The organism is Actinomyces provencensis, from assembly GCF_900155435.1.
GTDB lineage: Bacteria > Actinomycetota > Actinomycetes > Actinomycetales > Actinomycetaceae > Pauljensenia > Pauljensenia provencensis.
The window spans coordinates 739,017-796,687 of record NZ_LT700212.1 but is presented as its reverse complement, the minus strand read 5'-3'; the positions used below and the strand labels follow the sequence as shown (position 1 = coordinate 796,687).

Below are 57,671 nucleotides of genomic sequence, written 5' to 3'. Positions count from 1 at the left end.
CCTCCCCCACCGTCACCGCCAACGTCGTCAGCCCCACGGGACCACCGCCGAACCTGCGGCACAGGGCCTCCAGGACGGAGCGGTCCAGTCGGTCCAGGCCCGAGGCGTCGACCTCGAAGAGCTCCAGCGCCGAGCGGGCCGAGTCCAGGGAGAGGGTGCCGTCGCCGTGGACCTGGGCGTAGTCCAGGACACGGCGCAGCAGACGGTTCGCGATGCGCGGGGTGCCGCGCGAGCGGGAGGCGACCTCGTGGGCGGCCGGAGTGTCGATGGGGGCGCCGAGCAGACCCGCGGAGCGGTGGACCACGGACTCCAAGTCCGCGGTCGAGTAGAACTCGAGGTGGGCGGTGAATCCGAAACGGTCACGCAGGGGGGCGGGGAGCAGACCGGAGCGCGTCGTGGCACCCACGACGGTGAAGGGGGGCAGGGTCAGCGGGATCGAGGTGGCCCCGGGCCCCTTGCCGACCACGACGTCCACCCGGTAGTCCTCCATGGCCAGGTAGAGCATCTCCTCCGCGGTGCGGGCGAGGCGGTGGATCTCGTCGATGAAGAGGACGTCCCCCTCCTGCAGACCCGAGAGGATGGCGGCCAGGTCACCGGCGTGCTGGATGGCCGGACCCGAGGTGAGGCGCAGCGAGGTGCCCATCTCGGCGGCGATGATCATGGCGAGCGTCGTCTTGCCCAGCCCGGGAGGGCCTGCAAGGAGGACGTGGTCGGGGGTGACACCACGCCCCCGGGCGGCGTCGAGGACCAGTTGGAGTTGGGAGCGCACGGTGGCCTGACCGATGAACTCGGCGAGGTGCTTCGGACGAAGGGCCGCTTCGGCGGCCCGTTCGACGTCGGAGGCATCGGGGGCGATGATGCGGGGCGCGTCCTCGGGGTGGACCTGTTCAGCCACGTGATCCCCCCAGTTCCACCAGGGCAGCCCTCAGGAGGTCCGAGGCCCCCAGTCCTCGCCCGGCGAGACCGGAGACGGTGCGCTCCGCCAGTGCCTCGGTCCATCCCAGCTGCACGAGGGCGGCGCGGACCTCCTCCTCCACCGCACCCGCAGCAGCGGGCTCCGCCTCACCGGGCAGGGAGGCGGCCTGGCCGAGTCTGTCCCCGATCTCCAGGACCATGCGCTGGGCGGACTTGCGCCCGACGCCAGGGATGCGCTGCAGGGCGGCGAGGTCCCCGTGCGACACCGCGGAGCGCAGGTCGTCGGGGCTGAGGACCGCCAGGGCCGCCAGGGCGATGCGTGGGCCGATGCCGGAGACGGTCTGGAGGCGCTCGAAGACGTCCCGTTCGTCCCCACTGCGGAAACCGAACAGGGTCAGGGAGTCCTCACGCACGACCAGGGAGGTGTGCAGGCAGGTCTCCCCCCCGGGCACGAGGGTCTGCGCCGTGGCGGGGGTGACGAGGACGCGCCACCCGATCCCACCGACCAGCACGGTCACGGTGTCGAGCCCGATCTCCTCGACACTTCCCCTGAGCTGTGCGATCACGCCGTCCCCTCTCGCCGTGCCCACCGAGGGGCGAACACCTGTACGATCCTAGCCCCGCTTCAGGCGCGGATCGACCGCACCCGTGCGGCGTTGCGCGGCCTGTGCCTCGGCCCAGAGCCGCTGCGCCGGGGTGAGGGAGCCACGGGTGCTCACCTTGCCGGAGAGGGAGACCGAGATGCTGGAGTCCTCCCCCGAGCCGAGCAGCCCCGTGCCGCGCCACGCGTGGCAGATCGCGATGGCCAGGGCGTCGGCGGCGTCGGCGGGACGCGGGACCTCGGTCAGTCCGAGCACACGTGCCACCATGTGCTGGACCTGGGCCTTGCCCGCCGTCCCGGAACCGGTGATCGCGGCCTTCACCTCGGAGGGGGTGTGGACCGCCATGGGCAGTCCGGCACGCCCCACGCAGACCATGGCCGCCCCCATGACCTGCATGGTGGTGGTCACCGACTGCAGGTTCTCCTGGGCGAAGACCCGCTCGATGGCCACCACCTCGGGGTGGTACTCGGCGATGGCGGAGTCGATCTCGTCGGCGATGGAGCGCAGCCGGAAGTGGGTGGCCAGCTCCGTGCCGGAACGGGCCACGCCGACGTGGACGAGCCGGGCGCGTCTCGAGGGCTCGACGTCGACCACACCGATTCCGCAGCGGGTGATGCCCGGGTCGATCCCCATGACACGCACGACCGCGACCTCAGTTCCCCGACGCCATGTCCACGAAGAGGCGGTGGAGGCGTCCGTCCCCGCCGACCTCGGGGTGGAAGGAGGTGGCCAGGGCGTGCCCGCTGCGCACGGCCACGACCGGGCCGTCGGGGGTGTTGCCCGCACGTGCGAGCACCTCGACACCGGATCCGACCTCCTCGACCCAGGGGGCCCGGATGAAGACGGCGTGGAAGGGGGCGTCGAGTCCGACGACGTCGAGGTACTCCTCGTAGGAGTCGACCTGGCGCCCGAAGGCGTTGCGGCGCACCGTCATGTCGATGGCCCCCAGGCTGTGTTGGTCGGGGCGCCCGTCGAGCACGACCCGGGCGAGCAGGATCATGCCCGCGCAGGTGCCCCACACCGGCATGCCGTCACGCACCCGCTCCGCCAGGGGACCGAGCAGGTCGAAGGCGACGAGGAGCTTGGACATGGTGGTCGACTCCCCCCCGGGGATGACCAGGGCGTCCACGGCGTCGAGCTCGGCGAGACGACGTACGGGCAGCGCGCGGGCGCCGGAGTCCTCCAGCGCCCGCAGGTGCTCCGCGACGTCGCCCTGCAGGGCGAGGACGCCGACCGTCACCATCCGCGTTCCGCGAGGTGGTGGCCCACCGGGATGTCGTCGACGTTGATGCCCACCATGGCCTCGCCGAGCCCACGCGAGACGTTGGCGATGACGTCCGCGTCGTCGAAGAAGGTCGTGGCCTTGACGATGGCGGCAGCCCGCTTGGCGGGATCGCCGGACTTGAAGATCCCCGAGCCCACGAACACGCCCTCGGCACCCAGCTGCATCATCATGGCCGCGTCCGCCGGGGTGGCGATGCCACCGGCGGTGAAGAGGACGACGGGGAGGCGTCCCTCGCGGGCGACCTCGGCGACCAGTTCGTAGGGCGCCTGGAGTTCCTTCGCGGCGACGTAGAGCTCGTCCTCCGGCAGGGAGGTGAGCCTGCGGATCTCGTCGCGGATCTGACGCATGTGGGTGGTGGCGTTGGAGACGTCGCCCGTCCCGGCCTCGCCCTTGGAGCGGATCATGGCCGCACCCTCGGTGATGCGCCGCAGCGCCTCACCCAGGTTGGTCGCCCCGCACACGAAGGGGACCGTGAAGTCCCACTTGTCGATGTGGTGGGAGTAGTCGGCGGGGGTGAGCACCTCGGACTCGTCGATGTAGTCCACGCCCAGGGACTGGAGCACCTGCGCCTCGACGAAGTGGCCGATGCGGGCCTTGGCCATCACCGGGATCGAGACGGCCTCGATGATGCCGTCGATGAGGTCGGGGTCGGACATGCGTGCCACACCGCCTTGGGCACGGATGTCGGCGGGCACGCGCTCGAGCGCCATGACGGCCACGGCACCCGCGTCCTCGGCGATCTTCGCCTGCTCGGAGTTGACGACATCCATGATGACGCCGCCCTTGAGCATCTGCGCCATCCCACGCTTGACCCGGGAGGTACCGACCTCGCGGGCGTCCCCCTGCTGTCCTTCGGCCTGGTCCGACACGCTCACTCCTCGTCCTCAAGCTGCTGGCGGACCTCGTCGGGAACCGTCATGTTCTGGTACACGTTCTGCACGTCGTCGGAGTCCTCCAGGGCGTCGACCAGGCGCAGGACCTTCTCCGCGCCCTCCAGCCCCAGCTCCACGTCCGTGGAGGCCACGAACTGGTTCTCCGCGGAGTCGTAGTCGATGCCCGCGGCCTGCAGGGCCTTGCGGACCTCGACCAGGTCGGCCGGGTCGGACTCGATGACGAAGCCGTCACCGGTGTCCTCCACGGCGTCGGCACCGGCGTCCAGGACGGCCTCGAGGACCTTCTCCTCGTCGAGCCCGTCGGCCCTGGGCACCTCGATGACACCACGACGGGTGAACAGGTAGGAGACGGATCCGGGGTCGGCCAGGGAGCCACCCGAGCGGGTGAAGGCCAGGCGCACGTCCGAGGCCGCACGGTTGCGGTTGTCCGTGAGGCACTCCACGAGGAATGCGACACCGTTGGGGCCGTAGCCCTCGTACATGATCGTCTCGTAGTCGGCGCCACCGCCCTCCGCGCCGGAGCCGCGCTTGACGGCGCGGTCGATGTTGTCGGCGGGGACGGAGTTCCTCTTCGCCTTGACGATGGCGTCGTAGAGGGTGGGGTTGCCGGCCGGGTCACCGCCGCCCGTGCGGGCAGCCACCTCGATGTTCTTGATGAGGCGCGCGAAGAGCTTGCCGCGCTTGGCGTCGATCGCCGCCTTCTTGTGCTTCGTGGTGGCCCACTTGGAGTGTCCCGACATCAGTGCTCCCTCAGGGGTGGATTCGTACCACACCATCCTACCCGCGCCGCAGGGGGCGGGCCCGCCGTCCTCCACCGTGGGACCACGTGACGCGCACGGCGCCCCTCCCCGCCCGGACGCGGCACACCCCGGCGGGCTCCTCGGTGCTCGGTCCTCACTGCACGGTCCCCTCCCAGTCCACCCCCGGTGAGCGGTGCCAGGAGAGCCCACGGGCCTCCCAGGACCTCCCCGCCGCCACGACCCGGCGCCGGAAGGAGTCCCACTGCCCGACCCCGCTGCCCGACCAGGCCACCTCCGCGGCCGCTGCGAGGCGCGGCAGGAGCAGGGTGGTGAGGTCCTCGAAGGTGCGCACGGTCTCGGTCCACAGGCAGGCCTCGACCCCCTCGACGGATCCGGCGGGCAGACCGGGGACGACCTCGTCGGGGTCCCACTCCAGGGCCTCACGCAGTTCCGTCGTCCCCATCCAGGTCAGTCCCAGGGGCGTGGAGTCGTCGTACTTCATGTCGAGGTAGACCTTCGAGGCGGGTGAGGCGATGACGCCCACCCCGCGGCCCGCGGCCTCCAAGACGGGAGCGAGGTCGAGGCGTTCGTCCCACACCTGGACCAGGTCCGACGCCCCCAGCAGGGTCGCCGCCTCCTGCCAGGCCACTGCGGACAGCCCGGCACCGTGGACCCGCTCCAGCATCATGCCGACCAGGCGGGAGTACTCCTCGGGTGGGGTGGCGTGGGACTCGTCACCGCCGATGTGCAGGCCGTGGGCGGCCCAGGGACGCAGGGCGTCCACCACGGCGTCGAGGAAGCGTCCGGTGCCGGGGGCCGCGGTGGACAGGGTCGAGAAGCCGACCTCGGTGCCCGTGTAGGCCTCCGGCGCCCGGCCCCCGGGAGAGAGGTCGGGCAGTGCGTGCAGGGCGGCATTCGTGTGTCCGGGGACGTCCACCTCCGGGACGAGGACGATCCCACGTCGTTCCGCCTCCTGCGCGAGGACGCCCAGGTCCTCCTGCGTGAGGAACCCCCCAGGGTCCCCGTCCACGGCACCTGCGGAGGACCTCTCCACGAGTTCGGGGAGGTCGGGGACCTCGACACGCCAGCCCTGGTCGTCGCTCAGGTGGAGGTGGAGGACGTTCAGTGAGAGCTCCTCCATGAGGTCCATGACCGTGAGCAGGTCCGCGGGCCCGAAGAAGTGGCGCACGATGTCCAGTCCGAGGCCGCGCCACCGGTGGGCGGGCCGGTCGAGCACCGTCGCCACGGGGAGCGTCCCGCGACCCGCCCGGACCATGCGTCGCAGCACCCAGGAGCCCCGCTGAACGCCGCGCCCACCGGTGGCGGACAGACGGATGCCGTCCCGCGTGACCTCCAGGAGGCTGGCCTCCGCCACCTGCCAGTCCTGGGTGTCCTCGGGGAGTCCGAGGTCCGACGCCCCCCTGACCCGTCGGAGGTCCACGCGCACGCCCCGACCGTCCACGTCGACGACGGTGTCCGGCAGCACCGGTGAGGGCGTTCCCGGCCCGGTCACGGAGTCGACCCCCGCCCAGCGCACGGGCACCTCCCCCACTCCCCCGGCCACCCGGTACGGGCGCGGGACCAGTCCCCACCGCGCCCCGAAAGCCTCTTCCGTCCCCATGTCCGCTCCCCACTGCGCAGTCCGACCTGCCTGTTCGTCAGGTCACAATGTGATCACGGTAACCCAAAAGGGTTCTCTGTTCACTGTTAGTTTGCTTAACTAACTCGCATGAGTCCACGGGAACTGCGGGTCACCGGGCGTGCGCTGCCGTCGCAGGCACGCACGCACAACCGCGCCGCGGTCCTCCAACACCTCTTCCACCACGGACCCTGCTCACGGGCCGAGCTCTCCCGGACCACCGGCCTCACCCGGGTCACCGTGTCCGCCCTCGTCGAGGACCTCATCTCCGAGGGGCTGACGGCGGAACTGGGGACGGAGAACCCCACCGGGCGCGTGGGCAAGCGCGCCATCCTCGTCGGTCTCGCGGAGGACCGCTGGCAGATCGTCGCCCTGGACCTCACCAATGACGGTGCCATCTCCGGTGCGGTGCTCACCCTCTCGGGCCAGGTCGTCCACCGCCGCACCGGGAGGCGTCCGCTGCCCCAGGGAGAGGCTGGCGTCGAGACCCTCACGGCGTTCGCCCGCACCCTGCTCGCGCTCGCCGACCAGCAGGTGCTCGGCGTCGGGGTCTCCTCCCCCGGTGTCATCACCCCTGAGGGACTGGTCGAGCAGGCCCCCAACCTGGGGTGGTTCGACCTGCCACTCGCCGGGATCCTCACGCGCTCACTGGGGCTCCCGGTGCTGGTCGCCAATGACGCCAACTGCGCAGCCCTGGCGGAGTACTCCTTCGGGGGTGCTGCCGGGGGCAACCTGCTGCGGCTCCACATCGGTGTCGGCCTCGGGTCGGGACTGGTGCTCGACGGCGCCCTGCTCCAGGGGGCCGGCAATGCCGCCGGTGAGGTCGGACACGTCACCGCCGTCGACGACCGTGACACGGAGCAGACGCTCCTGGGGCCCCCCAAGCCCTGCGCCTGCGGACGGCGCGGGTGCCTGGAGACGATCCTCTCCGCCCCTGCCCTGCGCGAGGACCTGCGCGGCCTCGACGAACAGCGCAGCGCGGAACACCTCAGAGCGGTCGGACGCCGACTCGGGACCGTCCTGGCCCCCGTCGTCTCGACCCTCGACCTCACCGAGCTCATCGTCTCGGGTCAGGACCACCTGGTCGCGGGGGACCTCCTGGAGAGTGCCTCGGGCACGATCCGGGAGCGCATCCTCCCCCGTTCCACCAGGTCATTCGTCATGCGCATGTCCACCCTGGGGGCGGACGGGGCGCTGCGTGGTGCAGCCGTCCTCGTCCTCTCCGGACGACTGGGGATCGCATGAACGCGCAGTCCCACCACACACCACCCCGGGGCACCGACGTGGCCCGACATGAAAGGAACACCCGATGAAGCAGTTCAGACGCCCGTTCGCCGTCCTCGCGGCGATGTCGATGGCGGTCGGCATGGCCGCCTGCTCCCAGGGGTCATCCGACCAGGAGTCCTCCGGGGAGGCCGCCTCCGGGGGCGACGCCACCGTCGAGCCCGGGGACATCACCCTGTGGCTCGCCGGTTCCGACACCCGGACGAACTCCGCGACTACCTCAAGACCACGTTCGAGACGGAGAACCCGGGGTCGACACTCACGATCGAGGAGCAGGACTGGTCCGACCTCGTCACCAATCTGAACACCGCACTGCCCGACGCCGCCAACACCCCCGACATCGTCGAGATCGGCAACACGCAGGCCCCCACCTTCACCACGGTCGGCGCCTTCCGTGACCTCACCCCCATCTACGAGGAACTGGGCGGCTCCGACCTGCTGCAGTCCTTCGTCGACGTGGGCACGGTGGACTCGAAGGTCTACGCGGTGCCCTACTACTTCGGTTCCCGCTACATCTTCTACCGCAAGGACATCTGGTCCGCGGCAGGACTCGAGGTCCCCACGACGCTGCAGGAGTTCTCCGACGACGTCGCGGAACTCACCACCGACGACCGCTCCGGCTTCGCCATGGGCGGCCAGGACTGGCGCAACGGCATCTCCTGGGTCTTCGCCAACGGTGGTGAGCTCGCCACCGTCGACGGCACGGAGTGGACCTCCACCCTCTCCGACCCGAACACGGTCAAGGGCCTGGAGATGTGGCAGGACATGGTCCGCACCTCCTCCAAGCTCCCCACCACCGAGCGTGACGTCGCCTACTGGGACTTCCTCAACGACGGGACCGACGGGGCCGACCCGGCGGCCGCCACGATCATGGCCCCCGGCTGGGCCCGCTGGTCGATCGGTGACCTGACGAAGAACGACGACGGCGACGAGGTCCGTGACGGCATGGCGGACGACTCCAAGTTCGACGTCTTCGCCCTGCCCGGCGTCGACGGCGGCGTCGCCCCCGTGTTCGCCGGTGGCTCCAACATCGCGATCTCCGCGAAGTCCCAGCACCCCGAGCTCGCGGAGAACCTCCTGAGGATCGTCTTCTCCGAGGAGTACCACGACATGCTGGGCAAGGCGGGCCTCGGCCCGGCGAACCAGAACTACGTCTCCTCCCTGGGTGACGACAAGTTCGCCAAGACGATGATCGAGACGGCGGCGGCCTCCAAGCTGACGCCCGCGGCCCCCGGCTGGGCCGCGATCGAAGGGGCCTTCGTCTACGAGGAGCTCTTCCAGAAGATCGCCGACGGCGGTGACGTCACCCAGCTCGCCACCGAGTACGACGCGAAGCTCACGCCGATGCTGAACGGCCAGAGCTGACCGACGACCCATCCCGGGGTGCCCGGCCCCAGTGGCCGGGCACCCCACCCTCATGAGGGACCACCATGACCCAGCACCCCCCAGTGGCGCCCAGCGCGCCGACCCCGACCCCCCTCCCCCGCACCACGGAGGAGGCACGTCCCCGGAAGCGGCGACGCTCCCTCGTCCCCTACGCCCTCCTGGCGCCGGCAGTCCTCTGCCTGGTCGCCGGACTCGGCTACCCCGTCATCTGGCAGGTCATCACCTCCATGCAGCAGTACGGGCTGGCCCAGCAGTTCGGTCAACCCCCCGAGTTCGTCGGCCTGGACAACTTCGCCCGCGTCTTCGCCGACGGCCGCCTCTGGGCAGTGGTGGCCCGCTCCATCGCCTTCTGCCTCTTCAACGCCGTGGTCACCGTCGCGGCCGGCCTGGCCTGCGCTCTGCTCATGCGTTCGGTCACCGGTCCGGTGCGCGTGATGATCCAGGTCTGCCTCCTGCTGGCCTGGGCCATGCCCATGGTCGCTGCCGTCACCGTCTTCCGGTGGCTGTTCGACTACCGCACCGGTGTCGTGAACTGGCTCCTCACCTCCCTCGGGTCCACGGGCTTCAGGCAGTACTCCTGGCTGTCCACCCCTCTGACCTTCTTCCTGGTGGCCTCCCTGGTCATCATCTGGATGTCCGTCCCCTTCGTGGCGCTCTCCCTCTTCGCGGGCCTCACCCAGGTCCCCGAGGAGATCATCGAGGCCGCCCAGATCGACGGCGCCTCCCCCACCCAGCTCCTGCACCACATCCTCCTGCCGATGGTCAGGCCCGTCCTCTCCATCGTCCTGCTCCTCGAGATCATCTGGGACCTGCGGGTGTTCGCACAGATCCGGCTCCTCCAGGACGCCGGCGCGCCCGTGGCCGAGACCAACCTGCTGGGCAACCTCATCTACGAGCTCGGCATCGGCCGGCAGGACTTCGGTGGGGCCTCCGCGGTCTCCCTCTTCGTCCTGGCCCTCACCATGCTCCTGAGCTGGCCCTACGTCCGCTCCCTCATGAAGGAGGACGCGCAATGAGCGCCCCGACGACCACCGGCGTCCGTGCCACCCCCACCTCCGAGCGACCCGCCGCGAACCGCACCCGCATCCGACCCGGACGGGTCCTGCTCAAAACCTGCTCGGCGTGGTCGTCGCCCTCGCATGGGTGTTCCCGGTGTACTGGATGCTGCTGTCCGCCCTGAGCCCGAACGCCAGGCTGCGCCAGGTCCCGCCCTCGTTCCTCCCGACCAACGCGACCCTGTCGAACTTCCGCCGTGTGGCCACCGACCCCGGCTTCGCCAGCGCCCTGCGCATGAGCCTGTCGATCACCCTCCTCACCGTCGCGGTGGTCCTGACGTTCGCCTTCCTCGCGGCACTGGCGATCTCGCGCTTCCAGTTCCGCGGCCGCAGGTCCTTCGTCCTCGCGGTCCTCTTCATCCAGATGCTCCCCGCCGAGGGCCTCTTCATCGCCCAGTACAAGATGCTCTCCACCATCGGGGCCACCGTGCCCGCCCTCGGACTCAACTCGGTCCTCGGTGTCACCGTCCTCTACTCCGCCGCCGTCATCCCCTTCACCGTGTGGATGCTGCGCGGGTTCGTGGCGGGGGTGCCCGCGGAACTCGAGGAGGCGGCCATGGTCGACGGGCTCTCGCGCACGCAGGCCTTCATCCGCATCACCTTCCCCCTGCTCGCGCCGGGCCTGGTGGCCTCGGGGGTCTACGCCTTCCTGCAGGCGTGGAACGAGTTCACCATCGCCCTCATCGCCCTGCCCGAGGCCAGCTCGCAGACCCTGCCGCTGTGGCTGCGCGGGTTCCTCAACGCCTCCGTGAACCGCGGCGTCGACTGGGCCCAGGTGATGGCGGCGTCGTCCCTGATCGCCGTGCCGGTCATCATCTTCTTCCTCCTCGTCCAGGGCCGGATGACCTCCGGCCTCGTCTCGGGCGCGGTGAAGGGATGACCCCCGCGCACCACCGGGACGTCCCCGCCCTGGCCCCGGGGGAGGTGGCCGTCGGCATCGACATCGGGGGGACGAAGACCCTGGCCACCGCCTACACCTCCCTGGGGGCCGTCGCCTCCGCCCGCCGCAGGACCCTCCACGGACAGGACGGTCTCCTCGTCAGCGTCGACGAGGTGCTCGCCGAGCTGGCCGGCGCACTCCCGGCCACGGCGGAGTTCACCCTGCGCGCGATCGGCATCGGCATCCCCGGAGTGGTCTCCCCCATGCTCGGCACCGTGGCGAACGGAGTCAACGTCGGCATCGGGGCCGAGGCACTCCCCTTGGCGGGCCTCGTGGCGGAGCTCACCGGGGTCCCCGTCCACCTCGAGAACGACGTCGCCGCCGCCACCCTCGGTGCCGCACATGCGCTGGGGGTCGGGGACGACGTGGCGCTGATCTCGTTGGGCACGGGGCTGGCCGCCGGCATGGTGCTCGACGGGGTCCCTCGCACGGGTTCCCGGGGGAGCGCCGGGGAGATCGGACACATCCCCTACCGCGAGGACGGGCCCCTGTGCCCCTGCGGGCAGCACGGGTGCCTGGAGCTCTACGCCTCCGGGCGCGCCCTGGCGGGCATGTGGGACACGGACCCCGCCACCCGTCCGGTCACGGACCTCCTCCGGAGCGCGCACGAGGGCGACCCCCGCGCCCGTACGGTGCTGGACCAGTGGATGGGTGCGGTCGCCCACGCGGTGACCCTGGTCGGGCTCGGTGTCGACGTGGCCGCCATCCTCATCGGGGGCGGCGTGAGCGAGGCCGGCCAGCCCTTCCTCGAGGAGCTGCAGGACACCCTGCGCTCACGCGCACACGACTCGGGATTCCTCACGCAGATGGACCTGGCCTCGCGCCTGGTCCTGGTCCCCCCCCCCGACCTGGAGGTGGCCACCTTGGGGGCGTGCCTGGCGGCGCTGCGATCCCCCGGCTGAGCGGTCCGGCTCGGGGCGGACCGGGTCGGGGCGGATCAGCTCGAGGGGTCCCGTCCCTCGTGGACGGTGAGGGTGGTGCCGTCCCACCCCTGCCTCCAGGAGCGGGCCAGGGGGACCAGGTCGCGGGGGTAGACCTGCACCCGCTGTGACTCCACCTCCAACTCGTCCAGGTCCCACCACTTCTGCCCGTCGACCACCTCGCGCTCCAGGTCGGTCCACCCGGCACGGTCGAGCGCCACGCGGGCGGTGTGGGCGACGAAGAACCACTCGTCCTGGCGGGCGGTGACGTTGAGGAAGTCGAACTCCGCGCGTCTGTAGAGCACCGGTCCCACCATCTGCGAGGGGAGCACACTGATCCCCGTCTCCTCGCGAAGCTCCCTCGAGGCGCCCTCGCGGGGGGTCTCCCCTGCGGTCAGACCTCCCCCGATGGTGAACCACCAGTGCCGGTCCGGTTGGTGGAGGTCGTGCCCGATCGCCAGCAGGAGACGCCCCCGGGGGTCGAAGAGGACCACCCGGCCCGCTTCGCGGTGGGGGACGCCGTACTCGTCGGGGACCCACTCCGGACCCAGGTCCGTCATGCGCCCATCCCCGCCTGGGCCGCAGCCGTGCGCGTGGCACGGAGGAACTCCCGACGTGCCTCCCCCAGGCCCTCCAGGAGTTCACGGTCGTGGGCGACACGGTCCTCCTGGCGCCCCACCCGTGACATCATCACCTGGTCCAGGCCGAGGCTGGCGGCGCTGGCCTGGAAGGTGCGCATCGCGCGCGCCGACGACCGGCCCCCCGTGCGCGCCCACCTGCGTGCGTTGCGACGCGCACCGCGGTCGACGACCACGGGGACCTCGGCGGGCAGTATCCACCCCGTGCGGACGTAGGGCTCCAGGCCGCGGGCGATCGTGCCCGCCTCGCGACGTGCGGCGAGCAGGAGGGCGGTCATCCAGCAGGCGAAGAGCGGGAACTCCACCGCCAGGTACCAACCGATCCACGACATCCCCGCACTGCTGGCCAGCAGGTTCCACAGTCCGTGCACCGCCACGGCCGCGAACCACCCCAGCGGCCACATCCACACCCACGCCCGGCGCGACCGCATGCGCACCACTGCCCACCCCAGGGCGAGACCGATGAAGGACGTCGCCATGGGGTGCACGAAGGGGCTGAGCACACCGCGCATGAACACCACTGCCCCGAAGGAGATCCCCCCCGACTGTCCCGCCTCCAGGAAGTACTGGATGTTCTCCACGAACGCGAAACCGGCACCCGCGTACCCGGCGTAGACGATGCCGTCCAGGGGGGAGTTCAGGCTGGTGCGCCGCCACAGCACGATGAGGACGACCCCGAGGCCCTTGAGGAACTCCTCCACGAAGGGCGCCACGAAGACGGAGACGACGACCATCGAACTGCGGTAGTCACCCGTCACCATCGCGACATTGGTGAGCATGGCCGTGTTGACGACGGACGCCGCCAGGGTCGCGACACCCGCGCCCCACAGCAGGACGACCACGCACGGTCCCACGGGCTCCGGCTCCCAGCGGTCGATGTGGCGCAGCAGCGCCACCACGAAGACCAGCGGGAACAGTGCGAGCACGGACATGAGCACCGTCGAGGCGACCCCTCCGGCCACGACGTAGCCCACGACCAGGGCCGCGACCCCCGAGACGCCGAGACCGATGAAGACGATCTCGAACCAGGGCAGCGAGCGGCGTCGGCGCGGCACGTCCCACACGGGGGCACCCGCACCGGGTCGGGGGCCACCGGTGGCCGGGACCTCCGCCGCCTGCTCGGCGGCCCCGGACCCCGCTGCGGCGATGCGCCCCAGCCGGTACTCCTCGCCCGGGCCGCCCCAGCGGCCGTCGTCCCCGTCCATGGATCCCCCCACCTCACGCACCGGCGGTCGTCGTCGCGTCATCGAAGTCGATGGTGGACGGGGCGGGGGCGCGCCCGTAGAGGCGTAGCAGCCGCACCCAGGGGTTCTCCCGCAGGTGGAGCACCTGGGTGACGTCCAGGTTGTGCATCGAGCGTGCCAGCTGGACGCGGTAGCAGGCCATGTCCAGGGAGTCCAGGAGCTCGCGGCCCCCGGGGGCCTCCGCCACACGGTCGCGTTCGTCAGGGGTCAGGGTCTCCCGCACGGCGCGGGTGAGGGCCGACTCCCGCTCATTGCGCTCGGCCACGGCGTGCTCGTCGACGACGCCGTCGTGGAGCCCGTCACGCCTGCGGTCCAGGTCGTCCATGACGAAGAGTGCCTCCTCCCCCGTCAGGCAGTCCAGGGCCGCGCGGTCCACGGATGCGGCACCGTCGGGGGGGAGCAGGCCCGAGGCGACGAGCAGGCGCGCCTCGGACGCCCGACGGACGGTGAGCCGGTCCAGGGCGTCACGGGTGGACAGCAGGCGGCAGTGGAGCCGGTCGAGTCGCTTGGCGAGCTGGAAGGAGTACCACGACGCGACCAGCACCACTGCGACCACGACGGCGATGAGCACCCACCAGGCCCCGCTCATGCCTGTTCGCTCCGCAGGCGGCCCCGCAGCAGGGACAGGGCGGTGGTGGGGCGACCCTCGCGCGAGGGCGAGGCCCCGACGACGGTCTGGTACACGGCCAGGATGCGTTCGGTGACGACACCCCAGTCGTACTGGGCGGAGGCCCGCTCCCCCGCCCGTGCCACCTCCGCGAGGGCTGCCCGGTCGTCCAGGGCATGGACGAGGGCGTCCGCCAGGGCGTCGGAGTCACCGTTGGGGAAGAGGATCCCGGCCCTCCCGTCCGCCAGGACCGCGCGGAAGGCCTCCAGGTCGGCGGCCACGACCGCACATCCGGCCGACATCGCCTCCACGAGGACGATCCCGAAGGACTCGCCCCCGGTCTGGGGGGCGACGTAGACGGTGGAACCACGCAGCAGGGACTCCTTCTCGGAGTCCGTGATCTCCCCGAGGAACTCCACCGAGTCCCCCAGCGCGCCCAGCGCACCACGTTCCTCCTCGGCACTGCCACGGCCGGCGATGAGGAACCGGGTGCCGGGGTGGGCCTCCAGGACACGGGGGACGGCGCGAGCGAAGACGGGCAGCCCCTTGCGGGGCTCGTCGAGCCGTCCGAGGAAGGTGATGACGGGACGCTCGGGCGTCTGTTCCCAGCGCGGGAGCGGTGAGGCGCTGCGGAAGGAGGCCGTCTCCACCCCGTTGGGGATGATGACGGCATCGCCCCCGTGGTGCTCGACCAGGGTGCGCCGTGCCTCCTCCGAGACGGCGATGCGTGCGGAGAGGCGTTCCATCAGGGGACGCACCACCCCGGCGGTCGCCTCGCGCGCATAGGAACGCTCCATGGCGGAATGGAAGGTGCCCACCACCGGCGAGTCGGCGTTCATGACGGCCAGCATGGAGATGGAGGGGACGGTCGGCTCGTGGACGTGCAGGACGTCGAAGGCGCCCTCGTCGAGCCACCGCCTCGTGCGGGCGGAGACCACGGGTCCGAAGGAGAGACGGGCGACGGAGCCGTTGAAGGGGATGGGCACGGCGGGTCCCACGGACACTGCGAAGTCGGGGAGGACCGACTTCGAGGAGGGGGTGAGCACGGAGACCTCGTGGCCACGCCGGATCAACTCACCGGCGAGGTCGCGCACGTGGTACTGGACACCGCCGGGCACGTCCCAGGAGTACGGGTTGACGATCCCGATCCTCATGGGCGTTCCGCCTCCTCCTGTTCCTTGCGTCGGTGCCTCTCCCGGGCCCTCGCAAGGCGCTCCGGGTCGAGGTCCTCGACGAACACGGGTTGCATCATGTGCCAGTCTCGCACGTACTCACGCATGAGGGGAGCGACGGCGTCCACCCAGGCCTGGGTGTGGGTCTCCACACCCGTGTGGGTGGCCGTGGGCCCGGGCGCCGGGACGGGGCCCCTGAGCTCGAGGGCGAGGGTGGCCCCGCCGGGTTCGTCGACGTAGTGGAGCACTCCGGTCACCAGGGGTCGTCCGAGTCGCTCCGCCAGGGCCGCGGGCCCTGCGGCCACGAGTGCCCGGTGACCGCACAGGTCGACCTCGATCCCGGCGCCCGTGACGTCCCTGTCGGCCAGCAACGGCACGACGACACTGCGTCCACGGGCGCGCTCCACGAGTTGCGGGAAGACCGACTCCCCCCTGCCCGCCCCGATGATCTCCATCCCCAGGCCCTCACGGAAGGTGACGAAGGCGTCGAAGAGTTCGGGGGGGTCCAGGCGTTCGGCGACCGTGAGGATGGGCATGACGTTCTGCGCGACGTCCGCGCCCCCCAGGTCCCAGTTGCCCGAGTGCGTCAGTGCCAGCACCACGGGCCCGTCCGCACCGAGCGTGCGCAGCAGGTCCGGGGGGTCCATGCGCAGGACCACGGCGATCTGCTCACGGGTGAAACCACCCAGGGCGAACTGCTCGGCGTAGTTGCGCATGTGGGAGCGGACGGCGGCCCTCGCCTCGGTCCGGGTGGGGCGTCGACCCAGCAGACGCGCGTGGTTGTCCTCCAGGCGGCGCACCTGCCTGCCCCTGGACAGCCACGCGAGGTCCGCCACGATGCCCGAGAAGCCCCTGACGACGCCGATGGGCAGCCTGGGGGCGATCCTCCACGCGGCGAGGTAGAGGGATGCGGTGAGCCGGCCGCTCACCGGGCCAGCGCCCGTCGGGTGAAGACGATGCGCTGGACGACGGTCACCAGGGAGGCGAAGGCGACCCAGCACAGTCCCACGGCGTACATCCACTGCGGCAGCCCCCACTGGGTGACCGCCGCACAGACGAGTCCCACGATGAGCCGGTCGGTGCGCTCGGCGATCCCGACCTTCGCGATGACGCCCACCGTCTCGGCCCGCGCGCGGGCGTAGGGGACGGTTCCCACCCCGACCATGGCGATGGTGCCGGCGATGACGCTGACGGTGCGCACCGGGCCGTCCTCCATGCCCAGCGCCGCCCAGGCGAGCAGTGCGCCGAAGACGGCACCGTCACCGAGACGGTCCAGGGTCGAGTCGAGGAACGCCCCGAACTGCGACTCCTGTCCCGTCATGCGTGCCAGGACGCCGTCGACCGAGTCGCAGAAGAGCACGACCCCCAGCAGGATGCCGCCGATGGCGAGGTGGCCCCGTGCCAGCACGCCCACCGAGATCCCGATGGTGAGCAGGGTGCCCGTGACCGTCACCATGTCGGGGGTGACGTGCAGGGCGGCGAGCACCCGTGCGAAGGGGGTGAAGATCGTGCGGGTGATGGAACGCCCGTGGTTGCCGAGCATCAGTCCTCCTGGGGACGCGGAGTGGTCGGTGCGTGCGCGGTCGTGGTCCCGCCCTCGTCGGGCCAGGCCGCGGCGAGCCTGGTGCGGGCATCCTCGAGGAGCTCGGGGATGGCCTTGGTCCGGGCGATGATGGGCAGGAAGTTCGCGTCCCCCGCCCAGCGCGGCACGACGTGCTGGTGGAGGTGGGCGGCGATCCCTGCTCCCGCGACCTCCCCCTGGTTCATGCCCAGGTTGAAGCCGTGGGGGTGAGCGACCTCCCGCTCGACGCGCATGGCGGTGGCGGTGAGGGCGCCCAGCTCGTCACGCTCCTCCGGCGTCAGGTCCGTGTAGTCGCTGACGTGTCGGTACGGGCACACGAGCATGTGGCCGGAGTTGTAGGGGAACAGGTTCATCAGGACGAAGCAGGTGCGACCGCGGTGGACGATGAGGGCGTCCTCGTCGCTGCGCCGCGGGGCCTCGCAGAAGGGGCACTCCCCCGACGAGGCGTCCGCCGGCTTGTGGTCCCCGTTGATGTAGGCCATCCGGTAGGGGGTCCAGAAGCGGTCGAAGCCGTCGGGGACACCCGCCAGCGTGCGCGCGTCCTCGACGTGTTCCTCATCGCCCATCAGCGCACCTCACAGCGCGTCGGTGTTCACGCGGTCACGGATGTGCGCGCAGATCCGTTCCACCGCCTGCCCGACCGGGACGCCGTTCTCCTGGGAGCCGTCACGGAAGCGGAAGGAGACCGCGCCTGCGGCCACGTCCTCGCCCCCGGCGATGAGGGTGTAGGGCACCTTCTCCTTGGCGGCGTTGCGGATCTTCTTCCCGAAGCGGTCATCGGAGTGGTCGACCTCGACGCGCACGCCGCGGGCGCGCAGTTGCGCCGCGACCTCGTCGACGTAGCCGTCGAAGGCCTCCGCGACGGGCACCAGGCGGACCTGCACGGGGGCGAGCCAGGCGGGGAAGGCCCCCGCGTAGTGCTCGACGAGGACGCCGATGAAGCGTTCGACCGACCCGAGCTTGGCGGAGTGGATCATGACGGGACGCTGGCGGGAACCGTCGGCGGCCGTGTACTGCAGGTCGAAGCCACGCGGCTGGTTGAAGTCGTACTGCACGGTCGACATCTGCCAGGTCCGCCCGATGGCGTCCTTGACCTGCACGGAGACCTTGGGGCCGTAGAAGGCCGCGCCACCGGGGTCGGGGACCAGGTCCAGGCCGGTGGAGGCGCAGGCGTCCTCCAGGATCCGGGTGGCCTCGGCCCACTCCTCGTCGGAGCCGATGAACTTGTCCTTCTTCTTCCCCGACTCGTCCCGGGTGGACAGCTCCAGGTAGAACTCGGTGAGCCCGAAGTCGCGCAGGATGCCCAGGAAGAAGTCGAGGAGCATCTTGATCTCGTCCTCGGCCTGGTCGGGGGTGCAGTAGGTGTGGGAGTCGTCCTGGGTGAACCCGCGCATGCGGGTCAGGCCGTGGACCACGCCCGACTTCTCGTAGCGGTAGTCGTGGCCCATCTCGAAGAAGCGCAGCGGCAGCTCACGGTAGGAGCGCCCGCGGCTGGCGAAGATCAGGTTGTGCATCGGGCAGTTCATGGCCTTGAGGTAGTACTCCTGGCCGGCCCGGGTCACGTGGCCCTCGGCGTCACGCTCCTCGTCCACGGACATCGGGGGGAACATGGTGTCCGCGTAGTAGGGCAGGTGGCCCGACTTGTGGAACACGCCGCCCTTGGTGATCTCGGGGGTGTGGACGAAGTCGAAGCCCGCCTCCAGGTGGCGCTGGACGACGTACTCCTCGATGACGTGGCGCAGGATGCCCCCCTTGGGGTGGAAGAGCACCAGCCCCGGTCCGACCTCCTCCGGGAAGGAGTAGAGGTCGAGCTCCGCGCCGAGGCGGCGGTGGTCGCGTCGCTCCGCCTCCTTGAGGCGCTCCTGGTAGGCGACGAGGTCGTCCTTCGTGGCCCAGGCGGTGCCGTAGATGCGCTGGAGCGCGTCACGGGACTGGTCCCCGCGCCAGTACGCGGCCGAGGACTTCGTGAGCGCGAAGCCGTTGCCGATCAGACGCGTGGAGGGCAGGTGGGGGCCGCGGCACAGGTCCTTCCAGGCGACGGTGCCGTCGCGGCGGACGTTGTCGTAGATGGTGAGCTCGCCGTGGCCGACCTCCACGGAGGAACCGTCATCGGCACCTGAGCCCTTGGTCTCCACCAGCTCCAGCTTGAAGGGCTGGTCCGCGAGTTCCTCGCGGGCCTCCGCCTCGGAGACGACGCGGCGACGGAAGGTCTGGCCCTCCTTGACGATGCGCTTCATGCGCTTGTCGAGGTCGCGCAGGAGTTCCGGTGTGACGGCGTCGATGTTGCCGAAGTCGTAGTAGAACCCGTCGGTGATGTAGGGCCCGATACCGAGGTTCACGTCGGGGAACACCTGCTGGACGGCCTGGGCGAGGACGTGGGTGGTGGAGTGGCGGAGGATCTCCAGGCCCGTGGGCGAGTCGATCGTGATCGCGGTGACCGTGGCGCCGGTGGGCAGGGGTGTGGCGAGGTCCTTCGGGGTTCCGTCGACCTCGATGGCGACGACCTCACGTCGGTCGGCGTACCACTGGGTGCCGGTCGTGCCCTCCTCGAGCTGGCGGGGTTCGCCGTCGATGGTCACGTCGATTGATGGCACAGGTGTGCTCCTCCATCCATGGTGCCCGGGGCACCGACTGCCCCCGGGTCCCCGCACGTACCGGGTGCGGGCGTGGACACGGGTCCCCCCGGGGTTCTGACCCGCCCATGCTACCCGCTGGTCCCGTGCCCCCTGACGAGGGCGACCACCCGTGGTCCGACCCGTCGGGGTGCCGCACCACCTCAGTCGCGGTCGTGGTCCCCACGCAGGCGACGCAGGTCGGCACCCAGCCGGGCCCCCAGGCTGCGGCTTGTGTGCTTGGCGTGCAGGGCCCTGACGAGGAGGGTGTACACACCGGTGTGCACCGGCATGTCCCACGCACCGTCGACGTCGGTGAAGGAGCGGGCGAAACGCTGCTTGTAGCGACCGACGCCGTAGAGCTCCGGGACCCGTGGGGAGTGGGCGCCCATGAGGTCCAGGCCCTGGATCCCCTCCCCCGCCAGGATCACTGCCACCCCGAAGTCGAGCGCGTCGGGACCCAGCACGCTGCGTGCCCGCGCCGAGGACGCCCCGTAGTAGGCCATGGCGCGACGGTCGTTGAGGACGACCATGTCCCAGCACACGAGCTCGCCGTCCACGCGGATCCCGAAGAGGCGGGCGTGCTCAGGACCCAGCGTGGTCATCATGTCCCAGTAGACCTGCTCGGGATGCGGTCGGAACCCGTCCCTCGTGGCGGTCTCGACCAGCACCGAGTAGTACTCGTCGAACTGCTCCCGGTCCAGGCCCGTCTCCTCGAGCAGTCGGCCCCCGCCCTCGTCCATGCGCTTGCGGGCACGCCGGACGGCGCGGCGGCCATCCGTGGTCATGGACTCCAGGACCGACTCCTCGGTGCCACCGGTGGTGTCGATGACCACCGTACGGTCGTAGGTGATGCCCTGGATCGGCTCACGCAGGTCGCAGGCGGAGTACGTGGCGTGCAGGCGCACGAACACCACGCGGCGGTCCCTCTGGCGCACCAGCTGGGCCAGGTCCGTGCGGAAGCGCTGGGCCCGCTGGGGGCTCTGCTCCTTGAGCCAGACCGGTCCGTGCCGCGCCCACAGGTAGGTGAAACCGCGCAGGGAGATCTCGTGGAGACAGACCAGGGCGCAGGTCCTCCCGTCCTCCTCCCAGGCGTAGCGGCCCCACAGCGTCCTGCCCTGGGAGGCCTCGAAGGCCTCCCAGACCGCAGTCTGCTCGATGGGCAGTGGCACGACGCCGGCAGCTGCCCTGCGCATCTCCTCGGCGGTGAGGGAGCGGAACCCGGTGTCGGTCATGCAGGAACTCCGTCCACGGGCTCAGAACGACCGGTCGGTCGCCTCGGGGTAGTACCGGCGGAACTTGCGGTACTGGTTCGCCTTCTGCAACGCCACGACCACGCGGCGGTGCAGGTCGGTCTCGGCAGGATACTCCAGGGGATCGAACCGGCGCCCGGACCTGATGAGTCCGCCCACGCGCTCCCGCAGGGCGGGGTCCCGCAGGTAGTGGAGCAGCAGACGGTCCGGGACCAGGGAGTAGAGCACCTCGGCGCGCAGTTCCTCGGGCTCGGGGGGGCGGTGGTCCACCAGGTCGGCGACCATGGGGACCATGGGGTTGCGACCCCCGGCGGTCATGTACCAGTTGTTCCGCCCGATGCGGGGGTTGACCTCGAAGAACAGTGCGCGTTCGTCGCGCGGGTCCACCTTGACGTCGAAGTTGGCGAATCCCCGGTAGCCCGTGTGCTCGAGGATGCGCCGGGCATCGTGCCAGAGCTGTTCGAAGGGCTCGGTGATCATCGCCACCGGGTTGCCGATCATGGTCGGGGCATGGTCCTCCAGGAGCACACGGGCCGAACCGACCAGGCTCGTGCGACCGGTGGAGTCGACGTAGGCCGTGATGGAGCGCATCTGCGTGTTGTCACCGGGGACCAGTTCCTGGACCAGGAAGGTCCCGCGGAACCCTGCGTCACGCAGTGTGGTCCACAGGTCCTGGAGCTCACCCGGGTGCTCGACGAACCAGATCTTGCGCTTGCCGGGGAACTCGACGGCGTCGTAGGCGTCACCGCGGGCGGCCTTGGCGACCACGGGGAAGTCGAAGGGGACCTCAGGGGCAGTCCACGAGGGGTCCTCCGCAGTGGAGAGGTCGACCAGCACGGTCGCGGGTGTGGGCACGTCCAGGGCATCGCACACCCGGGCGAAGGCCGCCTTGTCCGTCACGTGCTCGACGATGTCGAGGTCCGGGAAGGGCAACGCGTACCACTGGGAGAGCTCCTCGGCGTGGCGGGCCACGAAGGCGGAGTGCACGTCGTGGTTGGCCATGAGCACCATCCGGCGCCCCCGGTGGGTGGCGGCCAGACGCCGCAGGACCTCCAGGACCGTCACGTCGTCCGCGTGCGCCGGCAGGTGCTCGGTCTCGAAGGCCACCGAGCGGGAGACCGCCTCGGTGGGCGCGGACGCCACCGCGATGCTGCGGACCCCGAAGGCCTCGTGGAAGGAGCGTCCGATGCCGTAGACACCGATGTCACCACCCAGGACGACCGGCAGGAGGTCGTCCCTGTCGCCATGCTCGTCGTTCGACACCTCTGCTCCGTTCCGGCGGTGGTCCTCTCCCGCCCCGTGACACACTAGCTGCCGCGCGGGGTCGCACAGGTCCCAGCACGCCGTGGACACCCGGCCACGGAGGTCAGGAATGTCCGCCGTCCGGCCCTCACCCCACCGGAATGGAGAGGGGCAGATCAGAGACCCGCTCTGACCTGCCCCGTTTCGGTGGGCGATACTGGGATCGAACCAGTGACCTCTTCCGTGTGAAGGAAGCGCGCTACCCCTGCGCCAATCGCCCGAGGTGGGTACGGGATTCGAACCCGTGTGTACGGCTTTGCAGGCCGCTGCCTCGCCTCTCGGCCAACCCACCATCCTGCCCACCAACTGCCCGGGGACACCGGTGGATCGAGCGGATGACGGGACTCGAACCCGCGACCCTCACCTTGGCAAGGTGATGCTCTACCAACTGAGCCACATCCGCGCACGACCGCTGGGCCGGTCGGGGCTCGCACCCCGTTCGACCGGACGTGGTCCGGCCGCGACCGTGGGCGATACTGGGATCGAACCAGTGACCTCTTCCGTGTCAGGGAAGCGCGCTCCCGCTGCGCCAATCGCCCGAGCGGATGACGGGACTCGAACCCGCGACCCTCACCTTGGCAAGGTGATGCTCTACCAACTGAGCCACATCCGCGTGCCCGTTTCAGGCCTCTCGGCCCTCCGTGGGAACGCATGGAAGCCTAACAGGTCATCGCGCCTTCCACGAAATCGAGCACGCTGCGACTCCGCTCACACGGAGGTGGCGCCACCCGGCCACCCGCGCCCTGCCCACCCCGTGTCCGGCCGGTCAGCGTCCCCCTGTGGCACGGCACCCGGCCCGGTGCGTGCGGCACGGGACGACCGACCAGCCGCCGCTCCCCGCGCCCGTGTGTGTGGGAGCATCGGGACGTGTTCCACTCCTCCGCCCAACTGCCCCTCTGGCTCGTGTCCGCATGGGCGTCGGTGACTCTCGCCCTCCTGGTCGTCACCGTGCTCGCCTGCGTGGGGTGGGCCCGCGCGCGACGGGAGGTCGCCGCGCAGGCACCGAGCTCGCAGGACGAGATCGTCCACGCCCAGTTGCTCTCCCACGAGATCCGCACCCCGCTGGCCCTGGTGCGCGGGGCCGCCGAGCTCATCTCCGAGGAGACCCCGGGGCCACTCACGCCCACGCAGCGCTACTTCGTGGACACCATCGTCCAGAACACGGGGCAGGCGATCTCGATGGCCGAGGACTTCCTCCTCGACGCCCGTCTCCGTCACGGCGCCACCGCCCTGGAGGTCGTGCCCACCGACCTGCGGGTCCTGGTGCGCGACGTGGTGCGCGAGTTGCGACGGGTCTCGGACCTCTCGATCCACCTGGACGACAGGGGCGAACCCCTCGTCGCCCGGGTCGACCCGGGGTTGATCCGCCAGGTCATCTGGAACCTCGTCAACAACGCGCTGCGCCACTCGGGCTCCACCGTGGTCTCCGTGAGGATCGCAGGTGGTGACGAGGGTGCCATCATCTCCGTCTCCGACGACGGACGAGGCATGGACCCGTCCCAACGACAGGACCTCTTCACCCCCTTCTCCTCCGACGCCCCCGGACGCTCGGGAACCGGTCTCGGGATGTCCATCACCCGGCGCATCGTCGAGGCCCACGGTGGCAGGATCGTCGTGGACACCATGGCCCGGCGCGGGACGACGGTCTTCACCGTCCTCCCCCTCGCCCCGACCGGGAGGGAGCGTCGATGAGCGCGGGGACAGCACCTCAGCCCCTCGTCCTCGTCGTGGACGACGAGCCACAGATGGTCGCGATCATCACCTTCGCCCTCGAGACCCAGGGTTTCGCGACACTCGCCGCCATCGATGCGGCCGCGGCATGGCAACTGCTGACCTTCCACCACGTCGACCTCGTCGTCCTCGACGTGATGCTCCCCGACTCCTCCGGACGTGACCTGTGCCGACGGATCACCACTCGCCTGGGAACCCCGGTGATCCTCCTCACCGCCCTCTCCGACTCCGAGGACAGGATCCGCGGCCTGGAGGCGGGCGCCGACGACTACGTGACCAAGCCCTTCGGCCCCCGTGAGCTGGCCCTGCGCGCCCAGGCCATCCTCCGACGCACCGGCGCGGTCCCCACACTCCCCGAGGGAGGCACCCTCGTCTGCGGTCCCCTGCGGGCCGACCTCGCCACCGGGCGGATCCGGTGGGGTGCCGGGGTGCTGCGCCTGCCCGAGATGGAGCGACGGCTCCTGGTGCGCCTCATGCGGGATCCCGGGGAGCCGGTGTCCCTGCGGACCCTCCTCAACGAGGTCTGGGAGACCACCGCGCTGGAGGGCGGCCGGGACATGGTGAAGTCCTCGGTGTACCGCCTGCGCCACCAGTTGGGGCTGCAGGGCGCTCCCCCCGACCTCGTCGAGGCCGTCCGGGGACGCGGGTACAGGGTGAACATCCTCCCAGACTCCCTGGGCGCATGACCGGACGGTGACGGGACCGTCACCGTCCGTCACCGTCTGGGTCCTCGCGGTCACCAGGGCCCCGGCAGGCTGGAATGGAGCCCCGGGAGCCGCAGGCGCGCGCAGATGCCGTCCGGTCGGGGCGCAATCCCGTTCGAAGGACGCGACGCATGAGTTCCACTCGACCCGCCAGCTCCCCCACCCCCGTACGGAGTGGGTTCCTCTCCGCACCACCGCCCGCACCACGCCTGCCCGATGACGTGGTCGCCCGCGAGTTCCCCAGGCGCCGACTCCAGGTGTTCATGGGGATCTTCATCGGCTATGCGGGCTTCTACCTCATCCGCAACAACGTCTCCATCGTCGGCCCGCTGCTCATCGACGAGAAGGGCCTGGACAAGGTCGCCCTGGGCGTCATCGCCAATGCGGTCCTCTTCGCCTACGGACTCTCGAAGTTCTTCATGGCGACGATCTCCGACCGCTCCAACGCCCGCTACTTCCTGCCCATCGGCCTCGCGCTGTCCGCCGTGACCAACCTGGTCGTGGCCTTCGTGCCCTGGGTCTCCGCCTCCGTCGGCGTCTTCGCGACCGTGATGTTCATCAACGGGTGGTTCCAGGGCATGGGTTGGCCGCCCTGCGGTCGCGTGCTCGTGCACTGGTTCTCCACCAATGAGCGCGGCTGGAAGACCTCGATCTGGAACACGGCGCACAACGTGGGCGCTGCCGGCCTGGGCGCCGCCTCCGCGGCCGCACTGGACTGGACCTCCGACGACTGGCGTGCGGCATTCTGGTTCCCCGCCGTCATCGCCCTGGTCGTCGCAGCCGTCGCGTTCTGGCTGATCCGCGACACCCCGCAGTCGGTGGGCCTGCCCACCATCGAGGAGTTCCGCGACGACCCCGCCAAGGTGGAGCTCGACGAGGACGAGGCGGAGGGCATGTCCATGTGGCACTTCGTGCGTGTCCACGTGCTGACGAACCGCACCATCGTGCTCCTGGCGATCGCGAACGTCTTCGTCTACGCCCTGCGCTACGGAGTCCTCAACTGGATCACCGTCTTCCTCGCCGAGGAACGCGGGGCGAAGATCTCCTCGGGCATCCTGGGCTTCGTCGTCTTCGAGCTCGCCGGCATCGTGGGCACCCTGCTGTGCGGCTGGGTCTCCGACAAGGTGTTCAAGGGCTATCGCTCCGGCGCCGGCCAGCTCTTCATGGTCCTCACCGCGATCGCACTGGTGGCCTACTGGAAGATCCCGGCGTCGGCACCCATCTGGATCTCCATCGTCCTGGTCGCGCTGATCGGCGGCCTGATCTACGGTCCCGTCATGCTCATCGGACTGCAGGCCATCGACCTGTCGCCCCGCCAGGTGGCGGGGACGGCGGCGGGCTTCACCGGCCTGTTCGGCTACCTGCTCGGCGCCACCCTGGCCTCCTCGGGTGTGGGCCTGCTGGTGCACAACTTCGGGTGGGGCACCTCCTTCGTGGTGCTGACGATCTGCGCGGTCCTGGTCGTCGTCATCCTCGGTTTCGTCGGGCGCGACGAGCGCGCCCTCATGGAGCGTCGTCGCCTCGCGGACGCCGCGGACGGACGGGCCTGACACCCCGGGCACTCCCGGCATCGACCGGGCCCGCTGCCCGGGGACCCATGGCCCCGGGCAGCGGGCCCCTACCATGTGGCACGGAGGGGGGTGGTCGCATGCGTGCCGTACGTGCCCTCGGCATCACAGCGGTTGCCGTGTCCCTGTGCGTGACCGCAGTGGGTTGCACCACCGCCGACGATGCCGGTGCGGTCTCGGTGCTGTGCTCCAACGACGCGGACATCTGCGCCCAGTGGGCCCACGACTTCACCCGCAGCACCGGGACCTCCGTGAGCATGGTGCGCCTCCCGACCTCGGAGGCGCTCTCCCGCCTGGAGCACGCCGGGGACGAACCGGAGTTCGACATCTGGCACGGAGGCCCTGCCGAGTTCTACTCACGGGCGGCCGATGAGGGACTGCTGGAGGCCTACGACCCGGCAGGTTCCTCCCGCATCCCCGCCCGGCTGCGGGACCCCGGGCAGCGCTGGACCGGCGTCTACGCCTCAGTGCTGGCGCTGTGCTCGGACCCCGCCCACCTGGACAGGCTCGGGGTCCCACAGCCCACCACCTGGGAGGACCTCCTCGACCCACGCTTGCGTGGGTTCGTGGTCGCCTCCTCGCCACGCACCTCCGGCACGGCCTACACGCTGATGTTCACCCAGTACCAGCGCCTCGGGCTCGAGGGGGCGCAGGGGTACCTCCGCTCGCTGTACGCCCAGGTGCAGCAGTTCACGCGGTCCGGCACCGCCCCCGCGGGCGTCGTGGCCTCCGGGGAGGCTGCCGTGGCCATCACCTTCTCCCCCTACTGTTCCTCCCCCGACCGGGGGACGGGTCAGCTGCGGGTGACGGTCCCGGCCGACGGCACCGGCTACGAGGTCGGAGCCGTCGCACTGCTCCACGGGGCGCCCCATCCCGAACAGGCTCGCCGCTACGTCGACTACGCCGTGTCACCACGGGGACAGACCGCCTCCCACGAGGTCGGCATCGACCAGCTGCCCACCGACTCCACGTTGCCCGGTGACATCTCCGGGCTCCTGGAGGACCCCGGGAGCGGGATCCTGGGCTCCGACGTCGAGGACCGTGCCGACAAGCACGACGTCCTCATCGGGTGGTTCACGGACGGTGGTTTCGATGGCTGAGCCCCGGACCCTCCCACGCGTGCGGACACGACCACCAGGACGCGGGCCCACCCCCGAGGCCCTGGTGTCCTGGACGGTCGGAGCCCTCCTCGCCGTCACCGTCGTCGTCCCCCTGACGGCCGTGGTCCGCAGCGCGGGCGCGGCGGCAGGACCCGCGGCGGGCGCACCCCTCATCAGGTCCTTCCTCCACTCACTGCTCCTCGCTGGATCGGTGGCGCTCCTGGGATCGGGGCTCGCCCTGTGCACGGCGCTGACCGCGCAGTCCCTGGCCCCCCGGGGCCGTCACCTGCTCGACGTCCTCGTCTGTGCGGCCGCCGTGGTGCCACCGGGGGCCGTGGCAGCGGGTGTGCTCGCCGCCGCGGGCAATGCGGGATGGCTGCACCTGCCACTGACCAGGTCGCCCGTCCACGGGTTCGCTGGGATGACCTGCGCGATGCTGCTCGCGTTCCTCCCCCTGGCACACCTCATCAACCGCGCGGCCCTGCGCACGCTCGACCCCCGCACCCTGGAGGGTGCCCGCATGTCGGGAGCAGGGCCCGGACGGGTCCTCCTGCACGTGGTGCTCCCCCACCTCGCCCCCGCCGTGGCACTGGGCGCCACCGTCCTCCTCGTCACCTCCATGTCGGATCCGGCCATTCCGGCCGTCCTGCGGGGGCTCACCCCGAACATCGCCCATCTGGCCCTGGACACCACCACGGGGTGGGGGGAGGACGCCGTCGCGGCCCGCGCGTCACTGCTCGTCGCGCTCCCGGCCCTCCTCCTGCTCCCCGTCCTCGTCCGGTCCGGTTCACGCCTGTCGGCCGCCTGGGCACCGGGTGCGCGGAGCCCCCGACTCGAGCTGCCCGCCGGGGCCACCAAGGTGTGGGTCCTCCTCCCCACCGCCCTCCACTCCCTCGCCTCCGCCGCCCTCGTGGCCACGATCCTCCTCGGAGCACTCCACACCGCGCGCGACCCCCACCCGGGGCGCGTCCTGGGGGACGCCGTCGGTGCGGTCATCTCGACACTGGGGCTCTCGGGGCTCGCCTGCCTCCTGTGCCTGCCCCTCGCCACGGGTACCGTGTGGGCCACCCGTTCCCCCCGGCGCCGGGGTCCACGACCCAGCCACCTCGTCCTGGCGTTCCTCGTCCTCCCCGGCACCACGGTGGGCATCGCCTTCTCCCTGGCCCTGCGGGTGCCCCACTCCCTCGGACCCGTCCGTGTACCGGCGTTGGTGGGAGGGGCAGCCCCCTCAGGTGGTGCGATCGGCATCGTCCTCATGCTCATGACCGTCGCCCTCCCGATGCTCCACCTCGGAATCGGCGCACTGTGGGACGCGGTCCCGCGAGGAGTGGTCGACTCGGCCCGCGACGCGGGTGCGGGCACGGCCAGGCTCCTGTTCGTCGTCCTCCTGCCCTCCACGGGTCTCCTCGTCGGAGCCCTCGCAGCGGTGGCCCTGGGCCGCTGTCTGGTCTCGGTGGTCCCACTGGCGTACGTGACCTCCCCCGACACCGCCCTCGTCGTCAGCCGGGTGCTGGACCTCACCGACCACTCCCGCACCCCGGAGGTGTTCCTCCTCGCCGTGCTCACCGCGTCCGTGGCGGCCTTCATGCTCACCCTCGCCCAGACCGCCCTGGGCCGTGTCCTCCCCCGACTGGGAGGAGGTCCACGCACATGAGCCCCGGAAGCGACCCGGCGCCCGGACTGGAGGTCCGTGGCCTCGACCTCGAGCTGCCCTCCGCAGCCGGCCCCCAGCGCATCCTCGACGCGGTGGACCTCAGGATCGCCCCCGGGGAGATGGTCGCACTCATCGGTCCCTCCGGCTGTGGCAAGACATCCCTGCTGCGCGCCATCGCGGGCCTCACACCCGTCTCCCGTGGAGCCGTCCTCATCGGTGGCATCGACCAGGGACGCGTCCCCGCCGAGAGGCGTGCCACGACCATGGTCCTGGACACACCCTCCCTGGTCCCGCACCTCACCCTGCGACAGAACGTGGCCTTCGCGGTGGACCGTGACCACGACGAGGTCACGGCCGGGGACGAGGTCGAGACGGCACTGACCACCCTGGACCTGCTCTCCATCGCCGAGCGACTGCCCGGGGAGGTCTCCGCCGGGCAGGCCCAACGCGCGGCGCTCGCCCGTGCCCTGGTCCGCAGGCCGGAGGTGCTCCTCCTCGACGAGCCCCTCGCCCACGTGGACCCCCTCTCCCGGGAGGGCCTCCGCCGTGAGGTCCTGGCCGTCCACCGTCGCCTCAGCTGTGCCTCCCTCCTCGTCACCCACGACCTTCCCGAGGCACTGTCGGTCGCGGACCGCATCGCCGTGATGCGCTCGGGCTCCCTCGTCCAGGTGGGCACTCCGTGGTCGGTCTGGAACCGGCCCGCCTCCACCTGGGTGGCGTCACGCACGGGGACGCCGAACCTCCTGCGGGCGCGCCCCCGCCAGGTCCTGCCCGGGGACCCGCCCCGGGTCGTGGTCGAGCTCCTGGGCAGGACGCATCGCATCCCGTGCGCCCCCGGGGTGGAGGTGCCCGGCACCTGCATCGTCGCGGCCCACGCGGACGCCGTGCGGATCCTGGGCGCCGACACCTCCGGCTCACGCGACCTGGGGGGCGACGTGGCCCAGGTGCTCGCCGTGCGCTTCGGGGGCGACCACGTCGACTACGAGGTGGAGACCGACGAGGCCACCCTCGTCGCGCGCACCGCCCCCCACCCGCGAGCGCCCGCCTGGCAGGTCGGGGACAGGGTGCATGTCGCGCTCGTGGAGGACATGGCCTGGGCCCTGTCCCGCTGAGGGTGCCGGGGTGACCTATGACCGACTCCGCATCCGTGTGGGCTGTGCGCGGCGGGCATCCGTGGCACCCTGATGACATGCAGACATGGCCCGGAACCCCCTATCCGCTCGGAGCCACCTTCGACGGATCGGGCACCAACTTCGCACTCTTCTCCTCCGTCGCCGAGCGCGTCGAGTTGTGCCTCCTCGACGAGGAGCGCACGGAGCAGCGCGTCGAGATGACGGAGATGGACGCCTTCGTGTGGCACGTCTACCTGCCCGAGGTCCGCCCCGGACAGCGTTACGGCTACCGCATCCACGGCCCCTTCGACCCCGGTTCGGGTGACAGGTGTGACCCGTCCAAGCTGCTGCTCGACCCCTATGCCAAGGCCATCGACGGCCAGATCACCACCTCCAACACCCTCTACTCCTACGACTTCGAGGACCCCACCAAGCCCAACAACGAGGACTCGGTCCACGACAACATGGTCTCCGTGGTCATCAACCCCTACTTCGACTGGGGCCACGACCGCCCTCCGGCGCACGACTACTCGGAGTCGATCATCTACGAGGCCCACCTGCGGGGCATGACCATGCAGCACCCCGACGTGCCCGAGCACCTGCGCGGCACCTATGCGGGAATGGCGCACCCCGCGATCATCGACCACCTCACCCGTCTGGGCGTGACGACGGTGGAGCTCATGCCCGTCCACCAGTTCGTCAACGACCCGGTCCTGCAGGAACGCGGGCTGTCGAACTACTGGGGCTACAACACCATCGGGTTCTTCGCCCCGCACAACGCGTACTCGGCCTCGGGCAGCACCGGTGAACAGGTCACGGAGTTCAAGGCGATGGTCAAGGCACTCCACGCCGCCCACATGGAGGTGATCCTCGACGTGGTCTACAACCACACCGCCGAGGGCAACCACATGGGCCCCACCCTCTCCTTCAAGGGCATCGACAACGCCTCCTACTACCGGCTCGTCGACGGGGACCGTCAGCACTACTTCGACACGACGGGCACGGGCAACTCGCTGCTCATGAGCAGTCCCCACGTGCTCCAGCTGATCATGGACTCCCTGCGCTACTGGGTCACCGAGATGCACGTCGACGGGTTCCGCTTCGACCTGGCCTCCACCCTGGCGCGCCAGTTCGCGGAGGTGGACCGGCTCTCGGCCTTCTTCGACCTGATCCACCAGGACCCGATCATCTCCCAGGTCAAGCTCATCGCCGAACCCTGGGACGTGGGCGCCGACGGCTACCAGGTGGGTGGGTTCCCGCCCCTGTGGTCGGAGTGGAACGGCCAGTACCGTGACACGGTGCGTGACTTCTGGCGCGGCGAGTTCTCCTCCCTGCCCCAGTTCGCCTCCCGTCTGGCGGGCTCCGCGGACCTGTACGAGCACACGGGACGCAAGCCGGTGGCCTCCATCAACTTCGTCACCGCACACGACGGCTTCACCATGCGCGACCTCGTGTCCTACAACGAGAAGCACAACGAGGCCAATGGCGAGGACAACAACGACGGGGAGTCGAACAACCGTTCCTGGAACTGCGGGGTCGAGGGGCCCACCGAGGACCCCGAGGTCATCGCCCTGAGGGCCCGCCAGCAGCGCAACTTCCTCACGACGATGATCTTCAGCCAGGGCGTGCCGATGATCCTCCACGGGGACGAGTTCGGCCGCACCCAGCAGGGCAACAACAACACCTACTGCCAGGACAACCCCATCGCCTGGATGGACTGGGGCCTCAACCCCGCCCAGCAGGAGCTGCTCGAGTTCTCCCGCCGCCTCATCCACCTCAGACGCGAGCACCCCGTCATGCGTCGCCGCCGCTTCTTCAAGGGCGCCCCCGCCCGCGGCGGCGAGTCCGACCTCGGCGAGGTCGAGTGGTTCACCCCCGGCGGGACCCACATGACCGAGGAGGAGTGGAACCAGCCCTGGGCCCGGGCGGCCATGGTCTTCTACAACGGATCCGCCATCGGCGAGCCCGACCGCTTCGGTGAGCGGATCGTCGACGACGACTTCCTGCTCCTCGTCAACGCCGCACCCGAGGAGGTCGACTTCGTGCTCCCGGCCCCCGTCTACGGCAAGGTCTGGAACACCGTGGTCAACACCGCCGACGACGAGGACCGCAGCGGTCACCTCTCGGGGGAGACGGTGCACGTGCAGGCCCGCACCGCGATGATCCTCGTCAACCCGTTGGGGAAGTGACCATGGCGGACCCGCACCCCCACCTGCCCCACATCGGTCGCCACACGCCCCTGACGACGTACCGGCTCCAGCTCACACCCGACTTCACCTTCGACGACGCCCAGGAGGTCCTGCCCTACCTGGTGGACCTGGGCATCACGGACGTCTACCTGTCCCCGATCCTCCAGCCCGTGCCCGGCTCACGCCACGGCTACGACGTGGTGGACCACACCCACGTCAATGCCGAGCTCGGCGGACGGGAACGCTTCGAGGCCTTCTCCACCCGGGCCCACGCCCTGGGTCTGCACGTCGTGGTCGACATCGTCCCCAACCACATGGCGGTGCCCACCCCCGTCTGGTTGAACCGTGCCATGTGGTCCGTGCTGAAGCTGGGCACGAGATCCCCCTTCGCCACCTGGTTCGACGTGCAGGACGGGGAGCAGGTCCTCATGCCGGTGCTCGGCGCGCGCATCGGTCAGGTGCTCACCCGCGGTGAGCTGGAACTGACCCGCATGGAGATCCCCAGCGAACCCGAGCTCGGTGAGCAGTGGGTCCTGCGCTACTACGACCACGTCTTCCCCGTCGCGGAGGGCACCGAGTCCCTGCCCATGCACGTGCTCCTGGAGCGCCAGACCTACCGCCTGGCCCACTGGAAGGTGGGGGACGAGGAACTGAACTACCGTCGGTTCTTCGACGTCGACACGCTGGCGGGCATCCGTGTGGAACGCCCCGAGGTCTTCGACGCCACCCACGCCCTGCTCTTCGACCTCTTCGACCACGGCCACATCGACTCCTTCCGGGTCGACCACCCCGACGGCCTGGCGGATCCACGCGGCTACTTCCAACGCCTGTGGGACCGCACCGGAGGTGCCTGGACAGCGGCGGAGAAGATCCTCGGGGAGGAGGAGATGCTCCCCGCGGACTGGGCCGTGTGCGGCACCACCGGCTACGACACCTCCTGGCGCATCCACGCCCTCCAGGTCGATCCCTCCGCAGCCATGCCGATGGGAGCCGTCATGCAGGAGCTGAGCGGGGACTCGCCCTCGTCCTTCCCGCGTGTGGTGGCCACCGCCAAGGGGGACGTCATCGACACCTCCCTGTCGGCGGAGGTGCGCCGCCTGGCGAACGTCGTCTGGGAGATCTGCCAGCGCGACCTGCGCCTGCGCGACCACACCTTCCGCTCCATCGTGGAGTGCCTGCGTGCCCTCATCGTGGAGATGGACCGCTACCGCGCCTACGTCGTCCCCGGGTCCCCCACCCCGCAGTCCAGCCGCGATGTCCTCACCGCCGCCCGCAACCGGGCCTTCCTGGGCCTGGACCCCGACCTGGAGGACACCCTGGACGTCCTCGTGGCCCTGGTGCTCGGCGACGAGGTCGGCTCAGCAGGACTGTCCAGCAGGGACGACCGACGCTCGGAGGTGGTCGTGCGTTTCCAGCAGGTCTGCGGCGCCGTCATGGCCAAGGGCGTGGAGGACACCGCCTTCTACCGCTGGACGCACCTGGTCTCCCTCACCGAGGTGGGCGGCGTCCCCGACCGTTTCGGTCTGGACCTGGACGCCTTCCACGCCTTCGAGTCCCAGCTCCAGGAGAACTGGCCGGCCACGATGACGGCGGGCACCACCCACGACTCCAAGAGGGGGGAGGACGTGCGCGCCCGACTCGCCGCCTTCACCTGCTACCCCCTGGAGTGGGCGGCCCTGGTCCAGGAACTTCGCTTCGTCACCCAGCCGCGGCGTCCCAGCAAGCTCGACGGGCGCACGGAGAACCTCCTGTGGCAGACGTTGGCCGCCACCTGGACGGGCAGCGACCCGATGACGGCCTCCCGGCTGGAGGCCTATCTGACGAAGGCCTCCCGGGAGCAGAAGACCTGGACCTCCTGGACCTCCCCCGACACCGAGCGCGAGGAGGAGCTGATCTCCTTCGCCACCACCTGTCTGGCCGACGACGCGGTCATCAGCCTCCTGGACGCCTGGCAGACCCGCACCGCCGGGACCCAACGCACCTGCGTGCTCGTCACCAAGGCGCTCCAGATGACGGTGCCCGGGGTGGCCGACGTGTACCAGGGCAGCGAGGTCACCCGGACCTCCCTGGTGGACCCGGACAACCGTCGCCCCGTGGACTTCCCCGCGCTCGCCGCCACGCTCAAGGCGGTGCGCGAGGGCCAGCACGACGGTGTGGACGCCGAGAAGATGCAGCTCACCGCCGCCATCGCCCACCTGCGCCAGAGGCAGAAGTGGGCCTTCGTCTCCCCGGAGTCGACGTACGCGGCCCTGCCCACCTCCTCGGGGCACGCGATCGCCTTCGCACGCGGCGACCACACGGGACCACGGGCCGTCACCGTCGCCACCCGACTGCCGCGCACGCTGGCGGACATCGGCGGCTGGGAGGACCACACGGTGGTCCTGCCCCGGGGTCGGTGGCGCGACATCCTGGGAGGTCGCATGCACGAGGGCGGCGCCGCACGCCTGGCGGAGCTGCTCAGCCCGGACCCGGTGGTGGTCCTGGAAGCAGTGGACGAGGACACCGAGGAGAAGGAATGAGTCGCGCACTCCCCACCCGGGTGTGGGCCCCCACGGCCCGCGGTGTCGAGCTGGTCACCCCCACCGACGGGGCGCGCAGCGCGATGTCCCCGACCGGTCACGGGTGGTGGGAGGGGAGAGCACTGCCCGAGGGCACCGACTACTGGTTCTCCCCCGACGGGGAGGGCCCCTTCCCGGACCCGCGCTCACGCTGGCAGCCCCACGGGGTGGACGGGCCCTCGCGCATGTGGACGGCACGCGACCACGACTGGGTCCCCTCCCCCGACCAGGAGGTGCTGGGCGGCGTCATCCACGAGATCCACGTCGCCACGTTCACCCGGGGCGGGACCCTGACCAGCGCGATCGAGAGGCTCGACGAGCTCGTGGACCTCGGCGTCGGCACGGTCGAGCTCATGCCCCTGGCCCAGTTCTCCGGGGAGTTCGGGTGGGGCTACGACGGGGTCGACCTCTTCGCGGTCCACCGCGCCTACGGGGGGCCCGACGCCCTGGTCGCCTTCGTCGACGCCGCCCACGCCCGCGGGCTGTCCGTGTGCCTGGACGTGGTCCTCAACCACCTGGGGGCCTGGGGCAACTACCTGTCCCGTTTCGGGCCCTACTACACCGAGCGCCACCAGACGCCCTGGGGCCCCGGCTTCGACCTGGACGGTCCCGACTCCCACGAGCAGCGCCGCTACCTGCTGGACGTCTGCCGCCACTGGCTGGTGGACATGCACGTGGACGCCCTGCGCCTGGACGCCGTCCACGCCATCCACGACGACTCCGACACCCATCTGCTCACCGAGCTGGCGCAGCTGCTGCCGGGCTGGGAGGAACGCACGGGACGGTCGCTGACCCTCATCGCGGAGTCGGACCTCAATGACGTGCGGATGGTGCGCGCCCCGGAGACGGGCGGGGTGGGCATGGACGCCCAGTGGGCCGACGACGTCCACCACGCGCTCCACGTGGCCCTCACCGGCGAGACGCAGGGCTACTACGCCGACTTCGCCGACCCGGCCGCCCTGAGGCGCACCCTGGAGGACGTCTTCCACCACAACGGGACCTGGTCCAGCTTCCGGGGGAGGAACTGGGGGGCTCCCGTACCCCACGACCTCGACCGACGTCGTTTCGTCGTCTACTCCCAGGACCACGACCAGGTGGGCAACCGCGCGCGCGGGGACCGCCCCTCCGAGCACCTCACCGACGCCCAGCTCGCGGGCGTCGCGGCCGTGGTGCTCCTGGGGACCTTCACCCCGATGCTCTTCCAGGGCGAGGAGTGGGGAACACGCACACCCTTCCGTTTCTTCGCAGACCAGGAGACACCGGAACGCGCACGCATGGTGCGCGAGGGACGCGCCGCGGAGTTCGGTGCGCACGGCTGGGAGGGCGAGGTCCCCGACCCGACGTCGAGGGGGACCCTGGAGGACTGCGTCCTGGACTGGTCGGAACGCTCCCAGCCCCGGTGCTCCGCGATGCTCGCGTGGTACCGCGAACTGATCTCCCTGCGCGGGCGCGTCCCGGGGGTCCGCTCGGGCCGGCGCCAGCGAGCGGTGCGACTGGGCGACGTGCTCGTGGTCGTCAACGCCGGGGTCGCCCTCGTCCTCGATCTCGCTGGGCACGCACTGCCCGCTGACGTCGACCCCACGGCGCCCGCCACGTGGGCGGACTCCCCGGAGGGGACGCCCCCCGGAGGGCTCGGGCCGTTGCTGGCCTCCTTCCCCACCGGGGACGGGGGCGACGCGGTGCGGGTGTTCGGATGGGTGGACCGGGCCGATGACTGAGACGGCGATCGCCTCCCTGACCGCCTCCCGCGTCTGGCGCGAGGGGAAGCTCGTGGACCAGGACGTCACCCCCACGGAGCTCTCCGCTGCGGTGGCGGATCCCTCGTCACTGGTGTGGATCGACCTCCTCTCCCCCAGCCTGTCGGACCTCCAGGCCGTCATCGGTCGGATCGGACTGCCCCCCACCGCACTCGAGGACCTCCTGGGGCGCCGCGAGAGACCCAAGGTGGTCCAGCACCCCGACTGGGTCTACGTGACCACGCACGCGGTCTCCCGCGAACCCGACCAACCCGGGGACGACACCCCGGGCGGGCACCACCTGGTGCGCTCCCCCGTCTCCGCGATCGCGACGGACACGGCCCTGGTGACGATCCGCCTGGAGCCGCGTTGGGGGATGGAGGAGGTCCTGCGCCGGTGGGACGCCGACCCGGGTCTGACCCGGCGCGGGATCGCGGCCCTCCTCCACGGCCTGTTGGACACCATCGTCGACGAGCACTTCGACACGATCCAGGAGCTCGACGACGAGGCCGAGGAACTGGAGGACATCCTCCTGGAGGAGCGTCCCACCGACGAGGGGTTCATCCTGCGCGTCTACGCCCTGCGCAAGGAGCTCGTCACACTGCGACGTGTCGTGGTGCCCATGCGGGAGGTGGTGACCGGCATCCAGCACCATCCCCAGCTGGCGCCCCCGGACATGGCGCCCTGGTGGGGGGACCTCTACGACCACGTGCTGCGCGCGGCCGAGTGGGCCGACTCGCTGCGTGACATGGTCGCCTTCCTGGTCGAGACCCAGATGTCACTCATGGACTGGCGCCTCAACACCGTCATGAAGAAACTGGCGGGATGGGCGGCCATCATCGCCGTGCCCACCCTGGTCACCGGGTGGTTCGGTCAGAACGTCCTCTTCCCCGGCTACGGCACCTGGGCGGGCCTGTGGGTGTCCCTGGGCCTGGTCGCGGTCTCGACGGCCACCCTCTACTCGACGTTCAAGAAGCGCGACTGGCTCTGACCCTCCCGGGCCCCGGAGTTGCTCAGGACCGGCCGCGCCGGCGCACCGCCGAGGCGACGGAGCGCAGCTCGACGTAGGCCTTGTAGGCGAGGGGGCGCAGGGGCAGTTCACGGGCGTGGGCGACGGCCACGGTCTCCTTGGAGAACTTGGTCTTGAACTCGTTGAGGCCGTTGAGCTCGGGGACCTCCTCGGAGCCGATGCCCATGAGGTCGTAGTGGGTGATGCCGCGACGGGCGAGGGCGACGGACTCGAAGAGGACGAGGCGGTCGGAGGCCCTGCGGCGCATGGCCGAGGTGGCGGATGCCGCGTAGTAGCGGGCTGCCAGACGACCCGAGATCGTCACGATGGACCAGCACTGGAGCTCACCGTCGACGCGTCCGGTGTAGAAGCGGCAGTGGTCGGGTCCCAGACCGGAGATCATGTCCCGGTACATCTCGCTGCCCCAGGGGATGAAACCGTCGCGCTCGGCGGTCTCGACCATGAGCGCGTGGTACTCGTCGAAGTCGGCGGCGGCCCGCTCGGTCTCGTCCGCACAGTCCAGGCCCGACTCGCGCACGGCCTTGCGCACGTCGCGGCGGCCCCGGGACTTGAAGCGCGACAGCACGACGTCCGAGGCCTCCTCCTCCGAGGTGGTGGCGGGGTCCCCCGGCAGTGAGGTGTCGATGACGACCGTGTGGTCGTAGGCGATGATGCCGGTGGGGGGGAACGTGCCGGCCAGTTGGTGGTGGAGGTCGAGGCGCACGTGCACCGCGGACCTGTCCCTGGCACGCAGTTCGGTGCGCAGGAGGTCGACCAGTTCGGCCTCGTCCTGCTCGGAGGGCTCCACGAGCCACACGGGCGCGTGGCGCGCCCACAGGAAGTGCACCCGGTGGGTGACCAGTTCGGTCAGCGTGAGGACGGCCACCGGGGAACCGGACCGGCGGACCACGCAGTGGCCCCACGTCCTGCGGTCGGGATCCAGGGCGTCGACGGCCTGCCAGGCGGCATTCTGTTCGATGGGCGGGTCGATCCCCGCCCCGGCCAGGACCTCCCCCACCGTCGAGGCATCCACGAACTCGACGCTCAAGGGATCAGGTCCCATGATGTTCCTCCCCCGTCCACGTGCGTGCGCCGGGTCCGGTCGGACCCGCCCCCTGAGGGTATCCTCCCCGCGCGGGGGAGGCAGGCCGATGGCCCGTCGGTGTGCCTCCCACGACAACGGGCGACACCCGGGGACGCGGGCGCACAGGGCCCGTGATCTCACCGGATGTCGGCGTGCCCGGCAGGTGGTGCGGGCACGCGACCGTAGTGTGGGGGACGTGACCGACCACGCAGTCCCCGAGGACTTCGTCACAGCCCTCCTCAGCCTGCGCGACGCCGCACGCAACCCGGCGGTCCTCCTCGAGGAGGTCCCGCCCCCTGAGCGGCTCGCGCCGTGGACCGCTGCGCTCGCCATGAGGACCGTGCGCGAGGAGCACGACCAACCCCTGGCCTCCGGCCGCCTCGTGGTCCTCCACGACCCCGCGACCCAGATCGGGTGGAACGGGGAGTTCCGGCTCGTGGCCCAGCTGCGCTCCCAGATCGACCCCGAGATGGGCTGTGACCCGCTCCTGGGGGAGGCCGTGTGGAACTGGGCGCACGACTGCCTGGAGGAGGCGGGGGCCGGATACCATGACATGACCGGAACGGTCACCCGGGAACTCTCCGAGGCCTTCGGCGGACTCGAGCTGCGCGGTTCCACACTCCACGTGGAGCTCCGTGCGTCCTGGACGCCCGTCACACCAGCCCTCGGCGAGCACCTGCTCGCCTGGTCCGACCTGTTGTGCCGGACCGCCGGCATCATCCCCCAGCGCTACCTCGAAGAGGCCTGATACATGCTCATCGACAATCGCGACGGTCTCCCCCGTGGCGACTCGGACTCCCCTGTGCTCGTGACCGATCCCCGTCAGGGGATTCCCCCGGTGGTGGACACCCCCGAGGCCTTGGCCGACGCGGCCGCGAGGCTGACTGAGGGCAGGCAGCCCGTGGCCCTGGACGTCGAGCGCGCCCAGGGGTTCCGCTACGGCGCCGACCCGTTCCTGGTCCAGGTGCGCCGCGAGGACGTCGGCACCTTCCTCATCGACACCCACGCGCTGCCCGACCTGTCCGTGCTGGCCGAGGGCGTGGACGAGGTGTGGATCCTGCACGACGCGGAGCAGGACCTGCCCAACCTCGCACAGGTCGGTCTGGAGCCGCCCGCGCTCTTCGACACCGAGGTGGCCGCGCGCCTGACCGGCATCACGCACTTCGGCCTGGCGGCCGTGTGCGAACAGGTGCTGGGCCTCGCCCTCGTCAAGGACCACCAGGCCTCCGACTGGTCGGTGCGTCCCCTGCCCCCGGACTGGTTGCGCTACGCGGCCCTCGACGTCGAGCTGCTCACCGAGCTCTACCGCCGCCTCTCCCACACGCTCCACGACCTGGACCGCTGGGAGTGGGCCCAGGAGGAGTTCGACCACGTCATGTCCACCCCGGCCCCGACACCCAAGCCCGACCGCTGGCGTTCCCTGCCCGGTGCGGGCAGGATCACCTCGCGGCGAGGGCTGGGCGTGCTGCGTGAGCTGTGGGAGGCGCGCGATGCGGTGGCCCGGGAGATCGACCTCTCCCCGGGGCGCCTGGTGCGCAATGCCGCCCTCGTGCGTGCCGCCCAGCAGCCGCCCCGCAACCGGCGCTCACTGCTGTCCATCGGCGAGTTCCGCTCCCCCGTGGCCCGGCAGTACACCGACACCTGGTTGCGGGCCATCAACCGTGCCGTCACCGCCGACGGGGGCGACCTGCCTCCCCGACGGATGCCCGTGGCCCCGGGTTCGGTGCCCGAGGCACGCCACTGGGCGCACCTGGATCCCGAGGCCTTCCTCCGTCTCAAGGCGGTGCGCGCCGCTGCGGCGGAGATCGGGGACGGGGTGGGACTCTCCTCCGAGGTCATCCTGGAACCACGCGACCAGCGCTTCCTCGCCTGGGCGCCTCTCGACCCGTCCATGACGGCACTGGACGCGGTGGCGGAACGCCTGGAGGAGTCGGATGCCCGCCCCTGGCAGCGTGCCCTGGTGACTGAGGCAGCCGTGGAGGCGATGACCGCACCGTCGAAGTTCCTGGAGGAACACGCCCGACACGCGGACTGACCTCGCAGGGAGCCACACCGGGGTTGCCGCACTGCCGCGGTCGTCATCCACAGATTCCGCGTGAGGTCTGGCGCTGGGTGCATCCGGACCGTTAGCGTGTGTGGCATGACTCATAGCGCCACGGTGACGCTGCGGGCCCGGACCGGGTTCGCCCTGCTCGCCGTGGCCGCCGTCGCACTCTCCGCGTGCACGGGTGTCGGGGGTCCGACCTCGGGCGGGACCTCCAGCGGAGGAGCCGCGGCGACGCCCACGGATTCGGCCCCCCAGATGTCCGGGGACTACGTGGTCGGTGCGGACGGGAAGCTGCTCAAGCCCACGGACGGGCCGGTGCCGATCGCCCCCACCCCACCCGCCTCGATCACCGAGGACACCCCCGAGGCGGCCGAGGACTTCGCCCGCTACTTCGTCGCCGTCGCCGAGTACGCGTGGAACAGCGGGGACACCACCGAGCTCCGGGCGATCAGCACCGCGGACTGCGAGATGTGCACGGCCATCGCCGATGCTGTCGACCACGTCCAAAGGGCCGGCGGATGGACCATCGGTATGCGGTACGACATCACTGAGGTCGAACCACCTGTTGAGCACCCGGAAGAACCCGGAGTTCAGGTATTTATCCTGCATGCCACGACCAACGCAAGAATGACATACGACGGTCATGAGACGAAGCCGATCGTTGCTCACCGGGAGCTCATTGAACTTCACACCTGCCGCTCGGCCAACGGATGGCGGGCATGTGGTGGCGGAGGTGCCGATGATCCAGAGGCTTAAGATCCCAAGGCTGACAGGCATCTCAGCCTTGATACTCGCGCTACTGTTCCTAGTCATCCAGACGCATCCAACCTTCGCCGACCCGCCTCAAGGCGAGTACCGAGAGTGGAGCGTCGCCGGTGACGGCAAGCACACTGTCGTTATTGAAGCCGGCACCGGCAGCCGCTACATCGTCCCGGGGGTGGCGGCCTCTGCCGTTGCGTACTGGCAACCCGACCAGGCTGTCCGGTGGGTTGCCCCTCCCCCGCCCTCGGTCCCCTCGGGCTGCACCGGTCAGTTGCTCTCCGGCCAGTGGGTCGACGATGCCTGTCCCCTCCTGGGCCCTGCGACGCCGGAACCCACGGACGATCCGGACGCTCCCGCCTTCGTGCCGCCCTCCACCACCGAGATCATCTACCAGGCCGTGGCCTCCACGACGGTCCCCGGCGCCGGCCTCGTCGTCCAGCCCGAGGGTCTCTCCTACACGGGCATCCCCGCCCTGGTCCACGCCAGCCGCAGCTCCCACCAGATCACGGTCGCCGTGCTGGGTCGTCAGACCACCGTGTCACTGACGGCGCGTTCGTACTCCTTCGACTTCGGGGACGGGACGACACCCCTCGTCACCACCTCCCCGGGAGGTCCCTACCCCGACCGCACCAACCAGCACGTCTACACATCCGCCGCGGCCCGACGCACCATCGAGCTCGTGACGACCTGGAACGCGACGGCCACCAACCCCTTCACCGGGGAGACGCAGAGTGTGGAGGGCATCGTCCAGACACGGGAGGTGTCAGCGCCGTTCGAGGTCCGCAGGTCCCGGACGGTCCTCACCGACACCGCAGAGGCGAGCCAGGGCCGCTGACCCCGTCCGGGCACGGCACCGGGGGCAGGACGACGTCCGCGGCCTCCTCCGCCCCGACCCGCAGGCGACCCCCCGGCACCCCGTGCACCCCCGCGAGGATCCCCTGGGCGAGGGCGATGCCGACGAAGGTGACCAGCATCCCGACCGGTTCGTTCCAGGTGAGGCTCTCCCCGAGCACGACCATCCCGAGCACCACGCCCACGATCGGCGTCACGTAGGTGACCATGGAGGCGCGGACCGGTCCCCAGGTCTCGATGGTCCTCATGTTCCAGACGTAGGCGAGCCCCGTCCCGAACACCCCGAGCAGCACCAGCGAGACGACGATCGGCACACTCAGCGAGACAGGACGTGTCCATGCCCCGGTCAGCGGGGACAGGAGCAGCATCACCACGAAGGCCGCGACGATCTGGGTCGTGGTGACGGCGAGCGACCCGTGCCCGGCGGGCCTGACGAACCTGCGGATGTAGGTGAAGGCGATGGCGTAGCAGGTGGTGGCCGCCAGGCACGCCAGGTAGGCGGGGGCCAGCTGCGCGAAGTCGGCGGAACCGCCGAGCAGACGCCAGGGCGCGGCGACCAGGACGATGCCACCGGCCCCGATGACGACCCCCGTCACCCGGTCGGCCCCGAGCCGCTCGTCGGGCAGGACGAGCGCGGTGATCAGCAGCGTCATCAGGGGTGTCGTCGCATTGAAGATCGCCGAGATCCCCGAGGGCAGGTACTGCCCCGCCCAGGCGAACAGGAGCAGGGGCAGACCGGCCCAGAAGAAGCCCGCGACCACCAGGTGCCCGATCAGGCGCACATCCGTGATGCGCGGCGTGTGGGTGAGTGCGGCGACGAGGACGAGGGCGAGCGCCCCGAGTCCCAGCCGCGCCAGGACGACCTGCGCGGGGTCCATGCCCCCCAGCCCGATCTTGATGAAGAGGAAGCTGGCGCCCCACACGAGTCCCGACAAGGAGAAGAGCACCCAGGTGGGTGTGCGGTCCAGCATGGTGCTTCCTCCTGTGCCGTGGTGTCCTCGGCACTATTCTTGGTGCGGACCGCCACATGAATCAAACAAATCTGGTTCATCTGAGCATGAAGGATTCTCATGTCAGTCACTTTGGCGCAACTGCGTTCCCTCACCGCCGTCATCGACGAGGGCGGCTTCGCCCAGGCCGCTGCACGCCAGGGACTGACCCAGTCCGCCGTCTCCCACGCGGTCGCCACCCTGGAGGAGGAGCTCGGCGGGACCCTGCTCAACAGACGTCCGACGATCACCGTGACGGCCCTGGGGTCACGCGTCCTGCCCCACGCCCGTGCCGCGATCGCCTCGGCCGACGGTGTCACTGCGGCTGCAGCCGAGTTCCACGGGCAGACCACCGGCCTGGTCCGCCTGGCGGCAGCCGCGACCGTCTCCTTCGGTCTGCTGCCCCGCCTGCTGGCCACGTGGAAGAGGGACCATCCCGGTATCGACGTGCAGTTGTTCGAGGGCGATGACGACGAGCTCCCCCTGTGGCTGGAGAAGGGGATCGTGGACGCGGCGGTGCTCATCGATCCGGAACAGGTCCACCCCGACGCCGTCGAGGTCGCACGCGACGACTACCGGGCGACCCTGCGCTCGGACCACCCCCTGGCCGGGGAGGCCACCCTGACGGCGTCGGACCTCATCGACGACCCGGTGCTGGTCTCCGCGGGAGGGTGCGCACTCAACGTCCTGGAGCTGTTCCACGCGGTCGATCCCGACTTCCGCCCGGTCCAGGAGGTCCGCGACATCGGGGCGCTCCTGGGCATGGTCGCCGCCGACGTCGGCATCACGGTCTTCCCCTCCATCGGGCAGGGGATGCTCCCCCGCGAGCTCGTGATGGTCCCCATCACCCCGACGAGAACACGGTCACTGGTGTTCAGCGGTCCGATGTCGCGACCCTGGTCCCCCCTCGTGACGGCGCTGCTGTCGAGCCTGCGGGAGACGGACGGATGATGGCGGCCCACCCGGCCACGCCTCCCCTCAGCGGAAGTCCCGCGAGCGCGCCGACACCGGCAGTCGGACCTCCTCGAGGCGGTGGGCGATGACGTTGACCACCCCGTCGCCGCGCTCCAGTCGTCCGCGCACCAGCAGTGCCTGGGAGGTCAGTGCCACCCGGCGGTGACGCGCCCACAGTCCCTTCGAGCAGGTGATGTTGGCCAGGCCCGTCTCGTCCTCCAGGGAGAGGAAGGTGACGCCGCGCGCGGTGTGGGGACGCTGGCGGTGCGTGACGATGCCGGCGACGGAGACCACCTCCCCGCCCTCGTGGGCGGACAGCTCCGCGCAGGCGAGGACCCCCTGGTCGTGCAGGCGCCCCCGCGCCAGGGCGAAGGGGTGCTCCCCGGTGGTCAACCCGGTGGCCCGGTAGTCCTCGCGCAGCACCTCCAGGGGGTCCATGCCCGCCAGTTCCGGGGCACTGACCCCGACCTCGGTGCCGGGGAGGTAGGGCTGGTACCAGCTCCCCTGCCCCACCGAACCGGCTGCCCACATCGCCTCCCTGCGCGAGACGCCCAGGCCCTCCGTGGCGCCGGCACGGCCCAGGGCCTCGACCTCCCCCACCGAGAGGTGTGCGCGCCGGGCCAGGTCCGCCAGGTCCCGGAAGGGTCCCTCCTGCTCGCGGGTGGCGACGATCCGTTCCGCGGCCTCCCCGAGCCCGCGCACCGACTCCAGTCCGAGGCGGACCAGGAGACCCGGGTGGACCACCAGGTCCACGTCACCGGCAGGCAGGTCCTCCTCCGCCGTCCCCAGCTCCCATTCCCCCGCGTCCCACTCCCCCGTGGTCCGTTCCTCCCGGGTCCTGCCCCCTCCAGCGGCGGACGAGGGCGTCCCCTGTCGCCCGGGTGCCCGCGCCGGGGCACCGACCCCGCCACCGGCCCCGCCCTCGTCGAGGCCGCTCCCACGCCCCCCCGGCCCACCCGCGCGCACGCAGGCACCCACGAGTGAGTCCTGGACATCGGGACCGCCCACCGCCACCCCGTGGCGGCGCGCGTCCTGGACCAGGGTGGCCGGGGAGTAGAACCCCATGGGTTGTGAGGCCAGCAGGGCCGCGTAGAAGTGCTCGGGGTGGTGGACCTTGAGCCAGGCCGAGGCGTAGACGATGTGGGCGAAGGAGAAGGCATGGGACTCGGGGAAACCGAAGTCGGCGAACCCCTTGAGCTGTTCGTAGACCCGGGCGGCGACGTCCTCCCCGATGCCACGTTCCCTCATGCCCCGGAAGAGGTCGGGACGCAGTTCCTCCATGAGCTCAGGGGAGCGTTTGGCCCCCATGGCGCGTCTGAGTCGGTCCGCGTCGGTCAGGTCGAACCCGGCGGCGTCCACGGCGATCTGCATGAGCTGCTCCTGGAAGAGGGGCACCCCCAGGGTCTTCGTCAGGGCCGGCTCCAGCAGGGGGTGGAGGAACGTGACCTCCTCACGTCCCCGGCGCCTGCGCAGGTAGGGGTTGACGGCGTGGCCCTGGATGGGGCCGGGTCTGATCAGGGCCACCTCGACGACGATGTCGTAGAACCTGCGTGGTCGCAGGCGCGGCAGGGTGTTCATCTGTGCGCGCGACTCCACCTGGAACACCCCGACCGTGTCGGCGGCGCAGAGCAGGTCGTAGACACGCGGGTCCTCCTCGGGCAGGTTGTGCAGGCCGGGGGGACGTCCGTCGCGTCCGAGCACCCCCTCCCCACCGAGCCAGTCGAAGGCGTGGCGCAGCGCGGTGAGCATGCCCAGACCCAGCAGGTCGAACTTCACCAGTCCTGCGTCCGCGCAGTCCTCCTTGTCCCACTGCAGGACGGAGCGCTCCTCCTTGGCGGCCCACACCACCGGGCAGACCTCGCTGACGGGGGTGTCGGTCAGGACCATGCCCCCGGGGTGGATGCCCATGTGACGGGGCAGCTTCTGCAGGGCCACGGCGATGTCGCGCACGTCCTGGGGCACACCGTCCCCGCCCTCGTCCCCGCTCCCGGGGACGCCCCCGCGACTGCCACCCCTGTGGCGGGAGGTCGTGGTGGACCAGGCCTTGGCGACACCGGGGGCATGACCCAGGGCGCGCGCGGCATCACGGATGGCGGAACGCGGCCGGTAGCTGATGACGTTGGCGACCTGCGCGGCACGGTCGCGACCGTAGCGGGCGTAGACGTGCTGGATGACCTCCTCGCGTCGCCCCGCCTCGATGTCCAGGTCGATGTCGGGGGGACCGGAGCGCCCCGGTGAGAGGAAACGTTCGAAGAGCAGGCGGTGGCGCACGGCGTCCACGGCGGTGATCCCCAGTGAGAAGCACACCGCCGAGTTCGCCGCGGAGCCGCGGCCCTGGCAGAGGATCCCCCGGGAGGCCGCGAAGTCGACGATCTCCTTGACGATGAGGAAGTAGCCGGGGAACCGCAGACGCTCAATGAGTTCGAGCTCGTGGTCGATGACCCCCCAGGCGCGGGGGTGCTCCTCGCGTGTGCCGTAGCGCTGCTCGGCGCCGCGGCGGGTCAGCTCCCGCAGCCAGGTGGCCTCCGTGTGGCCGTCGGGGACCTCGGCGCCGGGCAGGTGCGGGGCGACCAGACGCAGGTCGAAGGCGGCGTCGCGGGCGATGCCGGCGGCGGCGGTGACGGCGTCGGGGTGGGCGTGGTGCAGGGCGAGCATCTCCGCAGGGGAACGCAGGAAGGAGCGCAGGGCGGGCAGGTGGGGCTCCGCCTCGAGGAGGGAGCCCCCCAGGCGCGTGGCCGCCAGGACGTCCGCCACCGGCTGGGAGGCGGGGGTGGCGCAGCGCGCGGCGGTGGTGGCCACCAGGGGGAGCCCCGCGCGCTGGGCCAGGTCCGCCAGGGCATCGGCGAGGGCGGGCGGATCGCCCGGTGACAGTGCGGCCTCCACGGCGACCCTCCCGCGCCCGAAGTGGTCGGTGAGGCGTGCCAGCACCTCGCGTGCCGCGGCCTGCCCGTGGGCGGACAGTGCCCGGCGCAGTGGCCCCCGCCGCGTGCCCGTGAGCACCAGCCAGTCCTCGTGACCCCCGGCCCCGAGGGCGTCGAGCAGGTGGGCCGCGTCGCGACGCCCCGGACGCGCCAGGGCGTGGGCGCTCATGGTCCGGCACAGGTCGTGGTACCCCTCCGGTGAGGTGGCGAGGACGGGGAGTCGGATCCCCGGGTCCTCCGCGCCCGGCACCAGTCCCCACCCGGGGGCTCCGGGGTCGCCGAACTGTCCACGCGCCAGGGTCAACTCCGTGCCGAAGACCGTGGGCATGCCGCTGCGGCGGCCGGCGGTGGCCGTCTGGATCGCGGAGTACATGCCGTCGACGTCCAGGACCGCGAGCGCCTCCAGGCCCAGGGCACATGCCTGCTCGACCAGCGCGGCGGGCTGGTCCGCCCCGTCGAGGAAGGTGAAGGCGGAGTGCGCGTGCAGCTCCGCGTAGGTGGCCGGGTCACTGGACATGACACCAGTCTATCGAACACCTGTTCGATCTCGTGCACCCGCAGCCAGCACCAGCCCCGCCGTCGCCACCACGCTCGCCACCACGCTCGTCGTGGGGGACTCCCGTCGCTGGGGCATGCCCCGAGCAGGCAGCGGGCGCTGCCTCAGGGACCGATCACTCCCGGATCCCGTCCTCCTCGACGTGGCGGAGGATGTCTCCCGGAGCGCAGTCCAGCTCGCGGCAGAGCGCGTCCAACGTGGAGAAGCGCACCGCCTTCGCACGACCGTTCTTGAGGACCGAGAGATTCGCCGGCGTGATGCCGACCCGCTCGGCGAGCTCGGACACACCGATCCTGCGCCTGGCCATCACCACGTCCAGGTCCACGACGATCGCCATCAGATCACCTGGTCGAGTTCGGCGCGGAACGAGGTCGCCTGCACCAGGAGACCACGCATGACGACGAGGACCAGGGTCAGCCCCAGGCACAGCAGCGCCACGACCAGTACCCCCAGTCCCAGCAGGGGTGGCCCCGGGATCCAGAACTCCGCGGCCACGCACGCCACACCCGCCACCGCCGAGGCCGTGCTCATCGCGGCCACCCAGCGCAGGGAGGCGGGATCGAAGATCCGCCCCTCCGAGACGCGTGTCAGCAGCTGCCACAGGCACGCCAGCACGACGATCCCACCCAGCAGTGCCACCTCACCCAGCACCAGCAGGGGCGGGCGCAGGTGGGCGAGCTCCGGCAGGTCACGGGCCATCTCGCCCGAGAGCCACGGCAGTCCCCAGAACAGTGCCCCCAGCATCCCGGCGAGCACCGACACCACCAGGACCTTCAGGACGATGACGACCCCACGACGCATGACGACCTCCCCCACCGGCGACGGGCACTCGTACGACCCATCGATCAACGATATGATCGTATCGTTTTTCGATATCCCTCGCAAGGCCCGCGCCTCGAACGGTGGACTTCTCCCCCACGACCCCCGGAGGCCCCACCGGGTTCCGAAGGGGAGAAGGAGAGGGAGAGGGAGCACCTCGGCTCCTGCCTCACCCGCCCCGCCGGGGCGCACACGTCCATTGCACCACGGGGGACAGAACATCTCGCCGTGGGCTGGAGGACCACACCCGGGTGGGGTCCCTCACGTTCCCAGTGCGGTCAACAACTCGCGTTCCTCGTCGTCGGTCAACCCGGCGCCGCGTCCGGGGAGCGCGCTGTGGTCGAGGTCCCGGCGCAGGGAATCGGCAAGCGTCTCCGACAGGGGGCGGATCTCCAGACCGGCAGCCCGCGCCCGTGCATTCGAACGTGCATTCATCCCGTACCAGGAGCGGTCCACCAGCCGCAACGGCAATGACCGTGCGCCCGACCACTGGGCGACACCGTGACCGAGGAGCCAGTCCTGCGTCGCCAGGGCGATGGGGCCGACGTGACCGGCCACCTGCCGGGCGGTGTCGATGTGCTCGGGGAAGGGCCGCGGGTCACCCACGGCATTGAAGGTGCCGTGCGACATCTGCTCCACCAGTCGGACGATCCACTCGGCGAGGTCACGCACATCGATGACCGACGTCGGGAGGTCCGGTGCGTCGGGGACGAGCACACGCTGTCCGGGGTTCGAGGGCCTGGCGAACCTCAGACCCCAATAGCCCGTGCGGCCACTCGGATCGCCCGGCCCACCGATCAGTCCGGGGCGCACGACCACTGATCGCCGCACGCCGAAGCCATCGAGCACTGCCTCCTCGCAGGCGACCTTGGCGGGCCCGTAGTCGGCCGGGGAGGACATCACGTCAGCGCGCAGCGCACCGAGCAGCGGAGCGTCCTCGTCGGCACCCACCTCGGCCTGGGAGGCGTGGACGCTGGCGCTGGACACGAACACGAAACGGTCGGCCACCGGTTCCAGGTCATGAACGGCACGCCGGACATGCCCCGGCTGCCGGGCCAGGTCGATGACGGCATCCCACCGCGAGGAGGACACCGCGGCGAGTGCCTCGGGGGCGTCACGGTCCGCCTGCACCAGAGCCGCACCCTGGGGCACCGCATCACCGCGGGCAACACACGTGACGCGGTGACCACCACGGACGGCGACGCCTGCCACGGCATGCCCCAGCCACGCGGTCCCGCCCAGGATCAGAACTCTCATGCCGACAGCGTTCCAGCCCGCGCTTCCGAGCGCCACCGCTCCCGCGAGGGACGAACATGCATCGACACCACGCCCGCGGGTCCAGACAGGCGGCTCCCCGAAGTACAGCGCGCTGCACTGGTCCAGCCAGCCGCGCAGCTCAAGAGAGGCTCGCCTCTGCGGGGAGGGGGAGGTTCAGGACTCGAGCAGGGCGCGCAGGTCCTCGGCGGTGATCCTCCCGGACCCGGCCCCGCCTCCGTCCACGACTGCGCTGACCAGCTGACGTTTGCGGTCCTGGAGGTCCAGCACCTTCTGCTCGATGGTGTCCTCCGCGACCAGGCGGTAGACGTTGACCTTCTTCGACTGGCCGATGCGGTGCGCCCGGTCCACCGCCTGGGCCTCCGCTGCGGGGTTCCACCAGGGGTCCATGACGTAGACGTAGTCCGCCTCGGTCAGGGTCAAGCCCGTGCCGCCGGCCTTGAGGGAGATCAGGAAGACGCGTGCACGTCCCGAGCGGAAGTCCTCGATGGCCCCCTCACGGTCGCGGGTGGCTCCGTCGAGGTAGGCGATGTCGATGCCGCGACGCTCCAGGACCCCCCGGATGCGTACGAGGAAGGAGGTGAACTGACTGAAGACCAGCACCTGGTGGCCCGCGGGCACGACCTGGTCGAGCTGGTCGGCGAGGAACTCCACCTTCGCGGAGCCCACCGAGGAGTACGCCGGGTCCACCAGGGCGGGGTCCAGGGCGAGCTGACGCAGGCGGGTGATGGAGGACAGGACCACCATCCGGTTGGCCTGGAGGTCGTCGAGCAGCCCCAGGAGCCGCGAGCGCTCGCGGGTGAGGTACTGGTCGTAGATGCGACGGTGCTCCTCCCCCAGCGCCACCTCCACGACCGACTCGGTCTTGTCGGGCAGCTCGGGTGCCACCTGCTCCTTGGTGCGGCGCAGGACGAAGGGAGCGGTCAGGCGCCGCAGACGAACCAGTGCCGCCTCGTCCCCGTGGGTCTCGATGGGTCGACGCACCTTGTCGTTGAAGGTCTTCCAGCCGGGCAGGAGGCCGGGATCGGTCACCTGGAGGATCGACCAGAGATCGGACACCGAGTTCTCCACGGGCGTGCCGGTGACGGCCACCCGCCACCCGGCGTCCAGGCCCATGAGGGCGGAGTGGATGGCGGTGCGCGGGTTCTTGATGGCCTGGGCCTCGTCCACGACGAGCCCGGAGAGGTGGATCCCCGCCCACTCCGCCGGCTCCATGCGCACGATCGTGTAGGAGGTCACGAGCACGTCGGCACCCCTGGCGAGGTCCGCCAGGGACCCACCGCGCCTGCGTGAGGTCGCGTCGACCACCTCGACGACCAGGTCCGGGAAGAACCTGCGGGCCTCCCCCGCCCAGGTCCCCAGCACCGAGGTCGGCGCCACGACCAGGACCGGCGCTCCGTCCGCCCCGCCTGCGCCGGGGGCGTCGCGCAGTGCGCGCACTGCGGAGAGTACCTGGATCGTCTTGCCCAGGCCCATGTCATCGGCGAGGATCCCGCCCAGGCCCAGGGCGGCCAGTGCGGTGAGCCAGCGGTGGCCCTGTTCCTGGTAGGGGCGCAGCTCCACGGTCGACGAGGGCGGGACCGGCAGGCCCGCCAGGTCACCGTGCCCGGTGAGGGCGCGCACCCGCCTGGTCCACTCCCGTGAGGCCTCGACGTGGTCGGAGACGTCCTCGAGTTCCTCCCACAGCCCCGCCTGGAGCACGGAGAGCCGTGTGGTGTCCCCCTCGGTGTCGCCGAGCACCTCCGCCTCGGCGAGCAGGGAGCGCAGGTGTTCGAGGCGCTCGCCGTCCAGGGTGACCCAGACGCCGTCCACCAGCATGTGGTCCTCACCGGAGGCCAGGGCGGCGAGCAGGTCACGCAGCTCCACCTCGCGCCCGTTGACCAGGACGCGGGCGTGCAGGTCGAACCAGTCGGTGGATCCCTCCGAGGCGATGGAGGTGTCGATGAGCATGGCGTCGCCGTCCACCCTGACCTCGGCCACCTCCTCGGCCACGTCCCAGACCAGGCCGTCGACCTCCAGCTCGCCCACGACACGGTCGAGGAACTCCGGGGCGCGCCAGGCGGGCAGGCGCAGGGTGGTCAGGCTCCGACGCCACAGTTCCTCGGGCAGGCGCAGCTTGGCCGCGCCCGCCTCGATGGCGTGCCGGAGGTCCTGGGCACCGGCATCGGCATCGGCCTGTTCCAGGGGCAGGCGCGAGGTGGCACCGCCGATCGTGTACTCGACCCACCAGCGCACCACCAGCGCAGCGCTGCCCTCCAGGCGCACCGTGGCCACGATGAGGGGCCGCGAGACCTCCTCGGGCGAGTAGGACCCGTCGGTGGAGACCACTGCGACGGTGCGCTCCAGGCGAGGGAGCCACCGGGTCTGGAACTCGGCGAGATCACCCTCGGGCACGGTCAGGCCCCCGGTGGGCAGGCTCTCCAGGAGGTCCTCGCCCCCGCGGATCTCCGCGATCCGCGTCCCGCCCTCCAACAGCAGGAGACGCGTGGCGACGTCGATGCGCGGCGAGGTACGGGTGGTGCTCCCGTCGGTGACGGCCACCCCCACCGACAGCCCTCCCTCGGTGCGGCGCACGTCGACGGCGAGGGTCCACGGCCCGGGGTCCAGGACCAGGGGCACCAGGGGGTCGGTGTCGGCGAAGAGGGCGATGCCCGCGCGGTCGAGGCGGCGCAGCCAGGGTCCCGCACGGTCACCGAGGGACTCAAGGCTGACCTCGTTGGGGGAACGCCACTGGGGTCCCTCCCGGGAGTAGCGGTAGCCCTCCCGCAGCAACGCGAGGTGTGTGGGGTTGAGTTCCTCGGTGACCGAGGCCCACTGGGGGTTCGTGATGTCCAGCCAGGAGGCGCGCTTGGTGACCCAGCGCGTGTGGGTGCCCGGGCGCAGGGGGCTCATCCACAGGGGCGAGGAGGGGTCGTGGGTGTCCACGAGGAGTGCCATCGACTCCCCGCCGATGCCGGACTCATCCACCAGCCCCGACAGTGCACTGCGCCACTCCCCCTCCCGGGGCGTGGCCCGGCGCAGTTCGTCGCGCAGGTGCAGCAGGGTCGCCACGCAGTGGCGGCAGTCCCGGCCCACCGTGCAGGCACAGGTCAGGTCCAGGCGTCCTTCGACGGCCTCGATCCAGGTGCGGTAGGTGACACCGGCGCCGCGCACGCGGCCCACGGCGCGCAGGTCGCCCTCCGCGCGGACCTCCAGGACCTGGCCCGACCTGAAGCAGGTGAGCCCCTTGCCCCAGGTGGCCGGACCCACCATCGCCATGATGTCGTCGTCACTGAGGTGGACGACTAGACCGCTGAGTGTGCGGGGGCTGGCCATCCCTTCAGTCTAGGCGCCGTCCCCGTCCAGTGCCCCTCCCGACTCCCGCAAGTAACAGGCCGCACACAATGACTCGTAGGTGGAGTCGATCCCGTCGATGGCGACCTGGGCACCGTCGAAGACGAAGCGGCCCCCCACCCGGCGTGCGTTGAAGATGGCCTTGCGTCCGCAGCGGCAGATCGTCTTGAGCTCCTCCAGGGAGTGGGCGATCTCCAGGAGGCGTCGCGCCCCGGGGAAGGCGGTGGTGCGGAAGTCGGTGCGGATCCCGTAGGCGAGGACGGGGACGTCCTCGCACACGGCCAGGCGCAGGAAGTCGTCGACCTGGAGGGGGGTGAGGAACTGGGCCTCGTCGATGAGGACCGCGGCGACACGGCGCACCTTCCCGCCGGGTCCGGGCTCGGGATCGGTGGCGGCGAGGCCGACGAAGAGCTCGTGGACGTCGTCCTCGGGGCCCACGAGGGCGTCCACCCTGCGTGTGACCCCCAGGCGGGAGATGATCTCGCGGTCGCCCTTGGTGTCGATGCGGGGCTTGAGCAGGACGACGCGCTGGTCGCGTTCCTCGTAGTTGTAGGCCACCTGCAGCAGGGCCGTGGACTTGCCGGAGTTCATCGCCCCGTACCTGAAGTAGAGCTTCGCCATCCCCGGTCCCTTCCCGTCGTGAGCTGCCCGGGTGATCCTACCGTCGTGACCACCCCCGGACGGACGTCGCGCACCCGGGGGCGTGCTCAGTCGTAGACGCCCTCCACGTACCATCTCCCCCCGCGCTGGACGACCAGGAGCTGGGGGGCGTCCTCGCGTCCCAGGCGCAGGTAGGCACGCGGGGCCCTCTGCGACTCCCTGCCCTCCCACCAGCGTCCCAGGACCGCCCACGGCCCTCCCTCCAGGGTGACCCCGACCGTCCCACCGGCCACGAGACCCTCCGGCACACGCATCCCGGGGAGGGGATCCGGCAGGAGCAGCGTGGGCGTGGCGGTGAGGTCCCCCCGGGGGCCGACACGCACGGGGACCGGGTGCACGGGATCCGTGCCCTGCCCATTCCCCTCACCTGCGTGTGCTGCTCCCCCCGGCACCGGGAGCGCCTCTCCCCACAGGTGGACGGGGAGCGGGGTGGACAGCAGGGTGGCGGGTGCGGCATCGACCCCTCCCTCCCACTCCCCCTCCGGGGAGGCCAGTGCGCCCACCGGGGTCCCCCAGGGTGTCTCGTGCACCCGTGAGCGGGGGTCGTGTCCCCCCTGGAGGTGGGGTGCGAGCACGGAGTCCTCCCCCAGCAGCGACTGCAGGCGCAGGGCCGACCTCTCCGCACGCGCATCCCCCTCCGCCCTGCCCCACAGGCGTGGGGAGGGCATGGTGCCACTGAGGTCGGAGGCGACCAGCCCGACCTGTTCCAGGGCCGAGTCGGGCGCCCCCGACCCGGGCAGGGCGCTCCCCCTCTCCTGGGACCAGCCACGCAGCTGCCAGCGCATCCGGTCCACGACCTCGGAGGGGTCCGCGCAGTCGACCCCGCCCCAGGTCCGCTCGCGACGCTGACCGGACTCGGTGAGCATCCACACCGTCAGGGTCTCCGCACGGCTGCCGCTGCGCCACAGCTCCGCGGCGAGGTCTTCGGCGAGCCGCCTCAGCCCGATGACCACGCTGTCGACGTCGAGGGCCGGGGGGTCGAGGACTGTGCTGACCTCGAGCCTGTCCTCCCGGCGTCTCATGGCGCGCGTGGCGAGGTCCCCTCCTGTGCACAGCGTCCACAGGATCTCCCCCGCCCGGCCGAAGCGCGTGACGAGGGGGCCCCTCCCGAGCCCCACCAGTGCGGAGCAGGTGCGCACCCCCAGTTGCGGGAGCAGCTCCAGGGGAGCCCCGACCAGCTCGTGGAGGGCGAGGGGGAGCACCCGCAGCACGCTGTCCAGGGGCAGGTCGGCCAGGAGGTCTGCGGTGGCGTCGGCGGGGACGACGAGGCCGCGGTGGGCGGACTCCAGGGCGGCCAGCATCCCGGAGGCGATCCCGACCTGGCACTCCGCCCCGGTGGCGACCACGACCGCCTCCACGAGGGCGCCCGCGAGCGCCTCCTCCGACCCGGCCCAGCGCGCGGGACCGAGGGCCGGTGCCCATGCCAGGCCCGGCCTNGTTCCCCCCGGGGACCCGCGGTTTCGTCCTCACCTGTTTCGACCCCGACGCCCCGACACCCTCGGGGTGGTGGCACTGGACCGTCCTCGACCTCTCGGCGGAGGAGACCGAAGTCGAACAGGGTGCCGGCGACTCGGACCTCACCCTGGAGGGGGCAGCCTTCCACCTGCGCAACGACTCCGGGGAGGCCTCCTACCAGGGGGCCGCCCCACCCGCGGGGGACCGGGCCCACCGCTACGTCTTCGCCGTCCACGCCCTGGACGTCGAGACCCTGGGGCTCACGGACGACACCGCCCCCGCTGCTGCGGCATTCCACACGCTGTTCCACACGATCGCCCGGGCCACCCTCACGGTCACCCATCAGGTGGATGCCCGCTGAGCAGGTACGGAGGAGAGCACCCACCAGGACGCACCACCCGCACTCCGGGGATGACGGACCCCCGTGACACCCGCACCGAACACGTGACAGCCACCACGCGGCGTGTAACAATCTGATAACGATCAGATCTCGGATTGGCATCCCACGTCGGTCGTCACGGTGTCGGCCACCGCCGCCCTCCCGGGTCCCAGGACCCGTCGGGGGGCGGCGTCCCACGCAGGCCGCCGGACACGGATGCCCCGTCGAGGAGGCCCCATGCCCGTCGTCGACACCTCCGCAGTGCCCCGTCCCGTCCTGCCCGCCGCCACCGGACAGCTCCCGAGTGACCTGTCGCGCGCACCGGCGCCGTCGGCCCTGCTGCTGCCCGCCCCGACACCCGTGCCCCCGGCGACACCCACGGCCCCGGACAACCCCGTCCACACCTCCCCGACGACACCCGTCGCGGCACCCGCACCTGCCCCGGCACCCGGCGCGACTCCGGCGACAGCACCCACCGCGCCGGAACGGACACGCCGGCAGTTCCTCACGGTGGCCTCCGCGATCCTGCTCCTGGCCGCCTTCTCCGCCCTCCTCGGCACCGGTCTGGACATGTGGTCCGCCCACAGGGTGCGCTCCTGGATCCCCGCCGGTGCCGGCTACTCGAACTCCTTCGGGCCCGGGTGGGACGGTTCGTTGAACAGACTGTCCTACTTCACGGCGCAGTCGAACCTGCTGGTGGCCGTCTCGAGCCTGCTCCTGGTGGTGCGCCCACGACCACGGGGGCGGGTGCTTCCCTTCCTCCAGGTCGTCGCCCTGCTCGACATCTCCATCACCTGCATCGTCTACGTCACGGTGCTGGCCGGCCCCAACATCGGGGGGGACTTCCCCACGGAGGTGATCATCGCGACCACCCTCCAGCACCTCGTCACCCCCCTGCTGGCCTGGGCCGCCTGGCTGCTCGCAGGCCCCGCCACCGCATCGCTGCGCGGGATCGCCCTGGCCTCACTGGTCCCCCTGGCCTACTGCCTGCTCACCCTGGTGCGTGGGGCGCTCGTGGACTGGTACCCCTACCCCTTCCTCGACGTCCCGGCCCTCGGCTACGCACGCGTCCTGGCGGCCGTGGGCTGTGTGGCACTGCTCGTCCCGGTGGTGGGCCTGCTCATGCTCGCCTGCCAGCGGTTCCTCCGCCCGCGCCCCCGGGACACGATGACGGAAACATCCCCGGACGTGCGGTGATCCGTCCCCACTGACAGGTGCCTCACACCCGCCGCCGACGGGAGTGCCGCGGAGGTCCCCCCGGTGGGAGGATGGCGCGCGTGCTCCACGTGATCTTCTTCGAACCCCGTATCCCCGGCAACACCGGTGCGGCCATCCGTCTGTCCGCCTGCACGGGCTCCATGCTCCACCTGGTCGAACCCCTCGCCTTCGACATGGAGGACGCCAAGCTGCGTCGCGCCGGTCTCGACTACCACGACCTCGCCCACGTCCGCGTCCACCACGACCTGGCGGACGCGTTGGCGGAGGTGCCCGGTCGCGTGTGGGCCTTCACCGGTCACACCACGACCCTCTACAGTGACGTCTCCTACGCCGACGGGGACGGACTGCTCTTCGGACCCGAACCCACGGGCCTTCCCGAGGAGGTCATGTCCGACCCGAGGATCACCTCACGGGTCCGCATCCACATGCTGCCCGGCGTGCGCTCCCTCAACCTCGCCAACTCCGCCTCCATCGCCCTCTACGAGGCGTGGCGGCAGCTCGGTTTCCCCGGCGGCGTCTGAGCCTTGATCCACCGTTGTGGGGGTGGGGTTTGGGGTGTCGGAATAGAGAAGATGCCCCTTCTGATCTGGGACAATGGGTGTTGGTAGACAATCCATTGGACGCAGTCGAGGGGGCATCTTCGAGGTGCAATCGTCTCACACTCACACCCGCCGTTTCACGCCCGTCTTCGATGAGGATCATCTCGTGTCTGCAGGCGGCCTGCCTGCGGTGATGGGACTGGCCCAGCGGGCAGGCTTCACAGGTCTGCTGAAGGCGCGCCTCACGGTGGCATCCCCCAACGCGCCCGTGAAGGTCCGCGCGCTGGTGGCGGGCATGCTGGCCGGTGCTGATGACATTGACGGCATGGACATCCTCCGTTCGGGTGGGTCGGCAAAGGTGGTGGGGGCGGTGCGTGCCCCCAGCACGTTGGGGACGC

At 71.0% G+C, this 57,671-nt stretch carries 48 protein-coding genes, 5 tRNA genes and 2 pseudogenes (1 of these 55 only partly in view); 24 read left to right on the top strand and 31 right to left on the bottom strand.

All coding sequences use genetic code 11. The annotated features are described in order from the left end of the window. The 7 genes from ruvB to BQ9890_RS03405 all read right to left on the bottom strand — a co-directional run. Positions 1-895, bottom strand: partial view of a Holliday junction branch migration DNA helicase RuvB gene (gene ruvB / locus BQ9890_RS03435; RefSeq protein ID WP_075889370.1) — the 5' portion only. 146 nt of this gene lie to the left of the window's left edge; 895 of the gene's 1,041 nt are visible here — the first part of the coding sequence; the start codon lies at positions 893-895; the stop codon falls past the left edge of the window. Continuing rightward, complete coding sequence (ruvA, locus tag BQ9890_RS03430; RefSeq protein ID WP_075889368.1) at positions 888-1,481, bottom strand: Holliday junction branch migration protein RuvA; 594 nt, start codon at positions 1,479-1,481, stop codon at positions 888-890. The genes ruvB and ruvA overlap by 8 nt, the downstream gene beginning before the upstream one ends. Positions 1,482-1,529: 48 nt before the next feature. After that, entirely contained in the window at positions 1,530-2,159 is a 630-nt protein-coding gene (gene ruvC, locus BQ9890_RS03425; protein ID WP_075889366.1) for a crossover junction endodeoxyribonuclease RuvC, read from the bottom strand. Positions 2,160-2,169: 10 nt separating this feature from the next. Then, entirely contained in the window at positions 2,170-2,760 is a 591-nt protein-coding gene (pdxT, locus tag BQ9890_RS03420) for a pyridoxal 5'-phosphate synthase glutaminase subunit PdxT (protein WP_075889364.1), read from the bottom strand. After that, positions 2,754-3,671, bottom strand: a complete 918-nt coding sequence (gene pdxS / locus BQ9890_RS03415; protein WP_268258655.1) for a pyridoxal 5'-phosphate synthase lyase subunit PdxS — start codon at positions 3,669-3,671, stop codon at positions 2,754-2,756. The genes pdxT and pdxS overlap by 7 nt, the downstream gene beginning before the upstream one ends. Positions 3,672-3,673: 2 nt before the next feature. Then, entirely contained in the window at positions 3,674-4,435 is a 762-nt protein-coding gene (locus tag BQ9890_RS03410) for a YebC/PmpR family DNA-binding transcriptional regulator (RefSeq protein ID WP_075892651.1), read from the bottom strand. Between the two features lie 154 nt (positions 4,436-4,589). Next, positions 4,590-6,056, bottom strand: coding sequence for a family 20 glycosylhydrolase (locus BQ9890_RS03405; protein WP_075889360.1), 1,467 nt, complete (start codon positions 6,054-6,056; stop codon positions 4,590-4,592). 108 nt (positions 6,057-6,164) lie between these two features. Between BQ9890_RS03405 and BQ9890_RS03400 the strand changes: the two genes are divergently transcribed. From BQ9890_RS03400 to BQ9890_RS03380, 5 genes are all read left to right on the top strand, one after another. Continuing rightward, positions 6,165-7,319 (top strand): ROK family transcriptional regulator, encoded by a 1,155-nt coding sequence (locus BQ9890_RS03400; RefSeq protein ID WP_075889358.1) that lies wholly within the window; start codon positions 6,165-6,167, stop codon positions 7,317-7,319. Between the two features lie 216 nt (positions 7,320-7,535). After that, positions 7,536-8,723 (top strand): extracellular solute-binding protein, encoded by a 1,188-nt coding sequence (locus BQ9890_RS03395; RefSeq protein WP_230297796.1) that lies wholly within the window; start codon positions 7,536-7,538, stop codon positions 8,721-8,723. Positions 8,724-8,788: 65 nt separating this feature from the next. Next, positions 8,789-9,760, top strand: coding sequence for a carbohydrate ABC transporter permease (locus tag BQ9890_RS03390; protein WP_078062208.1), 972 nt, complete (start codon positions 8,789-8,791; stop codon positions 9,758-9,760). A 106-nt stretch (positions 9,761-9,866) separates the two neighbouring features. Next, positions 9,867-10,679 carry a carbohydrate ABC transporter permease gene (locus BQ9890_RS03385; RefSeq protein ID WP_230297795.1) on the top strand — a complete coding sequence of 271 codons (813 nt, stop codon included), beginning with the start codon at positions 9,867-9,869 and terminating at the stop codon, positions 10,677-10,679. Next, positions 10,676-11,641 carry an ROK family protein gene (locus BQ9890_RS03380; protein WP_075889356.1) on the top strand — a complete coding sequence of 322 codons (966 nt, stop codon included), beginning with the start codon at positions 10,676-10,678 and terminating at the stop codon, positions 11,639-11,641. Before BQ9890_RS03385 ends, BQ9890_RS03380 begins: the two co-directional genes overlap by 4 nt. A 35-nt stretch (positions 11,642-11,676) precedes the next feature. On the opposite strand, the gene BQ9890_RS03375 is transcribed toward BQ9890_RS03380, so the two are convergent. The 15 genes from BQ9890_RS03375 to BQ9890_RS03305 all read right to left on the bottom strand — a co-directional run bounded on the left by BQ9890_RS03375 (position 11,677) and on the right by BQ9890_RS03305 (position 22,682). Beyond that, entirely contained in the window at positions 11,677-12,219 is a 543-nt protein-coding gene (locus tag BQ9890_RS03375; protein ID WP_075889354.1) for an NUDIX hydrolase, read from the bottom strand. Further along, positions 12,216-13,502, bottom strand: coding sequence for a PrsW family intramembrane metalloprotease (locus BQ9890_RS03370; protein ID WP_075892649.1), 1,287 nt, complete (start codon positions 13,500-13,502; stop codon positions 12,216-12,218). The genes BQ9890_RS03375 and BQ9890_RS03370 overlap by 4 nt, the downstream gene beginning before the upstream one ends. A 13-nt stretch (positions 13,503-13,515) precedes the next feature. Next, on the bottom strand, positions 13,516-14,130 hold the full coding sequence (locus BQ9890_RS03365) for a hypothetical protein (RefSeq protein WP_075889352.1): 615 nt from the start codon (positions 14,128-14,130) through the stop codon (positions 13,516-13,518). Beyond that, positions 14,127-15,302, bottom strand: coding sequence for a glycosyltransferase family 4 protein (locus tag BQ9890_RS03360; RefSeq protein ID WP_075889350.1), 1,176 nt, complete (start codon positions 15,300-15,302; stop codon positions 14,127-14,129). Before BQ9890_RS03360 ends, BQ9890_RS03365 begins: the two co-directional genes overlap by 4 nt. Then, complete coding sequence (locus BQ9890_RS03355; protein ID WP_075889348.1) at positions 15,299-16,249, bottom strand: phosphatidylinositol mannoside acyltransferase; 951 nt, start codon at positions 16,247-16,249, stop codon at positions 15,299-15,301. The genes BQ9890_RS03360 and BQ9890_RS03355 overlap by 4 nt, the downstream gene beginning before the upstream one ends. Then, positions 16,246-16,863 (bottom strand): phosphatidylinositol phosphate synthase, encoded by a 618-nt coding sequence (gene pgsA, locus BQ9890_RS03350; RefSeq protein WP_075889346.1) that lies wholly within the window; start codon positions 16,861-16,863, stop codon positions 16,246-16,248. Before pgsA ends, BQ9890_RS03355 begins: the two co-directional genes overlap by 4 nt. Beyond that, positions 16,863-17,468 carry an HIT family protein gene (locus BQ9890_RS03345; protein ID WP_075889344.1) on the bottom strand — a complete coding sequence of 202 codons (606 nt, stop codon included), beginning with the start codon at positions 17,466-17,468 and terminating at the stop codon, positions 16,863-16,865. The genes pgsA and BQ9890_RS03345 overlap by 1 nt, the downstream gene beginning before the upstream one ends. A 9-nt stretch (positions 17,469-17,477) precedes the next feature. Beyond that, the gene (thrS, locus tag BQ9890_RS03340) at positions 17,478-19,496 is read right to left on the bottom strand and encodes a threonine--tRNA ligase (protein ID WP_075889342.1); all 2,019 of its coding nucleotides are present in this window, start codon (positions 19,494-19,496) and stop codon (positions 17,478-17,480) included. A gap of 182 nt (positions 19,497-19,678) precedes the next feature. After that, positions 19,679-20,749, bottom strand: coding sequence for a lipid II:glycine glycyltransferase FemX (locus BQ9890_RS03335; RefSeq protein WP_075889340.1), 1,071 nt, complete (start codon positions 20,747-20,749; stop codon positions 19,679-19,681). Positions 20,750-20,770: 21 nt separating this feature from the next. Next, complete coding sequence (locus BQ9890_RS03330; protein WP_075889338.1) at positions 20,771-22,030, bottom strand: carboxylate--amine ligase; 1,260 nt, start codon at positions 22,028-22,030, stop codon at positions 20,771-20,773. A 187-nt stretch (positions 22,031-22,217) separates the two neighbouring features. Beyond that, positions 22,218-22,289, bottom strand: a tRNA-Val gene (locus BQ9890_RS03325). 1 nt (position 22,290) lies between these two features. Further along, positions 22,291-22,361: transfer RNA gene (locus BQ9890_RS03320), tRNA-Cys, on the bottom strand. A gap of 38 nt (positions 22,362-22,399) precedes the next feature. Further along, positions 22,400-22,472 (bottom strand) — tRNA-Gly (locus tag BQ9890_RS03315). 64 nt (positions 22,473-22,536) lie between these two features. After that, positions 22,537-22,608: transfer RNA gene (locus BQ9890_RS03310), tRNA-Val, on the bottom strand. Between the two features lies 1 nt (position 22,609). After that, a tRNA-Gly gene (locus BQ9890_RS03305) sits at positions 22,610-22,682 on the bottom strand. Positions 22,683-22,936: 254 nt separating this feature from the next. On the opposite strand from BQ9890_RS03305, the gene BQ9890_RS16590 reads away from it, so the two are divergent. From BQ9890_RS16590 to BQ9890_RS03255, 10 genes are all read left to right on the top strand, one after another. Then, positions 22,937-23,761, top strand: coding sequence for a sensor histidine kinase (locus BQ9890_RS16590; protein WP_143226223.1), 825 nt, complete (start codon positions 22,937-22,939; stop codon positions 23,759-23,761). Beyond that, on the top strand, positions 23,758-24,486 hold the full coding sequence (locus tag BQ9890_RS03295) for a response regulator transcription factor (protein WP_075889336.1): 729 nt from the start codon (positions 23,758-23,760) through the stop codon (positions 24,484-24,486). The genes BQ9890_RS16590 and BQ9890_RS03295 overlap by 4 nt, the downstream gene beginning before the upstream one ends. Positions 24,487-24,635: 149 nt before the next feature. Beyond that, positions 24,636-26,054 carry an MFS transporter gene (locus BQ9890_RS03290; RefSeq protein WP_075889334.1) on the top strand — a complete coding sequence of 473 codons (1,419 nt, stop codon included), beginning with the start codon at positions 24,636-24,638 and terminating at the stop codon, positions 26,052-26,054. A gap of 98 nt (positions 26,055-26,152) precedes the next feature. After that, positions 26,153-27,172 (top strand): ABC transporter substrate-binding protein, encoded by a 1,020-nt coding sequence (locus BQ9890_RS03285; protein WP_075889332.1) that lies wholly within the window; start codon positions 26,153-26,155, stop codon positions 27,170-27,172. Then, a complete protein-coding gene (locus BQ9890_RS03280; RefSeq protein ID WP_078062204.1) occupies positions 27,165-28,826 on the top strand; it encodes an ABC transporter permease subunit in 1,662 nt (553 codons plus the stop codon). The genes BQ9890_RS03285 and BQ9890_RS03280 overlap by 8 nt, the downstream gene beginning before the upstream one ends. Continuing rightward, a complete protein-coding gene (locus BQ9890_RS03275; protein WP_075889328.1) occupies positions 28,823-29,938 on the top strand; it encodes an ABC transporter ATP-binding protein in 1,116 nt (371 codons plus the stop codon). The genes BQ9890_RS03280 and BQ9890_RS03275 overlap by 4 nt, the downstream gene beginning before the upstream one ends. A 77-nt stretch (positions 29,939-30,015) precedes the next feature. Then, positions 30,016-32,127, top strand: coding sequence for a glycogen debranching protein GlgX (gene glgX / locus BQ9890_RS03270; protein WP_075892643.1), 2,112 nt, complete (start codon positions 30,016-30,018; stop codon positions 32,125-32,127). A 2-nt stretch (positions 32,128-32,129) separates the two neighbouring features. After that, entirely contained in the window at positions 32,130-34,646 is a 2,517-nt protein-coding gene (treY, locus tag BQ9890_RS03265; protein WP_075889326.1) for a malto-oligosyltrehalose synthase, read from the top strand. Continuing rightward, the gene (treZ, locus tag BQ9890_RS03260; RefSeq protein ID WP_075889324.1) at positions 34,643-36,403 is read left to right on the top strand and encodes a malto-oligosyltrehalose trehalohydrolase; all 1,761 of its coding nucleotides are present in this window, start codon (positions 34,643-34,645) and stop codon (positions 36,401-36,403) included. The genes treY and treZ overlap by 4 nt, the downstream gene beginning before the upstream one ends. Then, positions 36,396-37,412 carry a magnesium transporter CorA family protein gene (locus BQ9890_RS03255; RefSeq protein ID WP_075889322.1) on the top strand — a complete coding sequence of 339 codons (1,017 nt, stop codon included), beginning with the start codon at positions 36,396-36,398 and terminating at the stop codon, positions 37,410-37,412. Before treZ ends, BQ9890_RS03255 begins: the two co-directional genes overlap by 8 nt. 22 nt (positions 37,413-37,434) lie before the next feature. Here BQ9890_RS03255 and BQ9890_RS03250 read toward each other — a convergent pair whose 3' ends face one another. Beyond that, positions 37,435-38,493, bottom strand: coding sequence for a lipid II:glycine glycyltransferase FemX (locus BQ9890_RS03250; RefSeq protein ID WP_075889320.1), 1,059 nt, complete (start codon positions 38,491-38,493; stop codon positions 37,435-37,437). Positions 38,494-38,710: 217 nt separating this feature from the next. On the opposite strand from BQ9890_RS03250, the gene BQ9890_RS03245 reads away from it, so the two are divergent. From BQ9890_RS03245 to BQ9890_RS03230, 4 genes are all read left to right on the top strand, one after another. Next, a complete protein-coding gene (locus tag BQ9890_RS03245; RefSeq protein ID WP_075892641.1) occupies positions 38,711-39,262 on the top strand; it encodes a DUF3000 domain-containing protein in 552 nt (183 codons plus the stop codon). 3 nt (positions 39,263-39,265) lie between these two features. Further along, positions 39,266-40,549, top strand: a complete 1,284-nt coding sequence (locus tag BQ9890_RS03240; protein WP_075889318.1) for an HRDC domain-containing protein — start codon at positions 39,266-39,268, stop codon at positions 40,547-40,549. Between the two features lie 105 nt (positions 40,550-40,654). Next, positions 40,655-41,317, top strand: coding sequence for a DUF6318 family protein (locus BQ9890_RS03235; protein ID WP_143226222.1), 663 nt, complete (start codon positions 40,655-40,657; stop codon positions 41,315-41,317). After that, complete coding sequence (locus BQ9890_RS03230) at positions 41,301-42,158, top strand: hypothetical protein (RefSeq protein WP_230297794.1); 858 nt, start codon at positions 41,301-41,303, stop codon at positions 42,156-42,158. The genes BQ9890_RS03235 and BQ9890_RS03230 overlap by 17 nt, the downstream gene beginning before the upstream one ends. Here BQ9890_RS03230 and BQ9890_RS03225 read toward each other — a convergent pair. Further along, positions 42,124-43,146 carry a DMT family transporter gene (locus BQ9890_RS03225; RefSeq protein ID WP_075889314.1) on the bottom strand — a complete coding sequence of 341 codons (1,023 nt, stop codon included), beginning with the start codon at positions 43,144-43,146 and terminating at the stop codon, positions 42,124-42,126. The genes BQ9890_RS03230 and BQ9890_RS03225 overlap by 35 nt on opposite strands. A 99-nt stretch (positions 43,147-43,245) precedes the next feature. On the opposite strand from BQ9890_RS03225, the gene BQ9890_RS03220 reads away from it, so the two are divergent. Further along, positions 43,246-44,115 (top strand): LysR family transcriptional regulator, encoded by an 870-nt coding sequence (locus BQ9890_RS03220; protein WP_075889312.1) that lies wholly within the window; start codon positions 43,246-43,248, stop codon positions 44,113-44,115. Between the two features lie 27 nt (positions 44,116-44,142). Here the strand turns inward: BQ9890_RS03220 and BQ9890_RS03215 are convergent, their stop codons facing one another. The 7 genes from BQ9890_RS03215 to BQ9890_RS03185 all read right to left on the bottom strand — a co-directional run bounded on the left by BQ9890_RS03215 (position 44,143) and on the right by BQ9890_RS03185 (position 55,028). Next, the gene (locus BQ9890_RS03215) at positions 44,143-47,556 is read right to left on the bottom strand and encodes an error-prone DNA polymerase (protein WP_075889310.1); all 3,414 of its coding nucleotides are present in this window, start codon (positions 47,554-47,556) and stop codon (positions 44,143-44,145) included. Positions 47,557-47,710: 154 nt separating this feature from the next. Further along, a complete protein-coding gene (locus tag BQ9890_RS03210) occupies positions 47,711-47,932 on the bottom strand; it encodes a helix-turn-helix domain-containing protein (protein ID WP_043535289.1) in 222 nt (73 codons plus the stop codon). Next, positions 47,932-48,444, bottom strand: a complete 513-nt coding sequence (locus BQ9890_RS03205) for a DUF2975 domain-containing protein (RefSeq protein WP_195907614.1) — start codon at positions 48,442-48,444, stop codon at positions 47,932-47,934. Before BQ9890_RS03205 ends, BQ9890_RS03210 begins: the two co-directional genes overlap by 1 nt. A 231-nt stretch (positions 48,445-48,675) precedes the next feature. Next, the gene (locus tag BQ9890_RS03200; protein ID WP_075889306.1) at positions 48,676-49,671 is read right to left on the bottom strand and encodes an NAD-dependent epimerase/dehydratase family protein; all 996 of its coding nucleotides are present in this window, start codon (positions 49,669-49,671) and stop codon (positions 48,676-48,678) included. Between the two features lie 174 nt (positions 49,672-49,845). After that, positions 49,846-53,004: a DEAD/DEAH box helicase gene (locus BQ9890_RS03195; protein WP_075889304.1), complete on the bottom strand. Its 3,159-nt coding sequence runs from the start codon at positions 53,002-53,004 to the stop codon at positions 49,846-49,848. A 9-nt stretch (positions 53,005-53,013) separates the two neighbouring features. Continuing rightward, positions 53,014-53,643, bottom strand: coding sequence for a thymidine kinase (locus tag BQ9890_RS03190; protein ID WP_075889302.1), 630 nt, complete (start codon positions 53,641-53,643; stop codon positions 53,014-53,016). An 86-nt stretch (positions 53,644-53,729) separates the two neighbouring features. Then, positions 53,730-55,028, bottom strand: a complete 1,299-nt coding sequence (locus BQ9890_RS03185) for a DNA polymerase Y subunit UmuC family protein (RefSeq protein WP_143226221.1) — start codon at positions 55,026-55,028, stop codon at positions 53,730-53,732. Positions 55,029-55,030: 2 nt separating this feature from the next. Here BQ9890_RS03185 and BQ9890_RS03180 point away from each other — a divergent pair. The 4 genes and pseudogenes from BQ9890_RS03180 to BQ9890_RS15775 all read left to right on the top strand — a co-directional run. Then, a pseudogene (locus BQ9890_RS03180) lies at positions 55,031-55,498 on the top strand (YbhB/YbcL family Raf kinase inhibitor-like protein); the annotation flags it as partial. A 255-nt stretch (positions 55,499-55,753) separates the two neighbouring features. Further along, on the top strand, positions 55,754-56,713 hold the full coding sequence (locus tag BQ9890_RS03175) for a Pr6Pr family membrane protein (protein WP_075889298.1): 960 nt from the start codon (positions 55,754-55,756) through the stop codon (positions 56,711-56,713). 80 nt (positions 56,714-56,793) lie between these two features. Beyond that, on the top strand, positions 56,794-57,255 hold the full coding sequence (locus BQ9890_RS03170) for a tRNA (cytidine(34)-2'-O)-methyltransferase (RefSeq protein WP_075892637.1): 462 nt from the start codon (positions 56,794-56,796) through the stop codon (positions 57,253-57,255). Positions 57,256-57,439: 184 nt separating this feature from the next. Beyond that, positions 57,440-57,671 (top strand): annotated as a pseudogene (locus BQ9890_RS15775) (IS1380 family transposase); the annotation flags it as partial.

What these genes read in the sequence shown, in the direction of transcription:
- pdxT (WP_075889364.1), bottom strand. Translation starts at nt 2,760, where the DNA reads ATGGTGACGGTCGGCGTCCTCGCCCTGCAGGGCGACGTCGCGGAGCAC.
- BQ9890_RS03410 (WP_075892651.1), bottom strand. Translation starts at nt 4,435, where the DNA reads ATGTCGGGACACTCCAAGTGGGCCACCACGAAGCACAAGAAGGCGGCG.
- BQ9890_RS03405 (WP_075889360.1), bottom strand. Translation starts at nt 6,056, where the DNA reads ATGGGGACGGAAGAGGCTTTCGGGGCGCGGTGGGGACTGGTCCCGCGC.
- BQ9890_RS03400 (WP_075889358.1), top strand. Translation starts at nt 6,165, where the DNA reads ATGAGTCCACGGGAACTGCGGGTCACCGGGCGTGCGCTGCCGTCGCAG.
- BQ9890_RS03390 (WP_078062208.1), top strand. Translation starts at nt 8,789, where the DNA reads ATGACCCAGCACCCCCCAGTGGCGCCCAGCGCGCCGACCCCGACCCCC.
- BQ9890_RS03380 (WP_075889356.1), top strand. Translation starts at nt 10,676, where the DNA reads ATGACCCCCGCGCACCACCGGGACGTCCCCGCCCTGGCCCCGGGGGAG.
- BQ9890_RS03375 (WP_075889354.1), bottom strand. Translation starts at nt 12,219, where the DNA reads ATGACGGACCTGGGTCCGGAGTGGGTCCCCGACGAGTACGGCGTCCCC.
- BQ9890_RS03370 (WP_075892649.1), bottom strand. Translation starts at nt 13,502, where the DNA reads ATGGACGGGGACGACGGCCGCTGGGGCGGCCCGGGCGAGGAGTACCGG.
- BQ9890_RS03365 (WP_075889352.1), bottom strand. Translation starts at nt 14,130, where the DNA reads ATGAGCGGGGCCTGGTGGGTGCTCATCGCCGTCGTGGTCGCAGTGGTG.
- BQ9890_RS03360 (WP_075889350.1), bottom strand. Translation starts at nt 15,302, where the DNA reads ATGAGGATCGGGATCGTCAACCCGTACTCCTGGGACGTGCCCGGCGGT.
- pgsA (WP_075889346.1), bottom strand. Translation starts at nt 16,863, where the DNA reads ATGCTCGGCAACCACGGGCGTTCCATCACCCGCACGATCTTCACCCCC.
- BQ9890_RS03345 (WP_075889344.1), bottom strand. Translation starts at nt 17,468, where the DNA reads ATGGGCGATGAGGAACACGTCGAGGACGCGCGCACGCTGGCGGGTGTC.
- BQ9890_RS03335 (WP_075889340.1), bottom strand. Translation starts at nt 20,749, where the DNA reads ATGACCGACACCGGGTTCCGCTCCCTCACCGCCGAGGAGATGCGCAGG.
- BQ9890_RS03295 (WP_075889336.1), top strand. Translation starts at nt 23,758, where the DNA reads ATGAGCGCGGGGACAGCACCTCAGCCCCTCGTCCTCGTCGTGGACGAC.
- BQ9890_RS03290 (WP_075889334.1), top strand. Translation starts at nt 24,636, where the DNA reads ATGAGTTCCACTCGACCCGCCAGCTCCCCCACCCCCGTACGGAGTGGG.
- BQ9890_RS03285 (WP_075889332.1), top strand. Translation starts at nt 26,153, where the DNA reads ATGCGTGCCGTACGTGCCCTCGGCATCACAGCGGTTGCCGTGTCCCTG.
- BQ9890_RS03280 (WP_078062204.1), top strand. Translation starts at nt 27,165, where the DNA reads ATGGCTGAGCCCCGGACCCTCCCACGCGTGCGGACACGACCACCAGGA.
- BQ9890_RS03275 (WP_075889328.1), top strand. Translation starts at nt 28,823, where the DNA reads ATGAGCCCCGGAAGCGACCCGGCGCCCGGACTGGAGGTCCGTGGCCTC.
- glgX (WP_075892643.1), top strand. Translation starts at nt 30,016, where the DNA reads ATGCAGACATGGCCCGGAACCCCCTATCCGCTCGGAGCCACCTTCGAC.
- treY (WP_075889326.1), top strand. Translation starts at nt 32,130, where the DNA reads ATGGCGGACCCGCACCCCCACCTGCCCCACATCGGTCGCCACACGCCC.
- treZ (WP_075889324.1), top strand. Translation starts at nt 34,643, where the DNA reads ATGAGTCGCGCACTCCCCACCCGGGTGTGGGCCCCCACGGCCCGCGGT.
- BQ9890_RS03255 (WP_075889322.1), top strand. Translation starts at nt 36,396, where the DNA reads ATGACTGAGACGGCGATCGCCTCCCTGACCGCCTCCCGCGTCTGGCGC.
- BQ9890_RS03250 (WP_075889320.1), bottom strand. Translation starts at nt 38,493, where the DNA reads ATGGGACCTGATCCCTTGAGCGTCGAGTTCGTGGATGCCTCGACGGTG.
- BQ9890_RS03240 (WP_075889318.1), top strand. Translation starts at nt 39,266, where the DNA reads ATGCTCATCGACAATCGCGACGGTCTCCCCCGTGGCGACTCGGACTCC.
- BQ9890_RS03235 (WP_143226222.1), top strand. Translation starts at nt 40,655, where the DNA reads ATGACTCATAGCGCCACGGTGACGCTGCGGGCCCGGACCGGGTTCGCC.
- BQ9890_RS03230 (WP_230297794.1), top strand. Translation starts at nt 41,301, where the DNA reads ATGATCCAGAGGCTTAAGATCCCAAGGCTGACAGGCATCTCAGCCTTG.
- BQ9890_RS03225 (WP_075889314.1), bottom strand. Translation starts at nt 43,146, where the DNA reads ATGCTGGACCGCACACCCACCTGGGTGCTCTTCTCCTTGTCGGGACTC.
- BQ9890_RS03220 (WP_075889312.1), top strand. Translation starts at nt 43,246, where the DNA reads ATGTCAGTCACTTTGGCGCAACTGCGTTCCCTCACCGCCGTCATCGAC.
- BQ9890_RS03215 (WP_075889310.1), bottom strand. Translation starts at nt 47,556, where the DNA reads ATGTCCAGTGACCCGGCCACCTACGCGGAGCTGCACGCGCACTCCGCC.
- BQ9890_RS03210 (WP_043535289.1), bottom strand. Translation starts at nt 47,932, where the DNA reads ATGGCGATCGTCGTGGACCTGGACGTGGTGATGGCCAGGCGCAGGATC.
- BQ9890_RS03200 (WP_075889306.1), bottom strand. Translation starts at nt 49,671, where the DNA reads ATGAGAGTTCTGATCCTGGGCGGGACCGCGTGGCTGGGGCATGCCGTG.
- BQ9890_RS03195 (WP_075889304.1), bottom strand. Translation starts at nt 53,004, where the DNA reads ATGGCCAGCCCCCGCACACTCAGCGGTCTAGTCGTCCACCTCAGTGAC.
- BQ9890_RS03190 (WP_075889302.1), bottom strand. Translation starts at nt 53,643, where the DNA reads ATGGCGAAGCTCTACTTCAGGTACGGGGCGATGAACTCCGGCAAGTCC.
- BQ9890_RS03175 (WP_075889298.1), top strand. Translation starts at nt 55,754, where the DNA reads ATGCCCGTCGTCGACACCTCCGCAGTGCCCCGTCCCGTCCTGCCCGCC.